General features: G+C 72.5%; 59 protein-coding genes and 1 pseudogene (1 of these 60 only partly in view). 52 read left to right on the top strand and 8 right to left on the bottom strand.

What is annotated here, in order from left to right; translation table 11 throughout:
* From rplP to glmM, 28 genes are all read left to right on the top strand, one after another.
* Positions 1–253: the 3' portion of a 50S ribosomal protein L16 gene (rplP, locus tag SM793_RS25615; protein WP_030055824.1), read on the top strand. It extends 167 nt beyond the left edge of the window; 253 of the gene's 420 nt are visible here — the last part of the coding sequence; the start codon falls outside the window, past its left edge; its stop codon occupies positions 251–253.
* Positions 253–477 (top strand): 50S ribosomal protein L29, encoded by a 225-nt coding sequence (rpmC, locus tag SM793_RS25610; protein WP_049649042.1) that lies wholly within the window; start codon positions 253–255, stop codon positions 475–477. Before rplP ends, rpmC begins: the two co-directional genes overlap by 1 nt.
* A complete protein-coding gene (rpsQ, locus tag SM793_RS25605; RefSeq protein ID WP_030055826.1) occupies positions 477–749 on the top strand; it encodes a 30S ribosomal protein S17 in 273 nt (90 codons plus the stop codon). The genes rpmC and rpsQ overlap by 1 nt, the downstream gene beginning before the upstream one ends.
* Before the next feature lie 102 nt (positions 750–851).
* Positions 852–1,223 (top strand): 50S ribosomal protein L14, encoded by a 372-nt coding sequence (rplN, locus tag SM793_RS25600; RefSeq protein ID WP_030393301.1) that lies wholly within the window; start codon positions 852–854, stop codon positions 1,221–1,223.
* 15 nt (positions 1,224–1,238) lie between these two features.
* On the top strand, positions 1,239–1,550 hold the full coding sequence (gene rplX / locus SM793_RS25595; protein WP_030055828.1) for a 50S ribosomal protein L24: 312 nt from the start codon (positions 1,239–1,241) through the stop codon (positions 1,548–1,550).
* Complete coding sequence (gene rplE, locus SM793_RS25590; RefSeq protein ID WP_030393302.1) at positions 1,550–2,119, top strand: 50S ribosomal protein L5; 570 nt, start codon at positions 1,550–1,552, stop codon at positions 2,117–2,119. Before rplX ends, rplE begins: the two co-directional genes overlap by 1 nt.
* Before the next feature lie 4 nt (positions 2,120–2,123).
* A complete protein-coding gene (locus SM793_RS25585; protein WP_030393303.1) occupies positions 2,124–2,309 on the top strand; it encodes a type Z 30S ribosomal protein S14 in 186 nt (61 codons plus the stop codon).
* Between the two features lie 286 nt (positions 2,310–2,595).
* The gene (rpsH, locus tag SM793_RS25580; RefSeq protein ID WP_320440635.1) at positions 2,596–3,003 is read left to right on the top strand and encodes a 30S ribosomal protein S8; all 408 of its coding nucleotides are present in this window, start codon (positions 2,596–2,598) and stop codon (positions 3,001–3,003) included.
* 22 nt (positions 3,004–3,025) lie between these two features.
* Positions 3,026–3,565, top strand: a complete 540-nt coding sequence (gene rplF / locus SM793_RS25575) for a 50S ribosomal protein L6 (protein WP_320440634.1) — start codon at positions 3,026–3,028, stop codon at positions 3,563–3,565.
* A gap of 3 nt (positions 3,566–3,568) precedes the next feature.
* Positions 3,569–3,952, top strand: a complete 384-nt coding sequence (gene rplR, locus SM793_RS25570; RefSeq protein ID WP_030393305.1) for a 50S ribosomal protein L18 — start codon at positions 3,569–3,571, stop codon at positions 3,950–3,952.
* 48 nt (positions 3,953–4,000) lie between these two features.
* On the top strand, positions 4,001–4,621 hold the full coding sequence (gene rpsE, locus SM793_RS25565) for a 30S ribosomal protein S5 (protein ID WP_030393306.1): 621 nt from the start codon (positions 4,001–4,003) through the stop codon (positions 4,619–4,621).
* Positions 4,621–4,803 (top strand): 50S ribosomal protein L30, encoded by a 183-nt coding sequence (gene rpmD / locus SM793_RS25560; RefSeq protein ID WP_030251557.1) that lies wholly within the window; start codon positions 4,621–4,623, stop codon positions 4,801–4,803. Before rpsE ends, rpmD begins: the two co-directional genes overlap by 1 nt.
* A 2-nt stretch (positions 4,804–4,805) precedes the next feature.
* Positions 4,806–5,258, top strand: a complete 453-nt coding sequence (gene rplO, locus SM793_RS25555) for a 50S ribosomal protein L15 (RefSeq protein WP_266269904.1) — start codon at positions 4,806–4,808, stop codon at positions 5,256–5,258.
* Between the two features lie 331 nt (positions 5,259–5,589).
* The gene (gene secY, locus SM793_RS25550) at positions 5,590–6,900 is read left to right on the top strand and encodes a preprotein translocase subunit SecY (RefSeq protein ID WP_320440633.1); all 1,311 of its coding nucleotides are present in this window, start codon (positions 5,590–5,592) and stop codon (positions 6,898–6,900) included.
* On the top strand, positions 6,900–7,553 hold the full coding sequence (locus SM793_RS25545; protein ID WP_320440632.1) for an adenylate kinase: 654 nt from the start codon (positions 6,900–6,902) through the stop codon (positions 7,551–7,553). The genes secY and SM793_RS25545 overlap by 1 nt, the downstream gene beginning before the upstream one ends.
* Positions 7,554–7,635: 82 nt before the next feature.
* On the top strand, positions 7,636–8,478 hold the full coding sequence (gene map / locus SM793_RS25540) for a type I methionyl aminopeptidase (protein ID WP_320440631.1): 843 nt from the start codon (positions 7,636–7,638) through the stop codon (positions 8,476–8,478).
* 133 nt (positions 8,479–8,611) lie between these two features.
* On the top strand, positions 8,612–9,055 hold the full coding sequence (mscL, locus tag SM793_RS25535) for a large conductance mechanosensitive channel protein MscL (RefSeq protein WP_320440630.1): 444 nt from the start codon (positions 8,612–8,614) through the stop codon (positions 9,053–9,055).
* Between the two features lie 173 nt (positions 9,056–9,228).
* A complete protein-coding gene (gene infA, locus SM793_RS25530; protein WP_014047798.1) occupies positions 9,229–9,450 on the top strand; it encodes a translation initiation factor IF-1 in 222 nt (73 codons plus the stop codon).
* Between the two features lie 34 nt (positions 9,451–9,484).
* Positions 9,485–9,598 (top strand): 50S ribosomal protein L36, encoded by a 114-nt coding sequence (gene rpmJ / locus SM793_RS25525; RefSeq protein WP_003956441.1) that lies wholly within the window; start codon positions 9,485–9,487, stop codon positions 9,596–9,598.
* 172 nt (positions 9,599–9,770) lie between these two features.
* Entirely contained in the window at positions 9,771–10,151 is a 381-nt protein-coding gene (rpsM, locus tag SM793_RS25520) for a 30S ribosomal protein S13 (protein WP_320440629.1), read from the top strand.
* 72 nt (positions 10,152–10,223) lie between these two features.
* Entirely contained in the window at positions 10,224–10,631 is a 408-nt protein-coding gene (gene rpsK / locus SM793_RS25515) for a 30S ribosomal protein S11 (protein WP_014136257.1), read from the top strand.
* Between the two features lie 133 nt (positions 10,632–10,764).
* Positions 10,765–11,787, top strand: coding sequence for a DNA-directed RNA polymerase subunit alpha (locus SM793_RS25510; RefSeq protein ID WP_030393313.1), 1,023 nt, complete (start codon positions 10,765–10,767; stop codon positions 11,785–11,787).
* Between the two features lie 127 nt (positions 11,788–11,914).
* Positions 11,915–12,394: a 50S ribosomal protein L17 gene (gene rplQ, locus SM793_RS25505; protein WP_266269899.1), complete on the top strand. Its 480-nt coding sequence runs from the start codon at positions 11,915–11,917 to the stop codon at positions 12,392–12,394.
* Between the two features lie 81 nt (positions 12,395–12,475).
* Complete coding sequence (gene truA, locus SM793_RS25500) at positions 12,476–13,405, top strand: tRNA pseudouridine(38-40) synthase TruA (protein WP_320440628.1); 930 nt, start codon at positions 12,476–12,478, stop codon at positions 13,403–13,405.
* Positions 13,406–13,446: 41 nt separating this feature from the next.
* On the top strand, positions 13,447–15,123 hold the full coding sequence (locus SM793_RS25495; protein ID WP_320440627.1) for an ABC-F family ATP-binding cassette domain-containing protein: 1,677 nt from the start codon (positions 13,447–13,449) through the stop codon (positions 15,121–15,123).
* A 240-nt stretch (positions 15,124–15,363) separates the two neighbouring features.
* A complete protein-coding gene (gene rplM / locus SM793_RS25490; RefSeq protein ID WP_030393317.1) occupies positions 15,364–15,807 on the top strand; it encodes a 50S ribosomal protein L13 in 444 nt (147 codons plus the stop codon).
* Between the two features lie 46 nt (positions 15,808–15,853).
* Positions 15,854–16,357 (top strand): 30S ribosomal protein S9, encoded by a 504-nt coding sequence (rpsI, locus tag SM793_RS25485; protein WP_093861727.1) that lies wholly within the window; start codon positions 15,854–15,856, stop codon positions 16,355–16,357.
* Between the two features lie 171 nt (positions 16,358–16,528).
* On the top strand, positions 16,529–17,893 hold the full coding sequence (gene glmM / locus SM793_RS25480) for a phosphoglucosamine mutase (RefSeq protein ID WP_320440626.1): 1,365 nt from the start codon (positions 16,529–16,531) through the stop codon (positions 17,891–17,893).
* 62 nt (positions 17,894–17,955) lie between these two features.
* Here glmM and coaA read toward each other — a convergent pair whose 3' ends face one another.
* Positions 17,956–18,951 (bottom strand): type I pantothenate kinase, encoded by a 996-nt coding sequence (coaA, locus tag SM793_RS25475; protein WP_320440625.1) that lies wholly within the window; start codon positions 18,949–18,951, stop codon positions 17,956–17,958.
* Between the two features lie 99 nt (positions 18,952–19,050).
* Here coaA and glmS point away from each other — a divergent pair, with 99 nt between their 5' ends.
* Positions 19,051–20,907 (top strand): glutamine--fructose-6-phosphate transaminase (isomerizing), encoded by a 1,857-nt coding sequence (glmS, locus tag SM793_RS25470; RefSeq protein ID WP_320440624.1) that lies wholly within the window; start codon positions 19,051–19,053, stop codon positions 20,905–20,907.
* Between the two features lie 42 nt (positions 20,908–20,949).
* Here glmS and SM793_RS25465 read toward each other — a convergent pair whose 3' ends face one another.
* Positions 20,950–21,507 (bottom strand): Uma2 family endonuclease, encoded by a 558-nt coding sequence (locus SM793_RS25465; RefSeq protein WP_320440623.1) that lies wholly within the window; start codon positions 21,505–21,507, stop codon positions 20,950–20,952.
* A gap of 177 nt (positions 21,508–21,684) precedes the next feature.
* Between SM793_RS25465 and SM793_RS25460 the strand changes: the two genes are divergently transcribed.
* From SM793_RS25460 to SM793_RS25440, 5 genes are all read left to right on the top strand, one after another.
* Positions 21,685–23,262: an NAD(P)H-hydrate epimerase gene (locus SM793_RS25460; RefSeq protein WP_320440622.1), complete on the top strand. Its 1,578-nt coding sequence runs from the start codon at positions 21,685–21,687 to the stop codon at positions 23,260–23,262.
* A gap of 143 nt (positions 23,263–23,405) precedes the next feature.
* A complete protein-coding gene (gene alr, locus SM793_RS25455; protein WP_320440643.1) occupies positions 23,406–24,578 on the top strand; it encodes an alanine racemase in 1,173 nt (390 codons plus the stop codon).
* Complete coding sequence (locus SM793_RS25450; protein WP_320440621.1) at positions 24,575–25,804, top strand: alpha/beta hydrolase; 1,230 nt, start codon at positions 24,575–24,577, stop codon at positions 25,802–25,804. The genes alr and SM793_RS25450 overlap by 4 nt, the downstream gene beginning before the upstream one ends.
* A 151-nt stretch (positions 25,805–25,955) precedes the next feature.
* Positions 25,956–26,453 (top strand): tRNA (adenosine(37)-N6)-threonylcarbamoyltransferase complex ATPase subunit type 1 TsaE, encoded by a 498-nt coding sequence (gene tsaE, locus SM793_RS25445; RefSeq protein WP_045937797.1) that lies wholly within the window; start codon positions 25,956–25,958, stop codon positions 26,451–26,453.
* Between the two features lie 163 nt (positions 26,454–26,616).
* On the top strand, positions 26,617–26,853 hold the full coding sequence (locus SM793_RS25440) for a hypothetical protein (RefSeq protein ID WP_320440620.1): 237 nt from the start codon (positions 26,617–26,619) through the stop codon (positions 26,851–26,853).
* Positions 26,854–26,869: 16 nt separating this feature from the next.
* Here SM793_RS25440 and SM793_RS25435 read toward each other — a convergent pair whose 3' ends face one another.
* Positions 26,870–27,487, bottom strand: a complete 618-nt coding sequence (locus SM793_RS25435; protein ID WP_320440642.1) for a hypothetical protein — start codon at positions 27,485–27,487, stop codon at positions 26,870–26,872.
* A 185-nt stretch (positions 27,488–27,672) separates the two neighbouring features.
* On the opposite strand from SM793_RS25435, the gene tsaB reads away from it, so the two are divergent.
* From tsaB to SM793_RS25415, 4 genes are all read left to right on the top strand, one after another.
* Positions 27,673–28,329 carry a tRNA (adenosine(37)-N6)-threonylcarbamoyltransferase complex dimerization subunit type 1 TsaB gene (tsaB, locus tag SM793_RS25430; protein ID WP_320440619.1) on the top strand — a complete coding sequence of 219 codons (657 nt, stop codon included), beginning with the start codon at positions 27,673–27,675 and terminating at the stop codon, positions 28,327–28,329.
* Positions 28,330–28,427: 98 nt separating this feature from the next.
* The gene (gene rimI, locus SM793_RS25425; RefSeq protein ID WP_320440641.1) at positions 28,428–28,997 is read left to right on the top strand and encodes a ribosomal protein S18-alanine N-acetyltransferase; all 570 of its coding nucleotides are present in this window, start codon (positions 28,428–28,430) and stop codon (positions 28,995–28,997) included.
* Entirely contained in the window at positions 28,990–30,081 is a 1,092-nt protein-coding gene (tsaD, locus tag SM793_RS25420; RefSeq protein WP_320440618.1) for a tRNA (adenosine(37)-N6)-threonylcarbamoyltransferase complex transferase subunit TsaD, read from the top strand. Before rimI ends, tsaD begins: the two co-directional genes overlap by 8 nt.
* An 11-nt stretch (positions 30,082–30,092) precedes the next feature.
* A complete protein-coding gene (locus SM793_RS25415; protein ID WP_320440617.1) occupies positions 30,093–30,359 on the top strand; it encodes a hypothetical protein in 267 nt (88 codons plus the stop codon).
* 56 nt (positions 30,360–30,415) lie between these two features.
* Here the strand turns inward: SM793_RS25415 and SM793_RS25410 are convergent, their stop codons facing one another.
* On the bottom strand, positions 30,416–30,838 hold the full coding sequence (locus tag SM793_RS25410) for a hypothetical protein (RefSeq protein ID WP_320440616.1): 423 nt from the start codon (positions 30,836–30,838) through the stop codon (positions 30,416–30,418).
* Here SM793_RS25410 and SM793_RS25405 point away from each other — a divergent pair.
* Positions 30,807–31,397 (top strand): polysaccharide deacetylase family protein, encoded by a 591-nt coding sequence (locus SM793_RS25405; RefSeq protein ID WP_320440615.1) that lies wholly within the window; start codon positions 30,807–30,809, stop codon positions 31,395–31,397. The genes SM793_RS25410 and SM793_RS25405 overlap by 32 nt on opposite strands.
* Here SM793_RS25405 and SM793_RS25400 read toward each other — a convergent pair.
* Positions 31,373–32,581: a THUMP-like domain-containing protein gene (locus SM793_RS25400; RefSeq protein ID WP_413816033.1), complete on the bottom strand. Its 1,209-nt coding sequence runs from the start codon at positions 32,579–32,581 to the stop codon at positions 31,373–31,375. The two genes, SM793_RS25405 and SM793_RS25400, sit on opposite strands and share 25 nt — an antisense overlap.
* 267 nt (positions 32,582–32,848) lie before the next feature.
* Between SM793_RS25400 and groES the strand changes: the two genes are divergently transcribed.
* From groES to SM793_RS25385, 3 genes are all read left to right on the top strand, one after another.
* The gene (groES, locus tag SM793_RS25395; RefSeq protein WP_014136232.1) at positions 32,849–33,154 is read left to right on the top strand and encodes a co-chaperone GroES; all 306 of its coding nucleotides are present in this window, start codon (positions 32,849–32,851) and stop codon (positions 33,152–33,154) included.
* A 113-nt stretch (positions 33,155–33,267) separates the two neighbouring features.
* A complete protein-coding gene (gene groL / locus SM793_RS25390; protein WP_320440613.1) occupies positions 33,268–34,896 on the top strand; it encodes a chaperonin GroEL in 1,629 nt (542 codons plus the stop codon).
* Between the two features lie 170 nt (positions 34,897–35,066).
* Positions 35,067–36,071 carry a LysR substrate-binding domain-containing protein gene (locus SM793_RS25385; RefSeq protein ID WP_320440612.1) on the top strand — a complete coding sequence of 335 codons (1,005 nt, stop codon included), beginning with the start codon at positions 35,067–35,069 and terminating at the stop codon, positions 36,069–36,071.
* A gap of 203 nt (positions 36,072–36,274) precedes the next feature.
* Here the strand turns inward: SM793_RS25385 and SM793_RS25380 are convergent, their stop codons facing one another.
* Positions 36,275–36,601 (bottom strand): WhiB family transcriptional regulator, encoded by a 327-nt coding sequence (locus SM793_RS25380; RefSeq protein WP_320440611.1) that lies wholly within the window; start codon positions 36,599–36,601, stop codon positions 36,275–36,277.
* A gap of 571 nt (positions 36,602–37,172) precedes the next feature.
* On the opposite strand from SM793_RS25380, the gene SM793_RS25375 reads away from it, so the two are divergent.
* The 4 genes from SM793_RS25375 (at position 37,173) to SM793_RS25360 (ending at position 42,023) form a co-directional block, all read left to right on the top strand.
* Complete coding sequence (locus SM793_RS25375; RefSeq protein ID WP_014136228.1) at positions 37,173–37,784, top strand: response regulator transcription factor; 612 nt, start codon at positions 37,173–37,175, stop codon at positions 37,782–37,784.
* 317 nt (positions 37,785–38,101) lie between these two features.
* A complete protein-coding gene (gene shbA, locus SM793_RS25370; RefSeq protein ID WP_320440610.1) occupies positions 38,102–38,770 on the top strand; it encodes an RNA polymerase sigma factor ShbA in 669 nt (222 codons plus the stop codon).
* Positions 38,771–39,195: 425 nt separating this feature from the next.
* Positions 39,196–40,713 (top strand): IMP dehydrogenase, encoded by a 1,518-nt coding sequence (gene guaB / locus SM793_RS25365; protein ID WP_320440609.1) that lies wholly within the window; start codon positions 39,196–39,198, stop codon positions 40,711–40,713.
* 182 nt (positions 40,714–40,895) lie between these two features.
* Positions 40,896–42,023 (top strand): GuaB3 family IMP dehydrogenase-related protein, encoded by a 1,128-nt coding sequence (locus SM793_RS25360; RefSeq protein WP_320440608.1) that lies wholly within the window; start codon positions 40,896–40,898, stop codon positions 42,021–42,023.
* Positions 42,024–42,098: 75 nt separating this feature from the next.
* Here SM793_RS25360 and SM793_RS25355 read toward each other — a convergent pair whose 3' ends face one another.
* The gene (locus SM793_RS25355; protein ID WP_320440607.1) at positions 42,099–42,716 is read right to left on the bottom strand and encodes a hypothetical protein; all 618 of its coding nucleotides are present in this window, start codon (positions 42,714–42,716) and stop codon (positions 42,099–42,101) included.
* 254 nt (positions 42,717–42,970) lie between these two features.
* On the opposite strand from SM793_RS25355, the gene SM793_RS25350 reads away from it, so the two are divergent.
* Positions 42,971–44,905 (top strand): serine/threonine-protein kinase, encoded by a 1,935-nt coding sequence (locus SM793_RS25350; protein ID WP_320440606.1) that lies wholly within the window; start codon positions 42,971–42,973, stop codon positions 44,903–44,905.
* 233 nt (positions 44,906–45,138) lie between these two features.
* Here the strand turns inward: SM793_RS25350 and SM793_RS25345 are convergent, their stop codons facing one another.
* Positions 45,139–45,684 (bottom strand): SHOCT domain-containing protein, encoded by a 546-nt coding sequence (locus tag SM793_RS25345; protein WP_320440605.1) that lies wholly within the window; start codon positions 45,682–45,684, stop codon positions 45,139–45,141.
* A gap of 79 nt (positions 45,685–45,763) precedes the next feature.
* Between SM793_RS25345 and SM793_RS25340 the strand changes: the two genes are divergently transcribed.
* From SM793_RS25340 to SM793_RS25320, 5 genes and pseudogenes are all read left to right on the top strand, one after another.
* Positions 45,764–46,906: a hypothetical protein gene (locus SM793_RS25340; RefSeq protein WP_320440604.1), complete on the top strand. Its 1,143-nt coding sequence runs from the start codon at positions 45,764–45,766 to the stop codon at positions 46,904–46,906.
* Between the two features lie 172 nt (positions 46,907–47,078).
* Positions 47,079–48,917 (top strand): serine/threonine-protein kinase, encoded by a 1,839-nt coding sequence (locus tag SM793_RS25335; protein WP_320440603.1) that lies wholly within the window; start codon positions 47,079–47,081, stop codon positions 48,915–48,917.
* A 91-nt stretch (positions 48,918–49,008) separates the two neighbouring features.
* Positions 49,009–50,652: a succinic semialdehyde dehydrogenase gene (locus SM793_RS25330; protein ID WP_320440602.1), complete on the top strand. Its 1,644-nt coding sequence runs from the start codon at positions 49,009–49,011 to the stop codon at positions 50,650–50,652.
* A gap of 56 nt (positions 50,653–50,708) precedes the next feature.
* Complete coding sequence (locus SM793_RS25325) at positions 50,709–52,499, top strand: GMC family oxidoreductase (RefSeq protein WP_320440601.1); 1,791 nt, start codon at positions 50,709–50,711, stop codon at positions 52,497–52,499.
* A gap of 407 nt (positions 52,500–52,906) precedes the next feature.
* Positions 52,907–54,381 (top strand): annotated as a pseudogene (locus tag SM793_RS25320) (hypothetical protein); the annotation flags it as partial.

Here is a 54,381-nt window from a genome sequence, read left to right as displayed (position 1 = left end):
TCACATCAAGCGTGGCGGCAAGGTCTGGATCAACATCTACCCGGACCGTCCGCTCACCAAGAAGCCGGCCGAGACCCGCATGGGTTCCGGTAAGGGTTCGCCCGAGTGGTGGATCGCGAACGTGCACCCGGGTCGGGTCATGTTCGAGCTGTCGTACCCCAACGAGAAGGTGGCTCGTGAGGCGCTGACCCGCGCAGCTCACAAGCTCCCGATGAAGTGCCGGATCATCCGGCGCGAGGCAGGTGAGAGCTGATGTCGGCCGGCACCAAGGCTGCTGACCTCCGCGAGCTGGACAACGAGGGTCTCGTTGCCAAGCTCCGTGAGGCCAAGGAGGAGCTGTTCAACCTCCGCTTCCAGGCGGCGACCGGGCAGCTCGACAACCACGGACGGCTCAAGCTCGTCCGTAAGGACATCGCGCGGATCTACACCCTGATGCGCGAGCGCGAGCTGGGCATCGAGACGGTGGAGAGCGCCTGATGACTGAGAACACCAACGAGACGCGCGGTTTCCGCAAGACCCGTGAGGGTCTCGTCGTCAGCGACAAGATGGACAAGACCGTCGTCGTCGCCGTCGAGGACCGCGTCAAGCACGCTCTGTACGGCAAGGTCATCCGCCGTACGAACAAGCTGAAGGCGCACGACGAGGCGAACGCCTGCGGCATCGGCGACCGGGTCCTCCTCGCGGAGACCCGCCCGCTGTCCGCGACGAAGCGCTGGCGCGTCGTCGAGATCCTCGAGAAGGCCAAGTAACGAAGTTGATGCGGTACGGCCGTATGTGCACCGGGTCCCTCGCGGGCGCCGGTGTGAGCAGCGGCCGGCCCGTCAGCTCTCGTTGACGATCAGGAGAAAGCTGTGATCCAGCAGGAGTCGCGACTGCGAGTCGCCGACAACACGGGCGCGAAGGAAATCCTTTGCATCCGCGTTCTCGGTGGTTCCGGTCGCCGCTACGCCGGTATCGGGGACGTCATCGTCGCGACCGTCAAGGACGCGATCCCCGGCGGTTCGGTCAAGAAGGGTGACGTCGTCAAGTGCGTCGTCGTCCGCACCGTGAAGTCGCGCCGTCGTCCCGACGGTTCGTACATCCGGTTCGACGAGAACGCCGCTGTCGTCCTCAAGAACACCGATGGCGACCCCCGCGGTACCCGCATCTTCGGCCCGGTGGGCCGCGAGCTGCGTGACAAGAAGTTCATGAAGATCATCTCGCTTGCGCCGGAGGTGCTCTAACTCATGGCGAACAGCATGAAGATCAAGAAGGGTGACCTGGTTCAGGTCATCACCGGCAAGGACCGCGGCAAGCAGGGCAAGGTCATCCAGGCCATGCCCGCCGAGAACAAGGTTCTGGTCGAGGGTGTCAACCGGGTCAAGAAGCACACCAAGCCGGGCCCGGGCACTCAGGGTGGCATCGTCACCGTCGAGGCCCCGGTGCACGTCTCCAACGTCCAGCTGGTCGTGGAGAAGGACGGCAAGAAGGTCGTCACCCGCGTTGGCTACCGCTTCGATGACGAGGGCAACAAGATCCGCGTTGCCAAGCGAACCGGTGAGGACATCTGATGTCTGAGACGACTGTTGAGAAGGTGACCCCCCGTCTCAAGGAGCGTTACAACTCCGAGATCAAGGGTCAGCTGCAGGAGCAGTTCTCGTACGAGAACGTCATGCTGACGCCCGGCCTGGTCAAGGTCGTCGTCAACATGGGTGTCGGCGAGGCCGCTCGTGACAGCAAGCTGATCGAGGGCGCGATCCGCGACCTCACCGCGATCACCGGCCAGAAGCCGGCTGTGACCAAGGCTCGCAAGTCCATCGCGCAGTTCAAGCTGCGTGAGGGCCAGCCGATCGGCACCCACGTCACCCTCCGTGGTGACCGCATGTGGGAGTTCCTGGACCGTCTGGTTTCGCTGGCGCTGCCGCGAATCCGCGACTTCCGGGGTCTCTCTCCGAAGCAGTTCGACGGCCGTGGAAACTACACGTTCGGTCTGACCGAGCAGGTTATGTTCCACGAGATCGACCAGGACAAGGTCGACCGTCAGCGCGGTATGGACATCACCGTCGTGACCACCGCTCAGACCGACGACGAGGGCCGGGCGCTCCTGCGTGCTCTGGGCTTCCCGTTCAAGGAGGCGTGAGCCAATGGCGAAGAAGTCCCTCATCGCAAAGGCCGAGCGGAAGCCGAAGTTCGGCGTCCGGGCCTACACCCGGTGCCAGCGCTGCGGCCGTCCGCACTCGGTGTACCGCAAGTTCGGCCTCTGCCGTGTCTGCCTCCGTGAGATGGCGCACCGCGGCGAGCTGCCGGGCGTGACCAAGAGCTCCTGGTAGTCCTCCCCCAAGAGGGCAGCCAGGTGCCCTAGGCACCAAGCGAAGCAGAGGTGCCCGATCCCACACCGGTCCGTTTTGGGCCTGCCGTACGGATTCCCGTAAGGTAGTGGGGTCGGGCCCCCTGCCACGGCTTCCCCATGGATGTCCGTGGCCCTCTTGCGAGAGGGCTCGCACCCAGTCTTACGACGTCGCAGGTCCCCTGCGCTTGTGCCCCTGACGAACTCGGAAGAGTCCGGCAGGGGGACCTGGCGCGGAGAAACCGCGGCGAGAGAGGCCTGAGGCCATCATGACCATGACCGACCCCATCGCAGACATGCTCACGCGTCTGCGTAACGCGAACTCGGCGTACCACGACTCCGTGGCGATGCCGGCCAGCAAGATCAAGGCGCACGTCGCCGAGATCCTGCAGCAGGAGGGGTACATCTCCTCCTACAAGGTTGAGGAGCCCATTGAGGGCGAGGTCGGCAAGAAGCTGACCATCGAGCTCAAGTTCGGCCCCAACCGTGAGCGCTCCATTGCCGGCATCAAGCGCATCAGCAAGCCGGGTCTGCGCGTTTACGCAAAGTCCACCAACCTGCCGAAGGTTCTCGGCGGCCTGGGCGTGGCGATCATCTCCACGTCCTCCGGCCTCCTGACCGACAAGCAGGCCGCCAAGAAGGGCGTAGGCGGAGAAGTTCTCGCCTACGTCTGGTAATTCGGGAAACGGAGGTACAGCAATGTCGCGCATTGGACGGCTGCCCATCCAGGTCCCCGCTGGCGTGGACGTCACCATCGAGGGCCAGACGGTCTCGGTGAAGGGTCCGAAGGGCTCCCTCACCCACGTCGTCGCCGCGCCGATCGAGATCGGCAAGGGCGAGGACGGCATTCTGGCTGTCACCCGCCCCAACGACGAGCGTCAGTCGAAGGCCCTGCACGGCCTGACCCGCACGCTGGTGGCGAACATGATCACCGGTGTGACCGCGGGCTACCGCAAGTCGCTGGAGATCAGCGGTGTCGGCTACCGAGTTCTGGCGAAGGGCTCCAACATGGAGTTCCAGCTGGGCTACAGCCACCCGATCCTCGTCGAGGCCCCCGAGGGCATCTCCTTCGTCGTCGAGTCGGCCACCAAGTTCCACGTGGACGGCATCGACAAGCAGAAGGTCGGCGAAGTCGCCGCGAAGATCCGCAAGCTGCGCAAGCCCGACCCGTACAAGGCCAAGGGCGTCAAGTACGCGGGCGAGGTTATCCGCCGCAAGGTCGGAAAGAGTGGTAAGTAAGCGATGAGTGTCTCTGTCAAGATCGGCAAGGGCAACGCCTACAAGAGCGCCGCTCGCAAGCGCCGCGCGATCCGGGTTCGCAAGCGTGTCGTCGGCAACGAGGTGCGTCCGCGCCTCGTCGTGACGCGCTCGAACCGTCACATGGTCGCCCAGGTCATCGACGACGCCAAGGGCCACACCCTGGCGTCGGCGTCCACCCTCGACGTGTCCATCAAGGGCGCCGAGGGCGACAAGACCGAGCTGGCCAAGAAGGTCGGAAGCCTGGTCGCCGAGCGCGCCAAGGCTGCCGGCATCGAGTCGGTCGTCTTCGACCGCGCGGGCAACCGGTACGCCGGCCGCATCGCCGCCCTGGCGGACGCGGCCCGCGAGGCCGGGCTCGACTTCTAAGCCGCTCGTCGACTCTGTCGGCGGACGTAATCGAGAGAGGTAATTCCAATGGCTGGACCCCAGCGCCGCGGTAGCGGCGCCGGCGGCGGCACCGGTGGCGAGCGGCGCGACCGTAAGCGTGACGACCGGGGCAATGCCCCCGCCGTCGAGAAGACCGCTTACGTCGAGCGCGTCGTCGCGATCAACCGTGTCGCCAAGGTTGTCAAGGGTGGTCGTCGTTTCTCCTTCACCGCGCTGGTCGTGGTGGGCGATGGCGATGGCACCGTGGGTGTCGGTTACGGGAAGGCGAAGGAGGTTCCGGCCGCCATCGCCAAGGGTGTTGAGGAGGCCAAGAAGAACTTCTTCAAGGTCCCCCGTATCCAGGGCACCATCCCCCACCCGATCCAGGGTGAGAAGGCCGCCGGCGTTGTGCTCCTGAAGCCCGCCGCCCCCGGTACCGGTGTTATCGCCGGTGGTCCGGTGCGCGCCGTCCTGGAGTGCGCCGGCATCCACGACATCCTGTCGAAGTCGCTCGGCTCGGACAACGCGATCAACATCGTGCACGCCACCGTGGCCGCTCTGAAGGGCCTCGTGCGCCCCGAGGAGATCGCGGCCCGTCGTGGTCTGCCGCTGGAGGACGTGGCCCCCGCCGCTCTGCTGCGGGCGCGTGCTGCTGGGGTGAGCGCCTGATGGCTCGCCTCAAGATCACGCAGACCAAGTCGTACATCGGCAGCAAGCAGAATCACCGTGACACCCTGCGTTCGCTCGGTCTGAAGCGCATGCACGACGTCGTGGTGAAGGAGGACCGTCCCGAGATCCGCGGGATGGCCCAGACCGTTCGTCACCTCGTGACGGTTGAGGAGGTGGACTGATCATGGGCGAGAACCCGATCAAGATCCACAACCTGCGTCCCGCCCCGGGTGCCAAGACCGACAAGATCCGCGTGGGTCGTGGCGAGGCGTCCAAGGGTAAGACCGCTGGTCGTGGTACCAAGGGCACCAAGGCCCGCTACCAGGTTCCGCAGCGCTTCGAGGGTGGCCAGATGCCCCTCCACATGCGCCTGCCGAAGCTGAAGGGCTTCAAGAACCCGTTCAAGATCACGTTCCAGGTCGTCAACCTCGACAAGCTGGCCGAGCTCTACCCGCAGGGTGGCGCGGTCACGGTCGAGGACCTGGTCGCCAAGGGCGCGGTTCGCAAGAACTCCCTCGTCAAGGTGCTCGGCACCGGCGAGATCTCGGTTGCCCTGCAGGTGACGGTCGACGCCGTCTCCGGCACCGCCACCGAGAAGATCGTCGCCGCCGGCGGCACCGTCACCGAGCTCGTCTGAGCCCGCTGACTTCGTGAGCCCCGCGTCTCCCGTTCCGGGAGGCGCGGGGCTCACGCCTTTTCCGGACTTTCCCCCGCCCCGGCGCGCTCCGGATCGCGGTGAACGGGCTCTCGTTCTTTTGTGTGGCAAACCCGGGCATCCCGTACCCCATGAGTGGGGGAGAGGGCGTACGCGCTTCTTTCGAGTGGCCGCGCACTGTTAGAGTCCGTGGAGTTCCCTTGTAGGCTGCGCGCAGGCTCGCCTGTGCCGTCTGTACGGGGCCCGAACCGCAAACTCCCCATTCCAGGACCGACCCTCCCGCCGACGACGTGCGGGAGGCGCAGGAGGCACCGTGCTCAGTGCGTTCGCGCGGGCGTTCCAGACGCCCGACCTGCGCAAGAAGCTGCTGTTCACGCTGGGCATCATGGTGCTGTTCCGGCTGGGCTCGCACGTTCCCGTACCCGGGGTCGACTTCGAGGCGGTTCACGCCTGCATCAAGGAGACCAAGAACAACGGGCTCTTCGGCCTGGTGAACCTGTTCTCCGGTGGCGCTCTGCTCCAGTTGACGATCTTCGCCCTCGGCATCATGCCGTACATCACGGCGAGCATCATCCTCCAGCTCCTCACGGTCGTGATCCCACGACTCGAGGCGCTGAAGAAGGAGGGGCAGGCCGGTCAGGCGAAGATCACCCAGTACACCCGCTATCTGACCATCGCGCTGGCGGTTCTCCAGGGCACCGGAATCGTGGCGACCGCGTCCAGCGGCGCCCTCTTCTCCGGATGCGTCTACGCCAACCAGATCGTCCCGGACACCGGGGTGTTCCGGATCGCCGTGATGGTCCTGACCATGACCGCCGGCACCACGGTGATCATGTGGCTCGGTGAGCTCATCACCGACCGGGGTATCGGCAACGGCATGTCGCTGCTGATCTTCACCTCGATCGCCGCGCAGTTCCCCACCTCGATGTGGGCGATCAAGCAGTCCGGCACCATCGGCGGCGGCTGGGTCGAGTTCCTCTCGGTCATCGCGATCGGCGTCATCGTTGTGATGCTCGTCATCTTCGTCGAGCAGGCCCAGCGCCGGATCCCGGTCCAGTACGCGAAGCGGATGATCGGCCGTCGGGCCTTCGGCGGGACATCGACGTACATCCCGCTCAAGGTGAACCAGGCCGGTGTCATCCCGGTCATCTTCGCCTCGTCGCTGCTGTACATCCCCGCCCTGGTGGTCCAGCTGACCAGCAGTCAGTCGAGCTGGGCGGTCTGGGTCACCAAGCACTTCGTCCGCGGTGACCACCCGGTCTACATGGCCACGTACTTCCTGCTGATCGTCTTCTTCGCCTTCTTCTACGTCGCGATCTCCTTCAACCCCGAAGAAGTTGCCGACAACATGAAGAAGTATGGTGGGTTCATCCCGGGCATCCGGGCCGGCCGCCCGACGGCCGAGTACCTGAACTACGTGCTCACCCGCATCACGTGGCCGGGTTCGCTCTACCTGGGCCTGATCGCGTTGATCCCGATGATCGCCCTGGTCGCCTTCGGACAGCAGACCAACTTCCCGTTCGGCGGCACCAGCGTGCTCATCGTCGTCGGCGTCGGACTCGAAACTGTTAAGCAGATCGAGAGCCAGCTCCAGCAGCGCAATTACGAAGGGTTCCTCCGCTGATGCGTATCGTCCTCGTCGGACCCCCCGGGGCCGGGAAGGGTACTCAGGCGCACCTCCTCGCCAAGACCCTGTCCATTCCCCACATCTCGACCGGCGACCTGTTCCGCGCCAACATCGGCCAGGGCACCCCGCTGGGTGTCGAGGCCAAGAGCTACATGGACGCGGGCCGCCTGGTGCCCGACGAGGTCACCATCGGGATGGCCAAGGACCGCATGCTCCAGGAGGACGCCGCCAACGGCTTCCTGCTGGACGGTTTCCCGCGCAACCTGGGCCAGGCGAAGGCGCTGGACGAGTTCCTCGCCGAGCAGGGCATCGCGCTGGACGGCGTGCTGGACCTGGAGGTCCCCGAGGACGAGGTCGTCCGCCGTATCGCCGGCCGCCGGCTGTGCCGCAACGACGGCGGCCACGTGTTCCACGCGGTCTACAACCCGCCGACGACCGAGGGCGTCTGCGACGAGTGCGGCGGCGAGCTGTACCAGCGCTCGGACGACACCGAGGAAGCGGTGCGGACCCGGCTGGAGGTCTACCACACGGAGACCGAGCCGATCATCGACTACTACCGCCAGCAGGGTCTGATCGCCACGATCCCCGCGCTCGGCAAGGTGGACGAGGTCACCGCGCGCGCGATCGAGGCGCTGAAGCAGGACAGCTGAGTTTTCAGCGACGCCGTACGGTGGAACGAGTGCACGGCCGCCGGCAAGGACCGCGCGGGAACCCAAGGAAGGCGTTGACCAGATGGTGGAGATCAAGACCTCCGAGCAGATCGCGAAGATGCGAGCGGCCGGACTGGTCGTCGCCGAGGCGCTCAAGGCGTGCCGCGAGGCGGTGGTCCCGGGAATCACCACCCAGGAGCTCAACGACATCGCGGACAAGGTCATCACCGGCCACGGTGCGACCTCGAACTTCCGGGCGGACCACGGCGGTCTGTGGTTCCCGGGCGTCATCTGCGCCTCGGTGAACAACGAGGTCGTACACGGCATCCCCGGCGAGCGGGTGCTCCAGGAGGGCGACCTCATCTCGATCGACTGCGGCGCGATCCTGGACGGCTGGCACGGCGACGCGGCGATCTCGGTCGCGGTCGGCGAGGTGAGCCCCGAGGTGGAGATGCTGAGCCGGGTCACCGAGGGTTCGATGTGGGCGGGCATCGCCCAGATGCGCAAGGGCAACCGCCTGGTCGACGTCTCCAAGGCGATCGAGGGCTTCATCCGCCGCCAGCCGCTGCCGCCCAAGGGCAAGTGGGGCATCACCGAGGGCTACGGCGGCCACGGCATCGGCACCGCGATGCACATGGAGCCGCACGTGCTGAACTACGTCGAGCGCGGCCGGGGCAAGGGGATGAAGCTGGTCCCCGGCACCGTGCTGGCGATCGAGCCGATGGTCTCGCTGGGTACCCCGCACACCTCGGTGCTGGAGGACGACTGGACCGTGGTCACCAACGACGGCACCTGGGCCTCGCACTGGGAGCACTCGGTGGCGGTCACCGAGGAGGGCCCGCTGGTGCTCACCGCCTTCGACGGCGGCAGGGAGATGCTGGCCAGGCTGGGTGTCACGGCCGCGCCGGACCCGCTCGGCCGGTAGTCCGCAGCCGGCCGACGGCCGGCCCGGAGAAGGAGCGGAGCCCTGGAGGTTTGGACCTCCAGGGCTTTTGTCCTATTTTTATGCGCTGGCAGTGGCAGTGGCAGTAGCAGTGGCTTCGAGCGAGGAGAGTGCAGTGTTCAAGGGATTCCGCGACTTCATGATGCGCGGCAACGTCGTCGACATGGCGGTCGGTGTGGTCATCGGTGCCGCGTTCACCGGGGTGGTGACCGGCTTCGTGTCCGCCTTCCTCACCCCGCTGGTGGGCGTGGGAGTCGGTGCCGCCGGCGACTTCGGCCTGTACAAGGCCACCATCGCCGGGGTGACCTTCCCGTACGGGCAGTTCCTCAACGTGCTGATCGCGTTCTTCATGACCGCCGCGGTGCTCTACTTCTGCGTGGTCCTGCCGGTGACCAAGGCGACCGCCCGGTACCTGCCGAAGAAGCCGAAGACCCCGAAGCGTCCGTGCCCGGAGTGCCTGACCGAGATCCCCGAGGCCGCCCGCCGCTGCTCCGCCTGCACCGCCCACGTCGAGCCGCTGGTCGTCGCGGTCGTTCCGGCCGCCAAGACCGGCCGCTGACCGGGGGACCCCCGTTTTGGTGCATCCCTCGTGCTGGCGTAGGATGGACCGTCGGCTCACTCGTAGCGTGCTCCAGCACGCCCTCTTCCCCCTCGTTGGGGTCGGGGTGGACCCAGGTTCGCACGAGCGTGCCGCATACGGTAGCCGGTCCCGGAAGGTGGATCTCGCAGTTCATGGCTAAGAAGCAAGGCGCCATTGAGATCGAGGGCACCGTGATCGAGTCTCTTCCGAACGCGATGTTCAGGGTCGAGCTGCAGAACGGTCACAAGGTCCTCGCGCACATCAGTGGCAAGATGCGCATGCACTACATCCGCATCCTGCCGGACGACCGGGTCGTGGTGGAGCTCAGCCCCTACGACCTGACGCGTGGCCGGATCGTCTACCGCTACAAGTAAGCAACGTCAGATCTAGACCCGGAGAACCTGAACCATGAAGGTCAAGCCGAGCGTCAAGAAGATCTGCGACAAGTGCAAGGTGATCCGCCGTCACGGCCGGGTCATGGTGATCTGCGACAACCTGCGCCACAAGCAGCGCCAGGGCTGATCTCTTTCCAGCATTTCTCGTAGTACTTCGCGCGACGCGAAAAACGTCATAAGCGGGCCATCCGATCCGTCCCAGACGGACTGCCGCCCCCGGTCAGAGGCCGGGGCTCCCTCACCGTGAGGTGTCGGAGTAGATGGCTCGCCAGACCTCTGAAAAAACACAGGAGCCTTGAATGGCACGCCTCGCCGGCGTTGATCTCCCCCGTGAGAAGCGGATCGAGATCGCCCTTACGTACGTGTACGGCATCGGCCGTACCCGCGCCCAGCAGACCCTCGCCGAGACCGGTGTCAACCCCGATGTCCGCGTTCGCGACATCGCCGAGGACGACCTGGTGAAGCTGGGCCAGTACATCGACGCCAACTTCACGGTCGAGGGTGACCTCCGCCGCGAGGTGGCCGCCGACATCCGCCGCAAGGTCGAGATCGGCTGCTACGAGGGCCTGCGTCACCGCCGCGGCCTGCCGGTCCGCGGTCAGCGCACCCACACCAACGCGCGTACCCGCAAGGGCCCGCGTCGCGCGATCGCCGGTAAGAAGAAGCCGGGCAAGAAGTAGTCCGTCCCGTAACCGGACATCCCTCCGGCCCGCGGGTCAGCGGACCGACCACCTCAGTAGGAGAACAGACTTATGCCCCCCAAGGGTCGTCAGGCTGCCGGCGCGAAGAAGATCCGCCGCAAGGAAAAGAAGAACGTCGCTCACGGCCACGCGCACATCAAGAGCACGTTCAACAACACCATCGTTTCGATCACCGACCCCTCGGGCAACGTGATCTCCTGGGCCTCCGCCGGCCACGTCGGCTTCAAGGGCTCGCGCAAGTCCACCCCGTTCGCCGCGCAGATGGCCGCCGAGGCCGCTGCCCGTCGCGCGCAGGAGCACGGCATGCGCAAGGTTGACGTCTTCGTGAAGGGTCCGGGCTCCGGCCGCGAGACCGCGATCCGTTCGCTCCAGGCCACCGGCCTGGAGGTCGGCTCGATCCAGGATGTCACCCCCACCCCGCACAACGGCTGCCGTCCGCCGAAGCGCCGCCGCGTCTGACGCGGGGGCCCTTCCGGGCTCGCAGTACCCGCTTTAAACCTCGTACGGGGTCCCGTTTCGGACGGGACCCCGTACGCTGGTTCTGTTCGGCATCAAATAGTGGGTGCCGAAGATCTATGGAGGATCTGACACCATGCTGATCGCTCAGCGCCCCTCGCTGACCGAAGAGGTCGTCGACGAGTTCCGCTCGCGGTTCGTGATCGAGCCGCTCGAGCCGGGCTTCGGCTACACCCTCGGCAACTCCCTGCGCCGCACGCTCCTCTCCTCGATCCCGGGTGCCGCTGTCACCAGCATCCGCGTCGACGGTGTCCTGCACGAGTTCACCACCGTGCCGGGCGTCAAGGAGGACGTCACCGACCTCATCCTCAACATCAAGCAGCTGGTCGTCTCCTCGGAGCACGACGAGCCGGTCGTGATGTACCTGCGCAAGCAGGGCCCGGGTGTCGTCACCGCCGCCGACATCGCCCCGCCGGCCGGTGTCGAGGTGCACAACCCCGAGCTGATCCTCGCCACCCTGAACGGCAAGGGCAAGCTGGAGATGGAGCTGACCGTCGAGCGCGGTCGCGGCTACGTCTCCGCCGTCCAGAACAAGGCCTCCGGCCAGGAGATCGGCCGCATCCCGGTCGACTCGATCTACAGCCCCGTGCTGAAGGTCACCTACAAGGTCGAGGCGACCCGTGTCGAGCAGCGGACCGACTTCGACAAGCTGATCGTCGACGTCGAGACCAAGCCCGCCATGCGTCCGCGCGACGCCATGGCCTCGGCCGGCAAGACCCTGGTGGAGCTGTTCGGCCTCGCCCGCGAGCTGAACATCGACGCCGAGGGCATCGACATGGGCCCGTCCCCGACGGACGCCGCCCTGGCCGCCGACCTGGCGCTGCCGATCGAGGAGCTGGAGCTCACGGTCCGCTCCTACAACTGCCTCAAGCGCGAGGGCATCCACACCGTGGGTGAGCTCGTCGCCCGCTCCGAGGCCGACCTGCTCGACATCCGCAACTTCGGTGCGAAGTCGATCGACGAGGTCAAGGCGAAGCTGGCCGGCATGGGCCTGGCCCTCAAGGACAGCCCGCCCGGGTTCGACCCGACCGCCGCCGCCGACGCCTTCGGCGCCGACGACCTGGACGACGCGGGTTACGCGGAGACCGAGCAGTACTGAGAGACTTGACCGCGGGGGCGGTTCCCCGGAACCGCCCCCGTCGTCGTGAAAGTCGTGCGGGCACAGTGTCCGCACGCCCGCTGCGGTACCTGGTACGGCCGCAGTCGGAGATTCGAGGAGTAATTCCATGCCGCGTCCCACCAAGGGTGCCCGCCTCGGCGGCGGCCCGCACCACGAGCCGCTGCTGCTCGCCGGTCTGTGCCGTGAGCTGTTCCAGTACGGCCGCATCACCACGACCGAGGCCAAGGCCCGTCGGATGCGCCCGCTGGCGGAGAAGCTGATCACCAAGGCGAAGAAGGGCGACATCCACAACCGTCGCCTGGTGCGCAAGACCATCACCGACATCTCGGTGCTGCACACCCTCTTCACCGAGATCGCGCCGCGCTACGAGAACCGCCCGGGTGGCTACACCCGTATCACCAAGATCGGTCCCCGTCGTGGCGACAACGCCCCGATGGCCGTGATCGAGCTGGTCGAGTCGCTGACCGTCGCGCAGAACGCCGTCGGCGAGGCCGAGGCCGCCACCAAGCGCGCCGTCAAGGAGGCCGACGAGGCCAAGGTCGAGGCCCCCAAGGCCGACGAGGCCGAGGCTGCCGAGCAGGCCTGACACCACCAGGTGTGTTGCGGGCCCGCTTCCCCATCCGTGGGGGAGCGGGCCCGTTCCTCTTTGTCCAGGGAGTGGAGAGCAGTGGTCAACGATTGCGCCGAGCGGCCGCCGGTGAAGGACGGCCCGGCCGACGGGTACGTCCGGGTCCGGCTGGACCTCGCCTACCACGGCGCCGAGTTCTCCGGCTGGGCCCGGCAGAAGGGCGGCCGGCGGACGGTCCAGGAGGAGATCGAGACCGCGCTGCAGATCGTCACCCGCAGCCAGGAGCTCCACCCGCTCACCGTGGCCGGGCGCACCGACGCCGGTGTGCACGCCCGGGGCCAGGTCGCCCACGTCGACCTGCCGGCCGAGCTGTGGGAGGCGCACCGGGAGAAGCTGATGCGCCGGCTGGCCGGCCGGCTGCCCGGTGACGTCCGGATCTACCGGGTGGCAGAGGCCCCGGCCGGGTTCGACGCCCGCTTCTCGGCGATCTGGCGCCGCTACGCCTACCGGGTCGCCGACCATCCCGGCGGGGTCGACCCGCTGCTGCGCGGCCATGTGCTCTGGCACGACCGGCCGCTCGACCTGGACCGGATGAACGCCGCCGCCCGGTTGCTGCTCGGCGAGCACGACTTCGCGGCGTACTGCAAGAAGCGCGAGGGCGCGACCACCATCCGCACCCTGCTGGAGCTGCGCTGGGACCGGGTCCCGGTGGACGGCTACGCGTCCCAGGAGGGCTCGCTCGCGGTCGCCACCGTGCGGGCCGACGCCTTCTGCCACAACATGGTGCGCGCCCTGGTCGGCGCGATGCTGCTGGTCGGCGACGGCCACCGGCCGGTGGAGTTCCCCGGCGAGGTGCTGGCCGGCGGGGTGCGCAACTCCGCCGTCAACGTGATCCGGCCGTACGGACTGACCCTGGAGGAGGTCGGCTATCCGGCCGACGACCTGCTCGCCGAGCGCAACCGCGCCGCCCGCCGGATGCGCACCCTCCCCGGCGCCCCCACCGCCCCGTCAGGCCCCGGGCCGCTCTAATCCATTTGGGTCCGGGGCGACGGCTTGGGACAATCTCCCCCATGGGACACGTCGAGATTTCGCACCTGGAGTACTACCTGCCGGACGGGCGGGTGCTGTTCGACGACGCGTCCTTCCGGGTGGGGGAGGGGGCGGCCGTCGCGCTGGTCGGCGCGAACGGCGCGGGCAAGACCACGCTGCTGCGCATGATCGCGGGCGACCTCCAGCCGCACGGCGGCTCGGTGACGATCAGCGGCGGGCTCGGCGTGATGCGCCAGTTCGTCGGCACCACCGGCCGCGAGGAGCAGAAGAAGGCCGGTGACGAGGAGGAGGGCCCGGGCGCGCTGCCCGCCGACGCCTCGGTCCGCGACCTGCTGGTCTCCGTCGCCCCCACGCGGATCGCCAAGGCCGCCCGCGCGGTCGACGCCGCCGAGCTGGCGATGATCGCCCAGGACGACGAGAAGACGCAGATGGCCTACGCCCAGGCGCTCTCCGACTGGGCCGACGTCGGCGGCTACGACTACGAGACCGACTGGGACGTCTGCACCATGGCGGCCCTCGGGATGCCCTTCGACAAGGCCCAGTGGCGCGGTCTGAACACGCTCTCCGGCGGTGAGCAGAAGCGGCTCGTCCTGGAGGCGCTGCTGCGCGGCCCCGAGGAGGTCCTGCTGCTCGACGAGCCGGACAACTACCTGGACGTGCCGGGCAAGCGCTGGCTGGAGGAGGCCATCAGGGCCACCCCGAAGACCGTGCTGTTCATCTCCCACGACCGCGAGCTGCTGTCCCGCACCGCCGAGAAGATCATCAGCGTCGAGTCCGGCGCGGCCGGCTCCAGCGTCTGGGTGCACGGCGGCGGGTTCGACTCCTTCCACGAGGCCCGCAAGGCCCGCTTCGAGCGCTTCGAGGAGCTGCGTCGCCGCTGGGACGAGGAGCACGCCAAGCTCAAGCGGCTCGTCGTCAACCTGCGCCAGGCCGCCTCGATCAGCCACGACATGGCCTCCCGCTACGCGGCCGCGCAGACCAGGCTCAAGAAGTTCGAGGACGCCGGCCCGCCCGAGGCCCCGCCGCGCGAGCAGAGCATCACCATGCGGCTCAAGGGCGGGCGCACCGGGGTGCGCGCCTTCACCATGGAGCAGCTGGAGCTCACCGGCCTGATGAAGCCCTTCGACCTGGAGGTCTTCTACGGCGAGCGGGTCGGGGTGCTGGGGTCCAACGGCTCCGGCAAGTCGCACTTCCTGCGGCTGCTGGCGGGCGACGGCACGGTGGCCCACACCGGGTCCTGGAAGCTCGGCGCCCGGGTGGTGCCCGGCCACTTCCGGCAGACCCACGCGCACCCCGAGCTGCTCGGTCGCACCGTCCGCTCGATCGTCGAGGAGGAGCACGCGCTCGGCCGCGGCGCCGCGATGGGCGTGCTGCGCCGGTACGAGCTGGACCGGCAGGAGGAGCAGAAGTTCGAGTCGCTCTCCGGCGGGCAGCAGGCCCGGCTGATGATCCTCAAGCTGGAGCTGTCCGGCGTCACCGCGCTGCTGCTCGACGAGCCGACGGACAACCTGGACCTGGAGAGCGCCGAGGCGCTGCAGGCCGGGCTGGAGGCCTTCGACGGCACTGTGTTGTGTGTCACCCACGACCGGTGGTTCGCCCGGACCTTCGACCGTTTCCTGGTCTTCGGCGCCGACGGCCGGGTCTACGAGTCCCCGGAGCCGGTCTGGGACGTCGGCCGGGTCGAGCGGGACCGCTGATCAGAGGCCCGGGAGACGGTTCCGGCGGGGAGGGTTTTGACCGTCCCCGTTCGGCCCGGTAGCCTGGGCGCTTGATGTGCGTATTGGCTCGCTCTATCTCACGTGAGAGGTCGGTACGCCGGAGACACCAGGTCGACGACCAGCGGCTCCCCCTTGAATTGCGTCCAAGGCGGCCAGGCTGATCCCTCCTCCGGGTACTCCTGTCAGGACTCACTCACTGAAAAGCGAAGGCATACGACCGTGCGTACGTACAGCCCCAAGCCCGGCGACGTCCAGCGTCAGTGGCACGTCATCGACGCGACCGACGTCGTGCTCGGCCGTCTGGCCTCCCAGGCCGCCAACCTCCTCCGGGGTAAGCACAAGGCGATCTACGCGCCGCACGTTGACACTGGTGACTTCGTCATCATCATCAACGCCGACAAGGTGCACCTGTCGGGCAACAAGAAGACCCAGAAGCTGGCTTACCGCCACAGCGGCTTCCCGGGCGGCCTCCGCTCGGTCCGCTACGACGACCTCCTGGCGAACAACCCGGAGAAGGCCGTCGAGAAGGCCATCAAGGGCATGATCCCCAAGAACACCCTGGGCCGCCAGATGCTGTCCAAGCTGAAGGTCTACTCGGGCGACCAGCACCCGCACGCTGCCCAGCAGCCGGTGCCGTTCGAGATCACCCAGGTCGCGCAGTAACTCCGGCCACCAAGCCCCCCAACACTGAAAAGAGCTGAGGAACACCGTGGCCGAGACCACTGAAACCCTTGAGGTCGAGTTCGACGAGACTGTCGTCGAAGGCGAGTACACCTCCGAGGAGAACTACACCTCCGAGTCCCTGGCCGGCCGCTTCGGCGAGGCCGTCCCCGGCGCCGGCCTCGGCCGTCGCAAGGAGGCGATCGCCCGCGTGCGCATCGTCCCGGGCACCGGGCAGTGGAAGATCAACGGTCGCACCCTGGAGAACTACTTCCCCAACAAGGTGCACCAGCAGACCGTGAACGAGCCCTTCAAGCTCCTCGAGCTTGACGGCCGTTACGACGTTGTCGCCCGCATCTCCGGCGGCGGCGTCTCCGGTCAGGCCTACGCGCTGCGCCTCGGTGTCGCCCGTGCCCTGAACGAGGCCGACGTGGACAACAACCGCGCCGCCCTCAAGAAGGCCGGCTTCCTGATGCGTGACGCCCGCGCCGTCGAGCGCAAGAAGGCCGGTCTCAAGAAGGCCCGCAAGGCGCCGCAGTACAGCAAGCGCTAATTGCGCCCCCGGGGGTGCGTACCGCCCTGGTGGTGCACGCCCCCGGATGCGCTCCATACGCCCCGGAGTACCCCGTGTACTCCGGGGCGTCGTGTTCCCCGGCCATTGTGCGGAGACCGGGGATTCGATCGGATTCACTGCAAGGCATTGCGGCGATGTGAGGACGGGACAATGGGACGACTCTTCGGTACGGACGGTGTGCGCGGCGTGGCCAACCAGGGGCTGACGGCGGAGCTGGCGCTCGGCCTGTCGGTCGCGGCGGCGCACGTGCTCGGCGAGGCGGGGGCCTTCGACGGCCACCGGCCGGTCGCGGTCGTCGGCCGTGACCCGCGCGCCTCGGGCGAGTTCCTGGAGGCCGCGGTCATCGCGGGTCTGGCGAGCGCCGGCGTCGACGTACTGCGGGTCGGAGTGCTCCCCACCCCGGCGGTGGCCTACCTCACCGGCGCGCTCGGCGCCGACTTCGGCGTGATGCTGTCCGCCAGCCACAACGCCATGCCGGACAACGGCATCAAGTTCCTCGCCCGCGGCGGCCACAAGCTGGACGACCGCATCGAGGACGCCATCGAGGCCCACTTCCACAAGCACGCGGCGGGCGGCGAGGAGTGGAACCGTCCGACCGGCGCTGCCGTCGGCCGGGTCCGCGAGTACACCGAGGGCTTCGACAAGTACGTCGCCCACCTCATCGGCGTGCTGCCCAACCGCCTGGACGGCATCAGGGTCGTCATCGACGGCGCGCACGGCGCGGCCGCGTACGTCGCCCCCGAGGCCTTCGCCCGGGCCGGCGCCGAGGTCGTGCACACCCTGGGCGCCGAGCCCACCGGCCTCAACATCAACGACGGTGTCGGCTCCACCCACCTGGACCGGCTGCGCGCCGTGATGCGCGAGCACTCGGCGGACCTCGGGATCGCCCTGGACGGCGACGCCGACCGCTGCCTGGCCGCCGACGCGGCCGGCGACGAGGTCGACGGTGACCAGATCATCGCGATCCTGGCCGTCGCGATGAAGGAGGCCGGCACGCTGCGCGGCAACACCGCGGTCGCCACCGTGATGTCCAACCTGGGCTTCAAGCTGGCGATGGAGCGCGAGGGCATCGACCTGGTCGAGACCTCGGTCGGCGACCGGTACGTGCTGGAGGCGATGAAGGAGCACGGCTTCGCGCTGGGCGGCGAGCAGTCCGGCCACGTCATCCTGCTGGACCACGCGACCACCGGCGACGGGACCCTGACCGGCCTGATGCTCGGCGCCCGACTGGCCGCCACCAAGCAGCCGCTGGCGGACCTGGCGGCCGTGATGACCCGCCTGCCGCAGGTGCTGATCAACGTCAAGGGCGTCGACAAGAGCCGGGTCGGGACCAGCGAGGAGCTGGCCGCCGCGGTGGCCGCGGCCGAGGCCGAGCTGGGCGCCACCGGCCGGGTGCTGCTGCGCCCGTCGGGCACCGAGCCGCTCGTCCGGGTGATGGTCGAGGCCGCCGACGAGGCGCAGGCGCGGTCCGTCGCCGAGACGCTCGCCGAGGCGGTGCGCGGCTCGCTGGGCTGACGGCCCCGGAACGCCGGAGGCCCCGGCCGCGATCCTCCGCGGCCGGGGCCTTCGGCGTTCCCTCAGAGCTTGCGCAGCAGCGCCCGGCGGACCTTGTGGTCCGAGCCCTTCTGCAGGACCAGGGTGGCCCGGCCGCGGGTGGGCCGCACGTTCTCCAGCAGGTTCGGACGGTTGATGGTGCGCCAGACCTGGCGGCCGTACTCCATCGCCTCCTCCTCCGGCACCTCGGTGAAGCGGCGGAAGTAGGAGCTCGGGTCCTGGAAGGCGGTCTGCCGCAGCTTGCGGAACCGGTCCAGGTACCAGCTCTCGATGTCGTCGGTGCGGGCGTCGACGTAGATGGAGAAGTCGAAGTAGTCGGCCACCGCGAGCCGGGTGCGGCCGTCGCTGCCGGGCAGGGCCGGCTGGAGCACGTTCAGGCCCTCGACGATGAGGATGTCCGGACGCTCCACGGTGAGCCGCTGGTCCGGCACGATGTCGTACACGAGGTGCGAGTAGACCGGGGCGGTGACCCGCTCCTTGCCGGCCTTCACATCCGCGACGAAGCGCGTCAGCGCCCGGCGGTCGTACGACTCCGGGAAGCCCTTGCGGGCCATCAGGCCGCGCCGGCGCAGCTCGGCGTTGGGCAGCAGGAAGCCGTCGGTGGTGACCAGCTCGACCCGGGGGTGCTCCGGCCAACGGGCCAGCAACGCCTGGAGCAGTCGGGCGGTGGTGGACTTGCCGACCGCGACCGAGCCGGCCACGCCGATGATGAACGGGGTGCGGGTGCGCTCGGTGTCCGGGGTGTCCAGGAAGGTGCCCAGCGCGCCGCGCAGGTCGTGCGTGGCGTGGATGTAGAGGTTCAGCAGCCGGGACAGCGGCAGATAGACGTCCCGGACCTCGTCGAGGTCCAGCGCGGTGCCGAGACCGCGCAGCCGTTCCACCTCCTCCGCGGTCAGTGGCAGCGGCGTACGCTCGCGCAGCGCGCTCCACTCGGCCCGGCTGAGGTCCACGTAGGGCGACGGCGAGGGGCCGGGCGTGGTGTCGCCCCGCGTACAGAGTTCGGTCAGCACATGCTCCATTGTGGGCCGTAGCGCCGTTCGCGGCGGCTGTGGTGTCGGTCACGGCCTGTGGCGGGACCTTGCGAATGGGGCGTCCGGAGCGCCCTTATGCTGGCACGCATGTGCGGAATTGTTGGATACGTGGGCTCCCAGCCCGCCCTTGACGTTGTAATCGCAGGCCTGCAGCGACTCGAGTACCGGGGTTACGACTCCGCCGGTGTCGCGGTGCAGGTGCAGGGCTCCGACGGGCAGTGGAGCCTCACCACCGACAAGCGGGCCGGCAAGCTCGCGAACCTGGAGAAGTCGCTCGCCGAGACCCCTCTTCCCGGCGGCACCACCGGCATCGGCCACACCCGTTGGGCCACCCACGGCGGCCCGACGGACGCCAACGCCCACCCCCACCTGGACGACGCGGCCAAGGTCGCCGTGGTCCACAACGGCATCATCGAGAACTTCGCCCAGCTCCGGGCCGAGCTGGCCGAGCGCGGCCACACGCTGCGCTCGGAGACGGACACCGAGGTCGTCGCGCACCTGCTCGGCGAGCTGTACGAGGGCGACCTCGCGGAGGCCATGCGCGCCGCCTGCCGCCGGCTGGAGGGCGCCTTCACCCTCGTCGCCGTGCACGCCGACGCCCCCGACGTGGTGGTCGGCGCCCGTCGCAACTCGCCGCTGGTGGTCGGGCGCGGCGAGGGCGAGAACTTCCTCGCCTCCGACGTGTCCGCGTTCATCGCGCACACCCGCGAGGCGATCGAGCTGGGCCAGGACCAGGTCGTCGAGCTGCGCCGCGAGGGCGTCACGGTGACCAACTTCGACGGCACCCCGGCCGACGTGCGCGAGTACCACGTCGACTGGGACGCCTCGGCCGCCGAGAAGGGCGGCTACGACTACTTCATGCTCAAGGAGATCGCCGAGCAGCCGAAGGCCGTCGCCGACACCCTCCTCGGCCGGATCGGCACCGACGGCCGGCTCACCCTCGACGAGCTGCGGATGTCGGACGCCGACCTGCGCGCGGTCGACAAGGTCGTCATCGTCGCCTGCGGCACCGCCTTCCACGCGGGCATGATCGCCAAGTACGCGATCGAGCACTGGACCCGGATCCCGTGCGAGGTCGAGGTCGCCTCCGAGTTCCGCTACCGCGACCCGATCATGGGCCCGGGCACGCTGGTCATCGCCATCTCGCAGTCCGGCGAGACGATGGACACCCTGATGGCGCTGCGCCACGCGCGCGAGCAGGGCGCCAAGGTGCTGGCGATCTGCAACACCAACGGCTCGACCATCCCGCGCGAGTCGGACGCGGTGCTGTACACCCACGCCGGCCCCGAGGTGGCGGTCGCCTCGACCAAGGCGTTCCTGACCCAGCTGGTCGCCTGCTACCTGGTCGCGCTGTACCTGGGCCAGGTGCGCGGCACCAAGTGGGGCGACGAGATCCTCGCCGTCATCAAGGAGCTCGGCGACGCGCCGAAGCAGGTCGAGCAGGTCCTGGAGACCATGGAGCCGGTGCGCGAGCTGGCCCGCTCCCTCGCCGACGCCAAGTCGGTGCTGTTCCTCGGCCGGCACGTGGGCTTCCCGGTGGCCCTGGAGGGCGCGCTCAAGCTCAAGGAGCTGGCGTACATGCACGCCGAGGGCTTCGCCGCCGGCGAGCTGAAGCACGGCCCGATCGCGCTGATCGAGGAGGGTCTGCCGGTGGTGGTCGTCGTGCCGTCGCCGCGCGGCCGGTCGATCCTGCACGACAAGATCGTCTCCAACATCCAGGAGATCCGGGCCCGCGGTGCGCGGACCATCGTGATCGCGGAGGAGGGCGACGAGGCGGTCGTCCCGTACGCGGACCACCTGATCCGCATCCCGGTCACGCCGGTGCTGCTCCAGCCGCTGGTCGCCACCGTGCCGCTGCAGGTCTTCGCCTGCGAGCTGGCCACGGCCAAGGGCCACGAGGTCGACCAGCCGCGCAACCTGGCGAAGTCGGTCACCGTCGAGTAGTCCGACCCCGCTCCGTCCCGGGGCCCCTGCGGTGGCTGCGTCCTACCGCAGGGGCCCTGTGTCGAGCGTGAACGAGAACGGGGCGGGCAGCTTGATCCGGCGGCCGAAGTCGGTTTCGTGGAGGCTGGTGTAGTCGCCGTCCTTGGGGTCCGTGAACAGCGTCACCTTCCCTTCCCCACGGTCGATGAGGAGATAGCACGGCACGCCTGCGGCGGCATAGCCCAGGCGCTTGGACTCCCGGTCCTTCACGGGATTGGTCGAGGTGACTTCGAGGACCAACTCCACCCCCACGGCGGACGACCACGACTCCTGGGCCCGGAAGTGGCCGACGGGAGCAACCGTGGCATCGGGGATGAACCGGCCCTTCGGTGTGATCAGCCCCTTGCCGCCGCTGACATAGAGCTCCTCGGCCGCCTCCCGCGCGACGGCCCGCGCGAACCGCGCGATCGCATCCTCGTGGTCACCGTCCGGCGGTGGCGTCACAGTGATCTCCCCTTCGATGAGCTCGGCCTTGAAGCCGGGCGGAGTGTCCAGCTCCAGGAATGCCCGGAGGATGTCGTCCTCGCCCAGCGGGTGCTCGACTGCCGGCATGGCGACCATGGCCCTTCTCCCTCCTGCTGGTCCGTACCGAGCGACACGCTAGGGACACGGACCGGGGCCGGTGGGGAATCGAAGTTGGTGTCACTCGAAAGTGTGCCGCACGGCCGGGGGCGCCGTCGGGAACTCCTTCGCGTAGCGTCGGCGGGAGTTGCCGCCGAGTCCGGGGGAGAGCCCGCCATGCGTTGTGCCCACCGCGTCGACCAGGTCCGCGCCGCCGAGGCGGAGCTGATGGCCCGGCTCCCGGAGGGCACGCTGATGCGGCGGGCCGCCACCGGGCTCGCCGTGACCTGCGCCCGGCTGCTGACCCGCCGGCGCGGCCGGGTCTACGGCAGCCGGGTGGTGGTGCTGGCCGGCAGCGGCGACAACGGGGGTGACGCCCTGTACGCCGGTGCGGAGCTGGCCGGGCGCGGGGCACGGGTGACGGCGGTGCTGCTCGCCCCCGGGCGGGCGCACGGCGGCGGGCTGGCGGCGCTGCGGGCGGCGCACGGGCGGGTGGTGGTGGAGCAGGAGGCCGGTCTGGCCGACTTCTCGAGTGCGGACCTGGTGCTGGACGGCATCGTCGGCATCGGCGGCCGGGGCGGACTGCGGCCGGAGGCCGAGCCGTACGCGCGGGCCGAGCGGACCGGCCTGGTGGTCGCCGTCGACGTGCCCAGCGGGGTGGACGCCGACAGCGGCGAGGTCGCGGGGGCGGCGCTGCGGGCGGACGTCACGGTCTGCTTCGGCACCTACAAGCCCGGGCTGCTGATCGACCCGGGCGCCTCGTACGCCGGAGCGGTGCAACTGGTGGGGATCGGACTCGAGCTGCCGCCGGCCGGGGTGACGGCGCTCCAGCACGCCGACGTGGCCGCCCTGCTGCCGGTGCCGGGCGCGGAGAGCGACAAGTACCGGCGCGGCGTGGTCGGGGTCGCCGCCGGTTCGGCGCGGTACCCGGGGGCGGCGCTGCTCGCGGTCGCCGGCGCGCTGCACGGCGGCGCGGGCGCGGTCCGGTACGCGGGGACGGCGGCCGAGGAGGTGGTGCGGCGCTTCCCGGAGACGCTGGTCACCGAGGGCGGTCCGGCCGGGGCCGGCCGGGTGCAGGCCTGGGTGGTCGGACCGGGCGGCGGCGAGGGCGCCGGACGGGCGCTCGCCGAGGCGCTGGCGGCCGACGTCCCGGTGCTGGTCGACGCGGACGGGCTGACCGAGCTGGCCCGGCTCGGCCCCGGCGCGCTCGCCGGGCGGACGGCGCCGACGCTGCTCACCCCGCACACGGGGGAGGCGGCCCGGCTGCTCGCCGGGGCCGGGGCCGGGGGCGACGGCGGCACCCGTTCGGAGCAGGCCCGCCCGCCCGCCGCCGAGGAGCTGGCGGCCGCCCGGCTGGCCACCGCGCGCCGGCTCGCCGCGGTGTACCGGGCGACGGTGCTGCTGAAGGGCTCGACCACCGTGGTCGCCGATTCTCCCCCGGCCTCCGGCCGGGGGTACCCCCATGGCGCCGTGCGGGTGAACCCGACCGGGACCGCGTGGCTGGCCACGGCCGGCAGCGGGGACGTGCTGGCCGGGCTCGCCGGCTCACTGCTCGCCGCCGGCCTGTCCGCGCCGGACGCCGCCGCGGTGGCGGCCTACCTGCACGGACTCGCCGCCCGGCGCACCGCCGCCGTCCCCGGCGCCCCCGTCACCGCGTCGGAGGTGGCGGCGGCGCTCCCGGCGGTCTGGAACGACGTCCGCGCCGGGGCGGCCCCGGCACCGCGTCCCCGGACGCCGGGTGGAACCGGCGCCTGATTCGTGGGCGTCCGGAAGGGGGTGGCGGGCCGCGGGGGGTCCTGGGCGCGGGCGGCCCGGGGCGGCGAGCCGAAGGGCCGTTCGGCGAGGACCTCGGGACGTCTGGGAGACTGACCCTGATGACAACTGCGAAGACGACCGTGATGGCCGGCCTCACCGAAGGCGTACGGGCCGAGGCGGCCATCGATCTCGCCGCCCTGCGCGGCAACCTCGACGCACTGCGTGAGCGCGTCGGCGGGGCCATGGTGATGGCCGCGGTCAAGGCGGACGCCTACGGCCACGGCGCGCTGCGCTGTGCCCGGGAGGCGGTCGCCGCGGGAGTCGGCTGGCTGGGCACCGCGACGCCGGAGGAGGCGCTCGCCCTGCGCGCCGGCGGCGTGGGCCCCGAGCAGGCGCGGATCCTCTGCTGGCTGTGGACCCCCGGCGGCCCCTGGCGGGAGGCGCTCTTCGCGGACCTCGACATCTCGATCAGCGGCGAGTGGGCGCTCACCGAGCTGCTCGCCGCCGTCCGCGCCACCGGCATCCCGGCCCGGGTCCACCTCAAGGCCGACACCGGCCTCGGCCGCAACGGCTGCCAGCCGCACGACTGGCCCGAGCTGGTCGCCGCCGCCCGCCGCGCCGAGCTGGACGGCCTGCTGACCGTGGTCGGGGTCTGGTCGCACTTCGCCGCCGCCGACGAGCCCGGCCATCCCTCGATCCAGGCGCAGCTGGACGCCTTCCGGCTGGCCCTGGCCTCCGCCGAGGCGGCCGGGCTGCGCCCCGAGGTGCGCCACCTGGCCAACTCGCCGGCCGCCCTGCTGCTGCCGCAGTCGCACTTCGACATGGTCCGTACCGGCCTCGCCATGTACGGGCTGTCGCCGGTCCCCGAGGTGGGCTCGCCGTCCGACTTCGGCCTGCGCCCGGTGATGTCGCTGACCGCCCGGCTGGCCCTGGTCAAGCACGTGCCCGGCGGCCACGGGGTCAGCTACGGCCACCACTACACCACCCCGGGTCCGACCACGCTGGGCCTGGTCCCGGTCGGCTACGGCGACGGCATCCCGCGGCATGCCAGCGGCATCGGCCCGGTGCAGGTCGACGGCAAGTGGCGCACGGTGGCGGGCCGGGTGGCGATGGACCAGTTCGTGGTGGACCTCGGCGGCGACACCCCGCCGATCGGCGACGAGGTGCTGGTCTTCGGCAGCGGGGACCGGGGCGAGCCGACCGCCGAGGACTGGGGCCGCGCCTGCGGCACCATCTCCTACGAGATCGTGACCCGGATCGGCTCCCGGGTGCCGCGCCGCTACGTCGGCGGCCTGGACGAGGGCCTGCTCGGATGAGCGGGCCGAGCGACACCGATCCGGTCGCGACGGTGGGCCGGGCGGCCCGGGCCGTCAAGGCGGCCGAGGCGGCCACCGGGGTGAGCCGGGCCGGTCTGATCGGCATCTCGGTCGGCGTGCTCGCGGCCGGCGCCGCCGCCGGGGTGGCGATCGACCGGCTGACGGTCGGCCGGAGCACGCGCCGCCGGGCCCGCGCCGAGCTGGACGCCAACGCCCCGTACGGCTCGCTGCGCGGCCGCCCCCGCACGGTGGCCGCCGCCGACGGCACCGAGCTGTACGTCGAGCTGGACGGCCTCGGCACCCCGGAGGGTCCCGACCGCCCGGAGGGGGAGCGGGACGGCGCCGCCGAGCCGCTGACCGTGGTCTTCTGCCACGGCTACTGCCTCAACCAGGACAGCTGGCACTTCCAGCGCGCCGCCTTCCGGTCCGGCGTCCGGCTGGTGCTGTGGGACCAGCGCAGCCACGGCCGCTCCGAGCGCTCCCGCTCCTTCCTGGCCGGCGAACCCGCCGGAATCGACCAGCTGGGCGGCGACCTCAAGGCCGTGATCGACGCCGTCGCGCCGACCGGCCCGCTGGTCCTGGTCGGCCACTCGATGGGCGGCATGACGATGATGGCGCTGGCCGACCAGCACCCCGAGCTGTTCCGGGAGCGGGTCGCCGGGGTCGCGCTGATCGGCACCCTGGCGGGGAACTGGGACGCCGTCACCTTCGGGCTGCCCGTCGCCGGGGCCAAGCTGTTCCGCAGGGTCGCGCCGGGCATGATGAAGCTGCTCGGACGCCAGGTGGACCTGGTGGAGGCGACCCGCCGGCTCGGCGCGGACGTCAGCGCCGTCTTCTACCGGCGGTACTCCTTCGGGGCGAAGGACGTCGACCCGGGCGTGGTCCGGTTCGCCGAGCAGATGCTGGACGCCACCCCGATCGACGTGGTGGCCGAGTTCTACCCGGTGTTCTCGGCGCACGAGAAGACCGAGGCACTGGCCGCGCTGCGCGGCATCCCCACCCTCGTGCTGACCGGCACCAAGGACCTCCTCACCCCGCCCGGCCACGGCGAGGCGATGGCCGAGCTGCTGCCGGGGGCCCAGCTGGTCCTGGTCCCGGATGCCGGGCACCTGGTGATGCTGGAGCGTCCCGACGTGGTCGACCACCACCTGGCCGAGCTGTTCGACCGGGCCGCCCGCTTCCGCGGCGCGGCCCCGCTGCCGCCCCAGGTCGGCGAACCGGCGTAAAGCGGCCTGGACCGGCCTGGACCGGCGCAAGGCGGTGCGGACCGGCGGACCGGTGCGGGCCCGGCGCGGGCGGTGCCGGGGATGTGGCACGGTAGCGGGGGCGCCCGAGGACCGGTGCGCCGCCGTACGGACCGAAGGGCTTGATTCGCGCATGGGCTCCCACGCCTCTCTCACCGTCGCCACCCCCGACCGGATGGGCCGGCTCGGCCGGGAGCTGGCCGCGCTCCTGCGGCCGGGGGACCTCGTGCTGCTCTCCGGTGAGCTGGGTGCGGGCAAGACCACGCTGACCCGGGGCCTCGGCGAGGGGCTCCAGGTGCGCGGGGCGGTGACCTCCCCGACCTTCGTGATCGCCCGGGTGCACCCCTCGCTGGTGGGCGGCCCGGCGCTGGTGCACGTCGACGCGTACCGGCTGGGCGGTGACCTCGACGAGATGGAGGACCTCGACCTCGATGTCTCGCTGCCCGAGTCGGTGGTGGTGGTCGAGTGGGGCGAGGGCAAGGTCGAACGGCTCTCGGAGAACCGTCTGGAGGTCCGGATCGGACGCGCGATCGGCGCCGAGGCGGCCGGGGACGACCTGGACCCGCGCCGGGTGGAGCTGACCGGCATCGGCACCCGCTGGGACGGCACGGACCTGACCGCGCTGGCCTGACCGCTCCGGCCTGACCGCTCCGGCCTGAGTGCCCCGGACGGGGTTGCCGGGGCGCTTCCGCAGCGTCACGTTTACCGACAGGGTGTCGGGAAGATGTTGCGATCGAGGTCCCGGGCGTGGTGGGATGGTCGTTGAGGTTAGGTCTGCCTAACTAGGAGGCGCCATGCCGAGCACCACGCCCGCCCCGGAGCGCGCACCGCGCGGGACCGGGGCCGAGGAGCCCGCCCGCCGTGCTGCGGGGGAGCCCATGCGGGCCCTGCTGGCCGCCTGTGCGGCGGCCGAGGCGGTCTCCACCCCGCCCGAACGGCGCCCGGCCGCCCCCGCGCGGGCCGAGGCCCCCGGGACGCCCGGACCGTCGCCGTCGAGCGGCGGCGCGCACGAGACCCGCCGCGCCGCCTGACACCTGTCGTCCCCGGTCAGGGGATCACGACGACCTTGGTGTCCTTGGGCGCGAAGTCCCAGAGCAGCTGGCCGTCCGCGCGGCTGCTGCGGATGCCGCCGGTCTTGGCCGCCGAGGCGGCCGGGGAGGACGCCGCCGCGGTGGGCGCCGGGGAGGCGGGCGGAGCGCCGGTGGCGCCGTCGACGGCTGCGCCGAAGCCGAACACCACGCCGTTCTGCTGCGCGAAGCGCACCACGTGCTCGATCTGCTTGCCGTCGGTGCCGGTCCCGGAAGGCGTCCGGCTGTAGACGGGGTAGCTGCCGGGGGCCGGCTCGACGGTGCCCGGGGTCACCGGGAAGGTGGCCACCACCTGCGGGGTCTTCTTCGGGTCGATCAGCCAGACGTAGTGGGTGCTGACCGAGTAGACGACCCGCAGCCCGGTGCCGGTGCCCGCGGTGGGCAGGGTCGGGGCGGTCGGCGTCGGCGTGGCGGTCGGGGGGGCCGAGGAGGCCGGTCCGCCGGAGGTGGGGGCCGTGCTCGTGGCCGGGTTCGCGGCGACCGCGCGGTCCTGCGCGCCGTTGGCCTGGAAGGCCAGCAGGCTCACCACCGCCAGGGCCCCCAGGGTCAGCCCGGTGACCACCACTCCAGGACCCATCTTCGCCACGTGCCGCTCCCACCGCCGTCCCAAAACCGTCGGCCCCATCGTGCCAGGTTCGCCCGTCCGGTCCGCATCGTGTCGGACGTGTGTTCCGGGTCCGGTCCGGTTTTCGATCGGGCGGAGCACGCGCGGACCGGGGCCGGCCCGGACCGGGCACCGGTCGACCGGTCTAACCTTGACCCGTGCTGCTGCTCGCGTTCGACACCGCTACCCCTGCCGTCACCGCCGCCGTCCACGACGGCACGGCCGTCCTCGCCGAGACCGACCAGGTCGACGCCAGGCGCCACGGCGAACTCCTGATCCCCGCGATCGACCGGGTGCTCCGGGAGGCCGGTGTCGACCGGCACCGGCTGACCGACATCGCGGTGGGTGTGGGCCCCGGCCCGTACACCGGCCTGCGGGTCGGCCTGGTGACCGCCGCCGCCCTGGGCCACGCGCTCGGCCTGCCGGTGCACGGCGTCTGCACGCTGGACGCGATCGCCCACGCGGCCCGCGCCGGGGGCCTCGCCGGCGAGGCGTTCACGGTGGCCACCGACGCCCGCCGCAAGGAGGTCTACTGGGCCGCGTACGACGCCGGGGGCCGGCGGACCGAGGGGCCGTCGGTGGACCGTCCGGGCGAGCTGACCAGCCCGGAGCGGTCGGTCGGCGCCGGTGCGCTGCTCTACCCGGACGCCTTCCCGGGCGCGCGGGGCCCCGAGCACGTCTCGGCCGGCGCGCTCGCCGCGTTCGCCGTCGCCGAGCTGGCCGCCGGCCGGGCCCTGCTGCCCAACGCCCCGCTCTACCTGCGCCGCCCGGACGCCCAGGTGCCGGCCGGCTACAAGGCGGTGCTCCCGGCGTGACCGGCCCGAGTACCACCGGCACCGGCACCGGTACCGGCACCACCGGCACCGGCACCACCGGTCCGGCCGGCCGGACCCCCGCCGCCCGTCTGCGCCCGATGCGCTGGTGGCACATCGCCCCGGTGCTGGCGCTGGAGCTGGAGCTGTTCCCGGAGGACGCCTGGTCCGCCGGCATGTTCTGGTCCGAGCTGGCCGAGGCCCACCCCGGCGGCACCCGGCACTACACCGTCGCCGTCACCCCGGACGGCGCGGTCGTCGGCTACGCCGGACTGATGGCGGTGGGCGGCGACGGCGATGTGCAGACCATCGCGGTCCACGGGCGCCACCAGGGCACCGGGCTGGGCGCGGCGCTGCTCACCGACCTGGTCCGGGAGGCCGCCCGGCGCGGCTGCGCGGACCTGCTGCTGGAGGTGCGGGTGGACAACACCCGCGCGCAGCGGCTCTACGAGCGCTTCGGTTTCGAGCCGGTCGGCATCCGGCGCGGCTACTACCAGCCGGCCGGCATCGACGCGCTGGTGATGCGGCTCGACCTCGCGGCCGCCCCCGCGGACACCGCCGTCCCCGCCGACACCGCCGACCACCACGCCGCCGCCGCGGCCCCCGAAGACCTCGACGAACCCGCGGACCACCCGCGACCGGATGTGAAGAAGGACACCCACCATGGCTGACGAACCGCTCGTCCTCGGCATCGAGACCTCCTGCGACGAGACCGGCGTCGGCATCGTGCGCGGCACCACCCTGCTGGCCGACGCGGTGGCCTCCAGCGTCAACGACCACGCCCGCTTCGGCGGGGTCGTCCCCGAGATCGCCAGCCGCGCGCACCTGGAGGCGATGGTCCCGACCATCCAGCGCGCCCTCGACACCGCGGGCGTCAAGGCGAGCGACCTGGACGGCATCGCGGTCACCGCCGGGCCCGGGCTGGCCGGCGCGCTGCTGGTCGGCGTGAGCGCCGCCAAGGCCTACGCCTGGGCCCTCGACAAGCCGCTGTACGGGGTCAACCACCTCGCCTCGCACATCTGCGTGGACCAGCTGGAGCACGGCCGCCTGCCCTCTCCGACGATGGCCCTGCTGGTCTCCGGCGGGCACTCCTCGCTGCTGCTCAGCGAGGACATCACCACCGACGTCCGCCCGCTCGGCGCGACCATCGACGACGCGGCCGGCGAGGCCTTCGACAAGGTGGCCCGGGTGCTCGGGCTGGGCTTCCCAGGCGGCCCGGTGGTGGACCGCACCGCCCGCGAGGGCGACCCGAAGGCGATCGCCTTCCCGCGCGGGCTCACCGGCCCCAAGGACCCGGAGTACGACTTCTCCTTCTCCGGCCTGAAGACCGCCGTCGCCCGCTGGGTGGAGGCGAAGCGCCGGGCCGGCGAGGAGGTGCCGATCGCGGACGTCGCGGCGTCCTTCCAGGAGGCGGTCACCGATGTGCTCACCCGCAAGGCCGTCAAGGCCTGCAAGGACAACGGAGTCGACCACCTGATGATCGGCGGCGGTGTCGCGGCCAACTCCCGGCTCCGCGAGATGGCCCAGCAGCGCTGCGACCGCGCCGGCATCCGGCTGCGGGTGCCGCGTCCGGGCCTGTGCACCGACAACGGCGCGATGGTCGCCGCGCTCGGCAGCGAGATGGTCTGGCGGGACCGCGCGCCGTCCTCGCTCGACCTGTCGGCGGACTCCTCGCTGCCGGTCACCGAGGTCCATGTGCCGCACACCGACTTCCACGGGCAGGCATACCAGGCCCTGACCGGGCAGCAGCGGTGAGCGCCACCGCCGTGAGTGCCACCACCGCGGCGATGTGGGAGGCCAGGGCGGCCGACGGCCGGGGCGCCGAGCTCTCCGGCTGGGTCCGGGAGACGGCGCTGCCCGTGCTGCGGGGCTCGGCCGGGCTGCTCAGGACGGAGCTGCTCGCCGCCCCCGGGGACCGGGTGCTGCTGATCACCTGGTGGTCCGGCGAGCCGGTCCCGGTGCCGGAGCCGCCCGCCGCCCTGCTGGGCCGTCCGGTGCACCGCTGGTCCTTCACCAGCGAGCATGTGGAGTAGTCCGCGGTAGCCGTTCGCACGCCCGATCGGGAACCGAACGTCTGGCCGTTACCGTGCTAGCGATCGAGGTCGCTGAACGGGAGCGGGGAGCACGGCGCGGTGAACAGGCAGGTACGGAGCAGGAGGACGGCGTACGCGGCGGGGGCGCTGGCCCTGCTGGCCGCCGCGACCGGGTGCGCGAGCGGCGGCGGCAGCGCCGCGGCCTCGGCCGCGCTGGTCCCGGCGAGCGGATCCCCGGCGAGCGGATCCCCGGCGACGGCCGCCCCGTCGCCGCCGGTGTCCGCGGCCCCGTCGCCGACCGCGTCCCCGACCGGGGGCGGCCCGGCCGCCGGTGACGCGGCCGCCTGGGCGAAGTGGCACCTCACGCCGCTGCCGCCGGCGCCGCCCGCACCCGCCGACAAGCCGGTGAAGCTCGCGCGGACCGGGCCCGTACCGGTGTTCAGCGAGGTGAAGACGTCCGACAAGGTCGTCTTCGTCACCATCGACGACGGTGCCGAGAAGGACCCGAAGTTCGTCGAGATGCTGACCGACCTCAAGGTGCCGGTGTCGATGTTCCTGACCCGCGACATCGTCAAGGACGACTACGGCTACTTCAAGCGCCTCCAGGCGCTCGGCAACCACGTCCACAACCACACCGTGGACCACGCCCAGCTGAGCAAGGTGCCGCCGGAGAAGCAGAAGTCCGAGATCTGCGACGCCCAGGCCGCGCTCACCCAGCAGTACGGCACCCCGCCGCTGCTGTTCCGCCCGCCGTACGGGGACGGTGCCAACACGCCGGCGCTCAACACCTCGGTGCAGCAGTGCGGGCCGCGGGCGGTCGTGCTGTGGCGCGAGTCGATGCAGATCCACGACATGCAGTACCAGGCCGCGGACAAGAAGCTGCGGCCCGGCGACATCGTGCTCGCCCACTTCCGGGGCCCGAAGGACCTCAAGGGCGAGACGATGACGCAGATGTTCGGCGAGCTGCTGGCCCGGATCCAGGAGCAGGGCTTCGCGGTGGCCCGGCTGGAGGACTACATCGGGGCGCCGGCCGCCTGAACGGCCGCGGCCGGCCCCGTGACGGGGTGGCCGAGCATCATCAGCGGGCCGTTGTCGGTGCGGCTGAGGACCACCGTGACGGCGTTCGGACCGGTGGGCCGCAGCTGCCGGCGCAGCTCCTCCGGGGTGATCGCCATCCCGCGCTTCTTGATCACCACGGTGCCGACCTTCCGCTCGCGCAGCAGCGCCTTGAGCTTCTTGATGTGGAACGGCAGCACGTCGGTCAGCTCGAAGGCGTGCGCGTACGGGGTGTCGACCAGTTCGTCGGAGGTCAGGTAGGCGATCTTCGGATCGATCAGCCGCCCGTTCACCAGCCCGGCCACCTCGGCGACCAGATGGGCGCGGATCACGGCGCCGTCCGGCTCGTACAGGTAGCGGCCGACCGGTCCGGCCGGGGGGTCGGGCAGGTCGCCGCCGGTGAGGCCGGCCCGCTGCGGCAGCAGGGTGGCGCGGTGCGGGTGCCCGGCCCGGGTCCCGAACCAGAGCACCGCCTCCTTGACGTCGCCGTGGTCCGAGACCCACTCGGCCTCGGCGTCGGCCGGCACGGCCTCGTGCGGGATGCCGGGCGCCACCTTGAGCGCGCCGACGGGGGCCCGCCGGCCGGCCTCGATCGCCCAGGACAGCGGTGGGGCGTACGCCTCGGGGTCGAAGACCCGGCCGCGCGCGGTGCGCCGGGCGGGGTCGGTGAAGACCGCGTCGTAGCCGGCGACGTCGACCTCGGCGACGTCCGCGCAGCGCACCTCGACCAGGTCGGCGAGGCCCAGGGCGGCCGCGTTGGCGGCGAGGGCGGCACAGGCCGCCGGGTCCCGGTCGACGGCGAGCACCTCGATCCCGGCCCGGGCCAGCGCCAGCACGTCGCCGCCGATGCCGCAGCAGAGGTCGGCCAGCCGCTTCACCCCGAGTCCGGCGAACCGTTCGGCGCGCCACTCGGCGACCTCGCGCCGGGTGGACTGCTCGACGCCGTTGGGCGTGAAGTACATGAGGTCGGCGTCGGCGCCGAACTTGGCCCGGGCCCGCTGCCGCAGCCGGGCCTGCCCGAAGGCGGCCGACACCAGCTCGGCGGGATGCTCCTTGCGCAGCCGGGTGGCCAGTGCCAGCTCCTCCTCGGGCGCGAACTCGCGCAGTTCCGCGAGCAGGGCCTGGCCCCGCTCGGTCAGCAGGGCCCGCAGGTCGTCGTTCTCCACCCGCTCATTCTCCCCGGTCACGGCGGGCCGGGAGCGCCGGCCCCGGGGGCGGCGGCACGCGGTCGCGGGTGCCGTCCGGCAGGACCGGCCCGCGTGGCGTTGGCACTCTGGTTGACTGAGTGCTAACGGCCGCCTATGGTCATCACTAGCACTCACCACCGGGGGAGTGCTAACGCGAAAACGCGTGTCTGACCCCCGCGACGGCAGATCCGCGAGTTCGCCCCTACCCGTTAGAAAACCCCGTAATCTCCGAAGGGGAGCTCGGACGTGACCACCAGCAGCAAGGTTGCCATCAAGCCGCTCGAGGACCGCATTGTGGTCCAGCCGCTCGACGCCGAGACCACCACGGCCTCCGGCCTGGTTATCCCGGACACCGCCAAGGAGAAGCCCCAGGAGGGCGTCGTCCTGGCTGTCGGCCCGGGCCGCTTCGAGGACGGCCAGCGTCTGCCGCTCGACGTCGCCGTGGGTGACATCGTCCTGTACTCGAAGTACGGCGGCACCGAGGTGAAGTACCAGGGCGAGGAGTACCTGGTGCTCTCCGCGCGCGACGTTCTCGCCATCATCGAGAAGTAAAAGCGTTCAGCCACGCCCCGGATCCGTGTCCCTAGTGACAGGGGCCGGGGCGTGGCTGTTGGTCCACGTAGTCGAGCGGCCGGCGACGGCCGCACCCCGAAGGAATAGGGAACATGCCGAAGATCCTGCAGTTCGACGAGGACGCCCGCCGCTCGCTCGAGCGCGGTGTCAACAAGCTGGCCGACACCGTCAAGGTGACCATCGGCCCCAAGGGCCGCAACGTCGTCATCGACAAGAAGTTCGGCGCCCCGACCATCACCAACGACGGTGTCACCATCGCCCGTGAGGTCGAGCTCGACGACCCGTACGAGAACCTTGGCGCGCAGCTCGTCAAGGAGGTCGCCACCAAGACCAACGACGTCGCGGGCGACGGCACCACCACCGCCACCGTGCTGGCCCAGGCCCTGGTCAACGAGGGTCTGCGCAACGTCGCCGCGGGCGCCGGTCCGGCCGCCCTGAAGAAGGGCATCGACAAGGCCGTCGCCGCCGTCTCCGAGCACCTGCTGTCGATCGCCCGTGAGGTCGAGGGCAAGGACGACATCGCCGCCGTCGCGAGCCTCTCCGCCCAGGACACCCAGGTCGGCGAGCTGATCGCCGAGGCGATCGACAAGGTCGGCAAGGACGGTGTCATCACCGTCGAGGAGTCGAACACCTTCGGCGTGGAGCTGGACTTCACCGAGGGCATGCAGTTCGACAAGGGCTACCTGTCGCCGTACTTCGTCACCGACGCGGAGCGGCAGGAGGCGGTCCTCGAGGACCCGTACATCCTGATCAACCAGGGCAAGATCTCCTCCATCCAGGAGCTGCTCCCGCTGCTGGAGAAGATCCTGCAGGGCGGCACCTCCCGCCCGCTGCTGATCATCGCCGAGGACGTCGACGGCGAGGCGCTGTCCACCCTCGTGGTGAACAAGATCCGCGGCACCTTCAACGCGGTGGCCGTCAAGGCCCCGGGCTTCGGCGACCGCCGCAAGGCGATCCTCGGCGACCTGGCCGTCCTCACCGGCGGCACCGTGATCTCCGAGGAGGTCGGCCTCAAGCTCGACCAGGCCGGTCTGGACGTGCTGGGCTCGGCCCGCCGCGTGACCGTCACCAAGGACGAGACGATCGTCGTCGACGGTGGCGGCGACTCCGAGGCCGTGACCGGCCGCGTCGCCCAGATCAAGGGCGAGATCGCCAACACCGACTCGGACTGGGACCGCGAGAAGCTGCAGGAGCGCCTGGCCAAGCTGGCCGGCGGCGTCTGTGTCATCCGCGTCGGTGCCGCCACCGAGGTGGAGCTCAAGGAGCGCAAGCACCGCCTCGAGGACGCCATCTCGGCGACCCGTGCCGCGGTCGAGGAGGGCATCGTCGCCGGTGGTGGCGCCTCCCTGGTCCACGCCGCGAAGGTGCTGGACGGCGGCCTGGGCCTGTCCGGCGACGAGGCCACCGGTGTCGCGGTCGTCCGCAAGGCGCTGCACGAGCCGCTGCGCTGGATCGCCCAGAACGCCGGCCTGGAGGGCTACGTCATCACCTCCAAGGTCGCCGAGCTGGAGGCGGGCCAGGGCTTCAACGCCGCCACCGGCGAGTACGGCGACCTGGTGAAGGCCGGCGTCATCGACCCGGTCAAGGTCACCCGCTCCGCCCTGGAGAACGCCGCCTCGATCGCCTCCCTGCTTCTCACCACCGAGACCCTCGTGGTGGAGAAGAAGGAGGAGGAGGCCGACAGCGGTCACGGCCACGGCGGCCACGGCCACTCGCACTGAGGCCCGAAGCACTGACCGGAGGCCCGGTCCGCGCCCCGCTGGGGGTGGCGGGCCGGGCCTCCGGCGTTGTGGCGCGGACCGGGCCCGGGCCCGGCCGCGCCGGTGTGTTCCATCCTTCAACTATCAGTTGAATTTTGCTTGTTGCAAAGAATGTCTTATATCTTGGGGGCATGATCGAGGCCCGCCATCTGCGCGTCCTGCGTGCCGTCGCCCGCACCGGCTCCTTCTCCGCCGCCGCTCGTGAGCTGGGTTGCACCCAGCCCGCGATCAGCCAGCAGATGAAGGCCCTGGAGAAGTCCGTGGACACCCCGCTGGTGGTCCGTTCGGGCCGCGGGATGCAGCTCAGCGAGGCCGGCCGGGTGCTGCTCAAGCATGCCACCGGAATCCTCGCCGGACTCTCCGCCGCCGAGGAGGAGGTCGCCGCGATCGCCGGGCTGCGGGCCGGCCGGGTCCGGCTGGTGTCCTTCCCGACCGCGAGTTCGACCCTGGTGCCGTCGGCCGTCGCCCGGCTGCGGGGCACCCATCCGGGGGTCCGCGTGTCGCTGGTGGAGGCGGAGCCGCCGGAGTCGCTGGCGATGCTGCGCGGCGGCGAGTGCGAGGTCGCGCTCGCCTTCCGCTACCCGCAGGCCCCCGGTGCCGCGGCCGGGCCGGCGCCCGCGCCCGCCCACGGCACCCCGCGGGAGGCGCGGGCCGAGGCCAATCTGGAGGCCCAGCAGCTGAGCGCCGGCGCCGACTGGTCCGACCTGGTCGCCACCCCGCTGCTGGACGACCCGCTGGTCGGCCTGCTGCCCGCCGGGCACCGGCTGGCCGGGCGCGGCGGCCCGGTGCAGCTGGCCGAACTGGCGGAGGAGCAGTGGATCGCCGGCTGCCCGCAGTGCCGGGGCCACCTGGTGGAGCTGTGCGCGGGGGCCGGCTTCGAGCCGCGGATCGACTTCGCCACCGACGACTACCCGGCGGTGGTCGGGCTGGTGGCGGCCGGGCTGGGGGTGGCGGTGCTGCCCGGTCTGGCGCTGGAGACGGTGCGCCCGGACGGGGTGGCGACGGTGGCGGTGCACGCCGCTTCGGGGGCGTCGGCGGTACGGCAGGTGGTCGCGCTGACCCTGCCGGACCTCGCCGGGGTGCCGGCGGTGGCGCTGATGCTGGAGCGGCTGTCCGGGGCGGCCGCCGGCCGCTGACGCCGCCGCCCCGCCCGCCCGGCCGCCGGAGGAGCGGGCCGCCGGGCGGGACCCGGCCGGCGGGGCCGGGCTCCGGACGGGGGCACCCGGAGGGGGTCGGAGGGGTCGCGGGTCGCAGGGTCGCAGGGATCGCGGTGGGGGCGCGGAAGGCCGGCGCGGACCGCTGGAGAAACGTTTCTCCACGCCGGCGCGGAACCGGCCGCCTACTGCTGGGACACGCCCGGAGCGACCAGCGGCACCTCCACGAGACGGTGGCGCGAGCGGCCCATCAGCTCCTCGCGTTCGTCCTCGGTGAGACCTCCCCACACGCCGTACGGCTCGCGGACCGCCAGCGCGTGCGCGGCGCACTGGGTGCGGACCGGGCAGCGCGTGCAGACCTCCTTGGCGCTGGCTTCGCGTGAACTGCGGGCGGCGCCGCGCTCTCCCTCGGGGTGGAAGAAGAGGGAGCTGTCCACGCCGCGGCAGGCTGCGGAGAGCTGCCAGTCCCAGAGATCCGCGTTGGGGCCGGGGAGGCGGGAGAAATCTGCCATGGCTCATTCCCTTCAGAGGTCGTCGACCGCGGGCCGGTCACCAGCGGGGTCGCGCTGGAGTCGGCTCGGCGGGGCGTCCGGCGCGGTGTGGACACCTGGAAATATGACTTACGGCAACTACATGGACAAGTCACCCACAGAGTGGCACAACAGTCAATGACCATACAAAAGCTCTAAAAGCGGGCAAAGTGGGCATGACTGTCGGGCCGACAGTCGCCCGGCGCAAGCGTGGCAATCGGGTGGCCGACCGGCGCGCGGAGCGCCGCGCGGGTGTGCGGGTGGTACGCCGACCGCGCGCGAGCTGCGGAAAAGTGCGGCGTGTGCACCGCGATGCGGCTGATCGGTAACGGGTTGGCCACGTACAGTGGTGGAGATGGCCCTTAAGGCCGTAACTCATTCGAGTGACGGTCGTTGGAAGTGCGGAGGCGGTTAGCGGACGCCGGACGTCGGGAACGATCGCGGGGAACCTGGGCGATCAGCACGGAGTCCGACGCCGGCGGGCCGTGTCGGAGAGGTTCGTACCAGCCAGGAGGCTCAACGTGACGCGGATCAGCTGCGGAGGACGACAGTCATGACTTCCGTTCTCGTTTGCGACGATTCCCCGCTCGCCCGCGAGGCGCTTCGCCGCGCGGTCGCGACCGTACCCGGTGTCGATCGGGTCACCACCGCGACGAACGGGGAGGAGGTCCTCCGCCGCTGGGTGGCCGACCGCTCCGATCTCGTCCTGATGGACGTCCGGATGCCCGGCCTCGGCGGGGTGGAGACGGTCCGGCGGCTGCTGTCCGCCGACCCCGGTGCCCGGATCATCATGCTCACCGTCGCCGAGGACCTCGACGGGGTCGCCCTCGCGGTCGCCGCGGGCGCCCGCGGCTACCTGCACAAGGACGCCTCGCGCGCCGAACTGCGGGCCACCGTGACCCAGGCCCTCGCCGACCCGACCTGGCGGCTCGCCCCCCGCCGGCTGCGCAGCCCCGACATGGGGGCCGCACCGACCCTGACGGCGCGTGAGATCCAGGTGCTGGAGGGCATGAGCCACGGCCGCAGCAACGCCGAGATCGGCCGCGAGCTGTTCCTTTCCGAGGACACCGTCAAGACCCATGCGCGGCGGCTGTTCAAGAAGCTCGGCGCCTCGGACCGCGCGCACGCGGTGGCCCTGGGCTTCCGGTGGGGCCTGGTCCGCTGACCGCCGGCGCCGCCGCCGGTTCCGGCCCGCTGCTCGCGATTGTCCGTGCGGAGGCGTGTGACGTTACGGCCCCGAGGTTGCACCATGGAGGAGTGGAGCACCTCGGGGACCAGCGGACAGGGACTGCGGCGAACCACGCGGCCGCAGGAGGCTCGGCGGACGGCGCCGCGGACGGTACCGTCCGCGCCGGTGGGGCGGGAGGCGGTGCGGTGCAGGAGGGGCCGGTGGTGCGTACCGGAGCGGCACCGCATAACGTTCCGGTGCACAACTCCGGACGCGGTGCCGCGTTTTCCCGCGCGACCAGGCACCATGGACCGATGCGTGACGACGTGACCGGGTCTCCCGGTGAGGCGGACCCGGTGGAGGCCGAGCCCTCCGCGCCCGGGCCCGGCCCGGCGTACGCGGATCCGGCCGACGGGCCGGGCGCGCTCGCCGCGCTGGTCGCGGCCGCCGTCCGCGGCGAGGGCCCGGCGATCGACGCCCTGCTCGCCCACGTCCACCCGCTGGCGCTGCGCTACTGCCGCGGCCGGCTGGTCCGGCTGCCCGGCGGTGCCCGGCACCACGTCGACGACATCGCCCAGGAGGTCTGCGTCGCGGTGCTCTGCGCACTGCCCCGCTACCGGGACCTGGGCCGCCCGTTCGAGGCCTTCGTCTACGGGATCGCCGCGCACAAGATCGCCGACCTGCAGCGGGCCGCGATGCGCGGGCCCGGATCGGCCGTGATCCCGCAGGACGACCTGCCGGAGGTGCCGGACGACGCGCTCGGCCCGGAGGAGCGGGCGCTGCTCAGCAGCGACGCCGCGTGGGCCAAGGAACTGCTCTCCAACCTGCCGGCCCGGCAGCGCGAGCTGGTGCTGCTGCGGGTGGCCGCCGGACTCTCGGCGGAGGAGACCGGCGAGGTGCTCGGCATGTCGCCGGGGGCCGTCCGGGTCGCCCAGCACCGCGCCCTGAGCCGCCTCCGCGCCCTGGCGGAGGAATCCTCCTAGCGGCGCCGTCGGCACTTCCCGCCCGAGCCGAAGGGGCGCCCCGAGCCCGGCGCTTCCCGCCCCGAGCCGAAGGGGCGCGCCGGTGCCGAAAGGGAGAGCGTGAGGAGGCCCCTGAGGAACGAAGGGGCATCGGAGCGCCGACCGTCGGCACCGGGCAGAAGCGCCCCGGAGGCGAGCGGGCGACAAACGGAATGGCCCATGGTGGGCGGGTGTTGTCAAGGGCAGCACGAGCACCCATTCGCGGTGCCAGTACCATGGGGTATCGGCGTCTGGGCGGGTCGCCAAAGTTCCGACGGTGCGCGTGGAGTTCCCCTGGAGGATCCTCCAATGGACACCGGACTTTCGGCGGTCCGAGTGAGCTGATGACTGCGCCCCCACCCTCAGGGCGCGAGCGGATTAGGCCGGCCACGGAAGGTACCCCCGAAATGCCAATCAACGACGGCGTCAACGCCGCAGGCGTACCCGAGAAGTTCGCGATGCTCGGGCTCACGTACGACGACGTCCTGCTGCTGCCGGGGGCGTCCGAGGTGCTGCCGAACCAGGTCGACACCTCCTCGCGGGTCTCCCGCAACGTGCGGGTGAACATCCCGCTGCTCTCGGCCGCGATGGACAAGGTCACCGAGTCGCGGATGGCGATCGCGATGGCCCGTCAGGGCGGCGTCGGCGTCCTGCACCGCAACCTGTCGGTCGAGGACCAGGCCAACCAGGTCGACCTGGTGAAGCGCTCCGAGTCCGGCATGGTCACCGACCCGATCACGGTCGGCCCGGACACCACGCTGGCCGAGGCCGACGCGCTGTGCGCGAAGTTCCGCATCTCCGGCGTGCCGATCGCCGACGAGGGCGGCAAGCTGCTCGGCATCGTCACCAACCGCGACATGGCCTTCGAGTCGGACCGCAGCCGCCGGGTCCGCGAGATCATGACCCCGATGCCGCTGATCACCGGCAAGGTCGGGATCTCCGGCGTCGACGCGATCGCGCTGCTCCGCCGGCACAAGATCGAGAAGCTGCCGCTGGTCGACGACGAGGGCCGGATCAAGGGCCTCATCACCGTCAAGGACTTCGTCAAGGCCGAGCAGTACCCGAACGCCGCCAAGGACGCCGAGGGCCGGCTGCTGGTCGGCGCCGCCGTCGGCGCCAGCGCCGAAGCCTTCGACCGGGCCCAGGCCCTGGTCCAGGCGGGCGTGGACTTCCTGGTCGTGGACACCTCGCACGGCCACAGCCACAACGCGCTGTCCTGGATCGCCAAGATCAAGTCGTCCGTCGGGGTCGACGTGGTCGGCGGCAACGTCGCCACCCGTGACGGCGCCCAGGCGCTGATCGACGCCGGTGTGGACGGTGTCAAGGTCGGGGTCGGCCCGGGCTCCATCTGCACCACCCGCGTGGTCGCCGGCATCGGCGTCCCGCAGGTCACCGCGATCTACGAGGCGGCCCTCGCCTGCCAGGCGGCCGGCGTGCCGGTCATCGGCGACGGCGGCCTGCAGTACTCCGGCGACATCGGCAAGGCGCTCGCCGCCGGTGCCGACACCGTGATGCTCGGCTCGCTGCTGGCCGGCTGCGAGGAGTCCCCGGGCGAGCTGCTGTTCATCAACGGCAAGCAGTTCAAGTCCTACCGCGGCATGGGCTCGCTGGGCGCCATGCAGACCCGCGGCCAGGCGCGGTCCTTCTCCAAGGACCGCTACTTCCAGGGCGAGGTCACCTCCGACGAGAAGCTGATCGCCGAGGGCATCGAGGGCCAGGTCCCCTACCGCGGCCCGCTGTCCGCCGTGCTGTACCAGCTGATCGGCGGCCTGCGCCAGACCATGGGCTACGTGGGTGCCGCCACCGTCGCCGAGATGGAGAGCAAGGGCCGGTTCGTCCGGATCACCTCGGCGGGTCTCAAGGAGAGCCACCCGCACGACATCCAGATGACCGTCGAGGCGCCGAACTACACCAGCCGCGGCTGATCACACCCTGGTCCGGAGGGCCCGTCACCGACCGGTGGCGGGCCCTCCGGCCTGTCCGGGCGCCGGTCCGAGGCCGGTCCGGGCAGCGGGGCGGCGCCGTGCGGCCGTCGGGGGGTACGGGATACTGGGGGGCGGCCGGGGTGACCCGGCCGGCATGAGCAATACCAGCAGAAGGGCTCGAAGTGACTGAGATCGAGATCGGGCGTGGCAAGCGCGGCCGCCGGGCGTACGCCTTCGACGACATCGCCGTCGTCCCCAGTCGCCGTACGCGCGACCCGAAGGAGGTCTCGATCGCGTGGCAGATCGACGCCTACCGTTTCGAGCTGCCGCTCCTGGCCGCGCCCATGGACAGCGTGGTCTCCCCGCGGCAGGCCATCGAGATCGGCCGGCTCGGCGGCCTGGGCGTGCTGAACCTCGAGGGCCTGTGGACCCGCTACGAGGACCCGCAGCCGCTGCTCGACGAGATCGCCGCGATCACCGACGAGGCCGCCGCCACCCGCCGTCTGCAGGAGATCTACTCGGAGCCGATCAAGGCCGAGCTGATCAAGCACCGGATCCAGGAGGTCCGCGACTCGGGTGTGGTCACCGCCGCCGCGCTCTCGCCGCAGCGCACCGCCGAGTTCTCCAAGGCCGTCGTGGACGCCGGGGTCGACGTCTTCGTCATCCGCGGCACCACCGTCTCGGCCGAGCACGTCTCCGGTGCCGCCGAGCCGCTCAACCTGAAGCAGTTCATCTACGAGCTGGACGTCCCGGTCATCGTCGGCGGCTGCGCCACCTACACCGCCGCGCTGCACCTGATGCGCACCGGCGCGGCCGGCGTGCTGGTGGGCTTCGGCGGCGGCGCCGCGCACACCACCCGCAACGTGCTGGGCATCCAGGTGCCGATGGCCACCGCCGTCGCCGACGTGGCCGCCGCCCGCCGCGACTACATGGACGAGTCCGGCGGCCGCTACGTGCACGTCATCGCGGACGGCGGCGTCGGCTACAGCGGCGACATCCCGAAGGCGGTCGCCTGCGGCGCCGACGCGGTGATGATCGGTGCCGCGCTGGCCCGGGCCAGCGACGCGCCCGGCAAGGGCTACCACTGGGGCATGGAGGCCGTGCACGAGGAGCTGCCGCGCGGCAAGCGGGTCGACCTCGGCACCGTCGGCACCACCGAGGAGATCCTCACCGGTCCGTCGCACACCCCGGACGGCACCATGAACCTGTTCGGCGCCCTGCGCCGGGCGATGGCGACCACCGGGTACACCGAGCTCAAGGAGTTCCAGCGGGTCGAGGTGACCGTCAACCCGGCGCTCCACCACCGCTGAGCCGACCGCTCCCGCCCGAGGCCCCGTCGCACCGCGACCGGGGCCTCGCGCCGTTCCGGGCCGGGCGGGCCCCCACTACTGGCGGGTGGCGGCCCGGCGGGTCAGCAGGAAGCCGCCGATCACGGCGATGCCGTAGAAGACCAGGTCCAGCGTGCGGCGGTCGGTGCGCCAGAGCGGGAGGGCGTCGCGGAGCAGCTCGCCGTACCCGGTGCCGGCCAGGTGGTGCAGCCGCCGGGCCTGCCCGAGCAGCTGGCCGAGGAACAGCGCGCCGGACGCCAGCACGGCGCCCAGCGGCGGCAGCAGCCGGCCGGGTCCGCCGAGCCGGCCGAGCGGCCAGGCCACCGCGGCCGCGGGAGCGATGGCCAGCCAGCCGACGGTGGCCTCCGCGCGGATCGGCGCGCAGCCGAGGGCCGCCGCGCCGGCCAGCATCGCGAGGACGGCGATCGCCACCGCCGGGCCGGTCCGCCCGCGCTCGCGCCGGCGACGGCGTCCGGGGGCGTTCGGCTCGGGTGCCGCGGCGGCCTCGGGGGCGGGGTCGGCCGGGTCGGCGGGGCGGTAACCGGCCACCGGGGCACCGGGCATACCGGGGGCCACGTACCCCTCCGGGGTCTCCGGCTCGGGTGCGACCGAGAAATGCCGGGCGGTGGGCGGCCGGTTCGACTGGCCGTCAGCGCCCGGTGCGGATGCGGTCATGGACGTCCTTTTCCCCCCGGAAAGACGGTGAGCTGCCGAACGGTAGCAGTGGCCGGAGCCGGCCGGACAGAGTTTTCGATCACAGGTCGGGCACGGAGCGCCGCCCCCGTCCGGGGTGCGGACCAGGGTGGCCGGGGGCCGGGTGGCCGGGGGCGCGCGGGACAGGGGATGATGGAGGCTTGGGCGTTCGGGCCCGACGCCGGTCCGACGTGCCGTCATCACGACCGCCAGCAGCACATGGGGGAACGTTCCGAATGACCCAGGCGCAGGGTTCCACCGGCCGCCTCCTGGCCGGACGCTACCGGCTGGACGCGGTGCTCGGTCGTGGTGGCATGGGCACAGTGTGGCGCGCCGAGGACGAAATGCTGGGCCGGACGGTCGCGGTCAAGGAACTGCGGATGAACGCCAGCGTGGACGAGGACGAGAAGCACCGGCTGATCGTCCGGACCCTGCGCGAGGCCAAGGCGACGGCGCGGATCCGGCACTCCTCGGCGGTCACCGTCTTCGACGTGGTCGAGGAGGACGACCGGCCGTGGATCGTCATGGAGCTGGTCGAGTCCCGCTCGCTCGCGGACGTCATCCGGGAGGACGGCCCGCTGGCGCCGGCCCGGGCGGCGGAGATCGCGCTGGACGTGCTCGGCGTGCTGAGCGCCGCGCACGCGCACGGCATCCTGCACCGGGACGTCAAGCCGTCCAATGTGCTGATCGGTGAGGACGGCCGGGTCGTGCTCACGGACTTCGGCATCGCCAGCGTGGAGGGCGACTCCTCGGTGACGTCGACCGGGATGCTGGTCGGCGCGCCCTCGTACATCTCCCCGGAGCGGGCCCAGGGGCAGAAGCCCGGACCGCCGGCCGACCTGTGGTCGCTGGGCGGCACGCTGTACGCGATGGTCGAGGGCCGGCCGCCGTACGACCGGGGTTCGGCGCTGGCCACGCTGACGGCGGTGATGACGGAGGAACTCACCGCGCCGGTGAACGCCGGGCCGCTGCTGCCGGTGGTCGAGGGGCTGCTGGCCAAGGACCCGGCGCAGCGGCTGACCGCCCCGCAGACCCGGTCGATGCTCAAGCGGGTGGTCGCGGAGGCGACCGCGCGGGCCGAGTCGACCACCGAGCACGCGGTGCCGGTGGCGGGCGCGGGCGGCGGCACGGGCGATGCCACCGGCAAGGGCGCCGGTTCGGGCAAGGGCGGCGGCAAGGGCGGGAAGCCGTCGGTCGGCGGACTGCTCGGGACGGTCCGGGTCGGCAGCCGGGCCGGGGACGCCGGGAGCGGGGAGACGCCGGTGGCACCGGCCACCCCGGAGGCGGCGGAGGACGGGCCGGTACCGGCGGGGGCCGCGGAGACCTCGGCCGAGGCGGCCAGGCCGGTCACCAGCGAGTGGACGCTGGGCGCGACCCAGGCCGCCGGGGCCGACCCGCGCACCGGCCGGCGGCGGCTGGCCGTCGCGACGGCGGTGGTGGTGCTGCTGCTGATCGCGGGCCTGATCGTGCTGCTGCAGGCGTTCGGCGGCTCCGAGGACGGCTCGGCCGAGGGCGCGCGTGGCACCGCGCCGGTGGCGGCGGCCACGGACGGCGCCACGGCCGGCAGCACGGACGGCGCCGCGCCGGTGACGGGCCCGGAGAGCACCGGCCCGGGGGAGGCCGCGGCGCCCGCGCCGACCGCCGCCCCGGCCGCCACGCCGGCTCCCACGCCGACGCCCAGTGCCGCGCCGACTCCCAGCGCCGCGCCGACGCCGACCGGGGCCGTCGTGCCGGCCGGGTACCACGAGTACAAGGACCCGTCCGGCTTCTCGATCGTGCTGCCCGACTGGCTGCAGCCGACCGGCTCCGACGCGAACCGCCGCACCTTCAAGGGCAACGGCAGCACCCTGCGGGTCGAGTGGACGACCACGCCGGGGGCGAGCGCGCTCGCCGACTGGCAGGCCTCCGAGCCCGGGCTGCGCGGGCAGGTGAGCAACTACCAGCGGGTGCAGCTGCAGTCCGTCGCCTACCGGGAGTGGACCAACGCGGCCGACTGGGAGTGGACCAACGGCACCCCCAGGACGCACTCGCTGAACCGGGGCTTCGTCACCGGCTCCCCGGCCAAGTACGGCTACGCGATCTACTGGACCACGCCGGACGCGGACTGGTCGGCGGCGCCGAACGCGCAGGCGCGGCAGACCGCGTTCGACACCTTCCAGCCCGCGCTGTAACTCGCCCGCTCGCCTCCGGGGCGCTCTGCTCCGGTGCCGACGGTCGGCGCTCCGATGCCCCTTCGTTCCTCAGGGGCCTCCTCGCGCTCTCCCTTTCGGCGCCGGCGCGCCCCTTCGGCTCGGGGCGGGGTCGCCCGCTCAGGTGTGAGGGTCTCGGGGTGGGGGTCGCCCGCTCGGGTGTGAGGGCCTCGGGTGGGGGCACCCGCTCAGCCCTTCGGCGGGTGCCCGTTCGGTCAGCCGATGAGGCGCTGTTTGGCGCGGCTGAACTCCTCGGCGGTGAGGGCGCCGGCGGTGTGCAGGGCGGCCAGCCGCTCCAACTGGTCGAGCAGCTCGACGCCGGTGGCGGCTGGGGCGGGGGCGGCGGGGACGGCGGCGACCGACTCCTTCCGGGTGGCCTCGCGGGCCAGCCGGGCGGTGGCCCGGAGCTGCTCGGCGAACACCTCGGCCTTCACCACGTCCTCGAAGCGGTGCGAGCCGGTCAGCGCGACCACGAGCAGCACCTCGCCGTTGATCCGGGTCCTGGTGACGGTCGCGTCGGTCACCGACGCGAGCGGAACCGGGACCGGGGGCTTGCCGTCCTTGAGGAAGAGCAGCCGATGGGTGGTCAGAACGAGGACACCCTTACGGAAGTGGTCGGGGTGGCGTCCCGCTGTGGAGGCGATCGGCTTCTCGTCGGGGGCGACGTTCGCCTCTACCGTGCGCAGGGCCGCGGCCCGGTGGTCAGTGCTGCTGTTGCCGGCCACGTCGAAGGCCGTGTCGATGAGATCGCTCCAGTCCATGGACCGAGGGTAATCCGGGGGACCCGGGCGGTGCCCTCCGCGGGCAACTAGGCTTGGCGGTGAGCGGAGAGGAACACGCATGCGAGCGGGCCCGGGTCAGGTGCTGGCGGGGCGTTATCGGCTGACGGACCACCTGGAGGCGCTGGGCGCGTTCGCCGCGGACGAGCGGACCGGTGACGTCGTGCGGCTGCGCGCGCTGGAGCTGCCCGCCGTGCTGATCGGGGATCAGGAGTCGGAGGTGCCCGGCACGGAGCCGGGGGAGCGGCTGGTGCGGCGGGTGGCGGAGGTCGGCGCCTCGGCGCCCCGGCACGCCCGACTGCTGCAGGGCGCGGGGGCGTTCGTCGAGGGCGACCTGCTGTGGACGGTCGAGGAACGGCCCGCCGGACAGCCGCTGGACGCGCTGCTCGGGGCCGGCCCGCTGCCGCCGTACCGGGCGGCGGAGGTGGCGGCGGACGTCGCCGGGGCGCTGCGGGCGCTGCACGGGGCGGGCCTGGCGCACGGGAACGTGACGGCCGCCTCGGTGCTGGTGGGCGAGGACGGCGCGGCCCTGCTGGGCGGGCTGCTCCCCGGGGTGGCCGAGGAGGCGCTGGCCGAGGAGCTGGGCGGTCCGGGCGGCCGGCGGCGGTACGAGGTGCGGGCCGCGCTGGTCGGGCCGGTGGCCGAGCGGTGGCCGCTGGACGGCGGCCCGGCCGGCGACTGCTGGGCGCTCGGGGTGCTGCTGCACCGGATGGCGACCGGGCGGGCGCCGTACCCGGAGAGCGGGGTGCCGGAGTTGGTGACGGCGGTGCGGGAGGGTCGGCGGGTACCGGCCGGGGCGTGCGGGCCGCTGGGGCCGCTGGTGGAGCGGCTGGTGCAGTCCGATCCGGCGCTGCGGCCGGCGGCGGCGGAGGTCGTGCTGGAGCTGGCGGAGCTGCTGGCGCGAGCGCCGGAGCCGGTGGACGGGCCGGTGGCGGCCGGTGCGCCGGGACTTCCGGGGCCCCGGGCGGCGCGAGCGGCCGGGCGGCGCCGGGCGAAGCGCGTGGACGCGGCGGGCCGGTCGTGGAACGGCCGGGAGCGGGACGGGCGCGGGGGGACGGCGGAGGCGGGGACGGCGCGGGCGGAGGCGTCCGGGGCGGCCCGGCCACCGAGGATCCCGCCGGCGCTGTTGGGGCCGCTCCTGGTCGGCGGAGTGTTCCTGCTGCTGGTCCTCGGCGTGGCGGCCGTGGTGCTGTTCGCAGGCTGACGGGGCCGGTGGGAACATGGTCGCCGGAACGGCGGGCGGGGGAGATTCCCCGGGGGCACCGGGGACGCCTAGGGTGTCCGTGGGATCTGTTCGATTCAGTGGTCTGCACCGAGTGGTCTGCACCGGGCCCTCCGTCGCGTGACGGTAGGTGAATGAGGGGGAGCGGTCGCGGATGGGCGTGCAGGACCGGCCGGGGTCGGCCGAGGGGGAGCGGCTGCTGGTCGGTCGCTACGAGCTGGGCGAGCGGCTCGGCCGCGGCGGCATGGGCACGGTCTGGCGGGCCCGGGACCGGATGCTGGACCGCGAGGTCGCGGTCAAGGAGCTGACCGTCAGCCACCTCCCCGAGGAGGAGGTGGAGATCCTGCACGCCCGGATGAAGCGGGAGGCCGCCGCGGCCGCCCGGATCAAGCACCCCGGCGTGATCACCGTGCACGACGTGCTGGAGCAGGACGGCCGGCCGTGGATCGTCATGGAGCTGGTCGACGGCCGTTCGCTGGCCGATGTGATCAGCCAGGACGGCACCCTGCCGCCCCGGGCCGCCGCCGAGGTGGGCGGCCAGGTGCTGGCCGCGCTGCACCGGGGTCACCAGCTGGGGGTGCTGCACCGGGACGTGAAGCCGGCCAATGTGCTGCTGGAGCACGGGACGGGGCGGGCGGTGCTGCTCGACTTCGGCATCGCGACGTACGAGGGCTCGGCCGAGCTGACCCGGCCGGGCGACCTGGTCGGTTCGCCGGACTACCTGGCGCCGGAGCGGGCCCAGGGCGAGCGGCCGGGCCCGGCCTCCGACCTGTGGGGGCTGGGGGCGACGCTGTACGCGGCGGTGGAGGGCGACTCGCCGTTCCGCCGCACCTCGCCGCTGACCACGCTGGCCGCGGTGGTCGGCGACCCCCTGCCGGAGCCGCGCCGGGCCGGGCCGCTGGGGCCGGTCCTGGCCGCGTTGATGGCGAAGGACCCGGAGGAGCGGCCGAGCGCGGACGAGGCGGCCCGGATGCTGGCCGAGGTGCGGGACGGGCACACCGTCGGGCTCAAGCCGGTCGCGCCGGTGCGGATGCCGACCCAGTCGGTGCCGGTGGTGGACCGGGCGGGCCAGCCGGAGGAGTCGTCGGAGGAGCGGTCGGAGAACGGGGACGAGGCCGGAGCCGGGGCGTCGGTGTCGGCGGAGGGCGCTGAGGCCGTCACGGTGCCGCAGGCCCAGGCGGCGTCGGACCGGGCCGCACCGGACGGGACGGCGCCGGGCGGGACGGCGTCGGACCGGGCGGAGCAGCCCTCGGCGGAGCCTTCCCCCGGGACCGGCCCGGCGCGGGAGAGCGACGAGGGGGCGCCCACCGGGCCGGTCACGCCGGTGCCGTACACCGATGCGCCCGCGCGCGGGCCGGCCAGGCGCCGGACGGTGCTTCGGGTGCTCGCGCTCGTGGTGGGTCTGGCGGTGCTGGCCGCCGGGGCGCTGTACCTGGTCCAGCGCCAGCGCACGCAGGACCCCGGCCGGTCCGTCCCGACCCTGGCCCCGGGCCCGGTCGGGCCGCCGTCGACCGCCCCGGTCGACGGCACCCCCGCGCCCAGCGGCTACCAGTGGGTGGACGACCCGGCGGGCTTCCGCTTCCCGCTGCCGGTGACCGTCCCGGCCTGGCAGCGCTCCAGCACGCCGGACAACCAGATCTACTACAGCCCCGACAACAAGGGGCACTACCTGCAGTTCGCCGTCACCGTGGGCCAGTCGGTCCGGCCGCTGGAGCACATGCGGCAGATGGAGGGCACCGTCTCCAAGTCGTTGAAGGAGTACAAGCAGCACCGGCTCACCGGCGTCGCCGTGAACGGCCACGAGGCCGCGGTCTGGGAGTTCAGCTACCTGGCCAAGGAGGGCGGCCGCCGCCGGGCGATCGAGGCCGAGTTCATCGACGAGGACGGCACCAGCTACGCGATCTACTCCTCCAGCTTCGACCGGGGCAGCGAGTGGAACGAGGCCGAGCAGCGGTTCAACGCGGTGCTCCACTACTTCACCCCGACCCGCTGACCGCCGCTGATCCGTAGCGGGCCCGCCCGCGCCGGCGTTTCTTGTTACCGACGGGTACCGCACCGGCCGTCGAGCGCCTAGGCTGCGCCCTATGTCGGACCTCACAGCAGCTGCCACGGCCACCGATCCCGCCGGCCCCGGCGCGCCGGGCCGCAACCCCGCCGCCCCGGGCGGTGGGCGTACCGTCGCCTCGGCCGTGCCCTCGTCCCTGGTCGACCGCCTCGCCGCCGGGGTCACCGCCACCGGCGAGCCCAGCGTGGTGGAGACCGTCGCCCCGCTGACCGGCGAGCGGCTGGCCGGCCTGCCGCGGTCCACCCCGGCGGACGTCGAGGTCGCCTTCGAGCTCGCCCGCCGCGCCCAGCCGTCCTGGGCCGCGCTGCCGGTCCGCCGGCGCGCCGCCGTCCTGCTGCGCTTCCACGACCTGCTGGTCAAGCGGCAGGACGAGGTGCTCGACCTCATCCAGGCGGAGACCGGCAAGGCCCGGCTGCACGCCTTCGAGGAGGTGCTCGCGGTCGCGATCGCGGCCCGCCACTACGGCCGGGCCGCGCACGGCTACCTGCGCGACAAGCGGCACCTCGGCGCGGTGCCGCTGTTCACCCAGGCGGTCGAGGCCCGCCGGCCCAAGGGCGTGGTCGGCCACATCTCGCCGTGGAACTATCCGCTCGAGCTGTCGGTCGGCGACGCGCTGCCGGCCTTCGTCGCGGGCAACGCGGTGGTCAACAAGCCGGACACCCAGACCGCGCTGACCGCGCTCTGGGCCCGCGAGCTGCTGATCGAGGCCGGACTGCCGGCCGACCTGTGGCAGATCGTGATCGGCGACGGCCCGGTGATCGGCCCGGCCGTGGTCGAGCACGCCGACTACGTCTCGTTCACCGGCTCCACCCGTACCGGCCGCGAGGTCGCCCGGCGGGCCGCCGAGCGGCTGGTCGGCGCCTCGCTCGAACTCGGCGGCAAGAACGCCCTGCTGGTGCTGGCCGACGCGGACCTCGACAAGGCGGCCGAGGGCGCCGTCCGGGCCTGCTTCTCCTCGGCCGGCCAGCTGTGCATCTCGATCGAGCGGCTGCTGGTCCACCGCGCGGTGGCCGACGAGTTCCTCGCGAAGTTCGCCGCCCGCACCCGCGCGCTGCGGCTCGGCGGCGGCCTCGCCTACGGGGCGGACATGGGCTCGCTGGTCTCGGGACGCCAGCTGGAGGCCACCACCCGGCACGTCGAGGAGGCGGTCAAGGCCGGCGCCACGGTGCTGGCCGGCGGGAAGGCCCGGCCGGACCTCGGCCCGTTCTTCCACGAGCCGACCATCCTGGAGGGCGTCACCCCGGACATGGCGGTCTGTGGCGAGGAGACCTTCGGCCCGGTGGTGTCCGTCTACCGCTTCGACACCGAGGAGGAGGCGGTGGCCGCCGCCAACTCCACCCCGTACGGCCTCAATTCCAGCGTCTGGACCACGGACGTGCGGCGCGGGCGGGCGATCGGCGCCCGGCTGCGCACCGGCACCGTGAACGTCAACGAGGCGTACGGCGCGGCCTACGGCTCGGCCGCCTCGCCGATGGGCGGCATGGGCGACTCCGGGCTCGGCCGGCGGCACGGCGCCGAGGGCATCCTGCGGTTCACCGAGGCGCAGACGATCGCGAGCCAGCGGCTGCTGCCGCTCGCGCCGGCGTTCGGCCAGGACGACAGGCAGTACGCGGCGATGATGACCGCCGGGCTGCGGATCCTGAAGGCGCTGCGCGTCAAGTAGCCGGGCCCGCGGGCCGGCCCCCGTTTCGTGAACGACTTCCGAAGGAGCAGAGGCAGATGGTGGGTTCGGCTGACGGCCGGGAGTTCGACTACGACGTGGTCGTGGTCGGCTCCGGCTTCGGCGGTTCGGTCTCGGCACTGCGGCTGACCGAGAAGGGGTACCGGGTCGCCGTCCTGGAGGCCGGGCGCCGCTTCGACCGCGACGAACTGCCCAGGAACTCCTGGGACGTCGCCAACTACCTGTGGGCGCCGAAGCTCGGCCTGTACGGCATCCAGCGCATCCACCTGCTGGCCAATGTGCTGATCCTGGCCGGCGCCGGGGTCGGCGGCGGCTCGCTGAACTACGCCAACACCCTGTACGTGCCGCCGAAGGCGTTCTTCGAGGACCGCCAGTGGCAGCACATCACGGACTGGCAGGAGGAACTGGCGCCGTTCTACGACCAGGCGCGGCGGATGCTCGGGGTGCGGCTCAACCCGACCGTCACCCCCTCGGACGTCCACCTCCGGGCGGCGGCCGAGCGGATGGGCGTCGGCGACACCTTCCACATGGCGCCGGTCGGGGTGTTCTTCGGCGACGGCAAGGACGCCGACGGCACGGCGAAGGCGGCGCCCGGCGAGGAGGTGCCGGACCCGTACTTCGGCGGTGCCGGCCCAGCCAGGCGGTCCTGCGTCGAGTGCGGCGAGTGCATGACCGGCTGCCGCCACGGCGCCAAGAACATGCTTACCGAGAACTACCTGCACCTGGCCGAGCGGGGCGGCGCCGAGATCCACCCGCTCACCACGGTGGCCCGGATCCGGGAGTGGGGCGAGGGCTTCGCGGTGGACGTCCGGCGCACCGACGCCCGGTCCACCACCGACCGGGCCAAGGCCGGAGCGCGGACCGTCACGGCCGCCCGGGTGGTGGTCGCGGCCGGCACCTACGGCACCCAGAGCCTGCTGCACCGGATGCGGGCGGGCGGCCACCTGCCCCGGATCTCCGCCCGGCTCGGCGAGCTGACCCGGACCAACTCCGAGGCCCTGGTGGGCGCGCAGACCACCGACCGGCGGTACGGCGCCCGCGCGGACTTCACCAAGGGCGTGGCGATCACCTCCTCGATCCACCCCGACGGGAACACCCACATCGAGCCGGTCCGCTACGGCAAGGGCTCCAACGCGATGGGCGCGCTCTCGATCGCCCAGGTGCGGGGCGGCGGGCGGCTCCCGCGCTGGCTGCGCTACCTCGGCAACTCGGTCAAGCACCCGGTGACCTTCGGCCGCTCGATGAACCAGCACCGGTGGTCGGAGAAGACGATCATCGGCCTGGTGATGCAGTCCCTGGACAACTCGATCACCGTCTCGCTGAAGGAGAAGGGCCTCGGCAAGGGCACGCTGACCTCCCGCCAGGGCCACGGCGCTCCCAACCCCACCTGGATCCCGGCCGCCGAGCAGGGCGCGCGGGCGCTCGCCGAGGAGATCAACGGCTTCGCCGGCAGCAGCGTCGGCGAGATCTTCGACATCCCGCTGACCGCCCACTTCCTCGGCGGCTGCGCGATCGGCGACTCCCCGGAGACCGGCGTGGTCGACCCGTACCACCGGCTCTACGGCTACCCCGGGATCAGTGTGGTGGACGGTGCGGCGGTCTCCGCCAACCTCGGCGTCAACCCCTCGCTGACGATCACGGCGCAGGCCGAGCGGGCGATGTCGATGTGGCCCAACAAGGGCGAGGAGGACACCCGGCCGGCCGCCGGCGAGGCCTACCGCCGGGTCGCCGCGGTCGCGCCCGTCGCACCGGCGGTCCCCGGGGACGCGTTCGGTGCCCTGCGGCTGCCGCTGCTGGCGGTGCCCGAGGTGCCGAAGAAGCGGGACTGAGCACGGCCGGGGGGCCGCGCCGCCGGAGCGCGGGGCGGCCTCCCGGCGTCTCCCGGTCCGGTCCGTGGACCGTGACCGGTTGACAGCCGTCCGTGCCCGATGAAAGAAAAGGGGCGCCCTGGGGGGACCAGGCGATCGTTCGTTCGGACGGGGGGACGCGGCCCATGGCCATCTGCGCATCCTGCGGCGCGGCTTCGACGGAAGGGGCGCCGGTCTGCGCGTCCTGCGGGCGGCCGGCGGTGCCGCCCCCGCTGCTACCGCCCTCTCCTCTGCCGCCGCCGCTCCTGCCGCCCACGGTTCCGCCGCCCCCGGCGCCTGTCGCGCCGCCTGTCGCGCCGCCCGCGGTGCCGTCTGCCGCGCCGCCCGCCGTGTCGCCCGCCGCGTCGTCGGCTCCGACGACGCCGGGGGTGCCCCCGCCGGACCTGCCGCCGGTGCTGCCCCCGCCGCCGCCGGAGCCGCCGCCCGCCGCGGGGAGCTGGGGTGCCGGGCGGCCGTACGACCCGGCCGGTTCCCGGCCCGCGGCCCTCGCGTGGCTCACCGGCGCCGACTGGCGCCCGGCCCTGCGGGCGGTCGTCGCGCCGACCGCCGTCCTGCTGCTGGCCGCGCTGATCGTCGCCGCCGTCCCGGAGAGCGCCTACTACTCGGCCTCCCCCGACGCGCCGTCCTTCGGCAAGCGCCTCGGCAGCTCGCTGGCCATGGCGCTGTGCGCGCTCGGCGCGCCGTACCGGCTGGGCTTCGAAACCACCGGGGGCGGCAGCTCCTCGGTGTTCCGTGCCCTGCCGATGACCGTCACCGTGCTCTGGCTGTCGGCGCTCTGGCTCGGCCTGCGGGTCGGCGCGCGCCGCCGGCAGCAGCGCACCGGCGAGCAGCAGACCCGCCGGCAGGCGGCCGGCGAGGCTGTGCGCACCGCGGTGGCCGCCGCCGCCGTGATCCTGCTGATCGGCCTGGTCGGGGGTGCGGACTGGCACCCCGGCGGCGCCCGCTTCGGCCTGGACTCCGCGGCCTCGGCCCGGTTCCTCGGCCGGACCACCTACAGCGCCTCGGCCGGCTGGTGGGAGGCGGTCGGGTGGACGGCCCTGCTCGCCGGGCTGCTCGCCTTCGCCGTGCACGGGACGGACGCGCTGCGCTGGGCGGCCTGGCGCAACCGGGCGGTGCGCGGCTGGGCGGTCGCGGGCCTGGCGGCCGGGCGGGCGCTGGCGGTCTCGGTGGCGCTGGCGGCGGCGGCCGGCTTCGTCGTGGTCGCCGTCCGGGTCGACGGCGACCTGACCGGCGCCGCAGTGGCCTTCCTGCCCAACCTCGGTCTGCTGCTGCTCGGGGTGGGCTCCGGGGCGACCTTCCGGGTCGGCAGCTCCACCGCGCCCGGTGAGGCACCGGAGTGGCAGCCGGACTCGCGCGACGTGCACGAGTACTCCTTCTTCGACCCGCACGCCGCGGGGACCGACTGGCGCTGGTCCGCCCTGCTCGCGCTGGTCTCCGCCGCGGTGCTGGGCTGGACGGCGTACCGGCGGCGGCTGGACCCGGCGGACCGGCTCCGGCTGGCGGCCGTGTACGCGGTCGGCCTCAGTCTGCTGATGCTGGTCGCGGGGGCGCTGGTGTCCACCGAGTCCGTGCTCGGCCCGCTCGGCCGGTCCCGGGAGTCCGGCCTCGAGAACTCGCTGGCCCTGGCGCCGTGGACGGTGCTGGCGGCCAACGCGGTCTGGGCGGCCGTCGGCGCGCTGGCGGTGCCTCCGCTGCTGGCGGCCCGCGACCGGCGGCCGGCGCCGCCGGCGGACCGGGGCCCGGGGGAGCCCGGGGCGGAGTCCGCCGGGGGTCGGCCGACGGTGCTGGAGGTGGTCGGCCCGGAGGACGGGCGGCACCCGGCCGGGTCGGAGCCGGAGGACTA

Source organism: Kitasatospora purpeofusca (assembly GCF_034043715.1).
Classification (GTDB): domain Bacteria; phylum Actinomycetota; class Actinomycetes; order Streptomycetales; family Streptomycetaceae; genus Kitasatospora; species Kitasatospora purpeofusca_A.
Note: the sequence above shows the minus strand (reverse complement) of the source record. Positions and strands in the feature narration are given on the sequence as shown.

What these genes read in the sequence shown, in the direction of transcription:
- rpmC (WP_049649042.1), top strand. Translation starts at nt 253, where the DNA reads ATGTCGGCCGGCACCAAGGCTGCTGACCTCCGCGAGCTGGACAACGAG.
- rpsQ (WP_030055826.1), top strand. Translation starts at nt 477, where the DNA reads ATGACTGAGAACACCAACGAGACGCGCGGTTTCCGCAAGACCCGTGAG.
- rplX (WP_030055828.1), top strand. Translation starts at nt 1,239, where the DNA reads ATGAAGATCAAGAAGGGTGACCTGGTTCAGGTCATCACCGGCAAGGAC.
- rplE (WP_030393302.1), top strand. Translation starts at nt 1,550, where the DNA reads ATGTCTGAGACGACTGTTGAGAAGGTGACCCCCCGTCTCAAGGAGCGT.
- SM793_RS25585 (WP_030393303.1), top strand. Translation starts at nt 2,124, where the DNA reads ATGGCGAAGAAGTCCCTCATCGCAAAGGCCGAGCGGAAGCCGAAGTTC.
- rpsH (WP_320440635.1), top strand. Translation starts at nt 2,596, where the DNA reads ATGACCATGACCGACCCCATCGCAGACATGCTCACGCGTCTGCGTAAC.
- rplF (WP_320440634.1), top strand. Translation starts at nt 3,026, where the DNA reads ATGTCGCGCATTGGACGGCTGCCCATCCAGGTCCCCGCTGGCGTGGAC.
- rplR (WP_030393305.1), top strand. Translation starts at nt 3,569, where the DNA reads ATGAGTGTCTCTGTCAAGATCGGCAAGGGCAACGCCTACAAGAGCGCC.
- rpsE (WP_030393306.1), top strand. Translation starts at nt 4,001, where the DNA reads ATGGCTGGACCCCAGCGCCGCGGTAGCGGCGCCGGCGGCGGCACCGGT.
- rpmD (WP_030251557.1), top strand. Translation starts at nt 4,621, where the DNA reads ATGGCTCGCCTCAAGATCACGCAGACCAAGTCGTACATCGGCAGCAAG.
- rplO (WP_266269904.1), top strand. Translation starts at nt 4,806, where the DNA reads ATGGGCGAGAACCCGATCAAGATCCACAACCTGCGTCCCGCCCCGGGT.
- SM793_RS25545 (WP_320440632.1), top strand. Translation starts at nt 6,900, where the DNA reads ATGCGTATCGTCCTCGTCGGACCCCCCGGGGCCGGGAAGGGTACTCAG.
- map (WP_320440631.1), top strand. Translation starts at nt 7,636, where the DNA reads ATGGTGGAGATCAAGACCTCCGAGCAGATCGCGAAGATGCGAGCGGCC.
- infA (WP_014047798.1), top strand. Translation starts at nt 9,229, where the DNA reads ATGGCTAAGAAGCAAGGCGCCATTGAGATCGAGGGCACCGTGATCGAG.
- rpmJ (WP_003956441.1), top strand. Translation starts at nt 9,485, where the DNA reads ATGAAGGTCAAGCCGAGCGTCAAGAAGATCTGCGACAAGTGCAAGGTG.
- rpsM (WP_320440629.1), top strand. Translation starts at nt 9,771, where the DNA reads ATGGCACGCCTCGCCGGCGTTGATCTCCCCCGTGAGAAGCGGATCGAG.
- rpsK (WP_014136257.1), top strand. Translation starts at nt 10,224, where the DNA reads ATGCCCCCCAAGGGTCGTCAGGCTGCCGGCGCGAAGAAGATCCGCCGC.
- SM793_RS25510 (WP_030393313.1), top strand. Translation starts at nt 10,765, where the DNA reads ATGCTGATCGCTCAGCGCCCCTCGCTGACCGAAGAGGTCGTCGACGAG.
- rplQ (WP_266269899.1), top strand. Translation starts at nt 11,915, where the DNA reads ATGCCGCGTCCCACCAAGGGTGCCCGCCTCGGCGGCGGCCCGCACCAC.
- SM793_RS25495 (WP_320440627.1), top strand. Translation starts at nt 13,447, where the DNA reads ATGGGACACGTCGAGATTTCGCACCTGGAGTACTACCTGCCGGACGGG.
- glmM (WP_320440626.1), top strand. Translation starts at nt 16,529, where the DNA reads ATGGGACGACTCTTCGGTACGGACGGTGTGCGCGGCGTGGCCAACCAG.
- coaA (WP_320440625.1), bottom strand. Translation starts at nt 18,951, where the DNA reads ATGGAGCATGTGCTGACCGAACTCTGTACGCGGGGCGACACCACGCCC.
- glmS (WP_320440624.1), top strand. Translation starts at nt 19,051, where the DNA reads ATGTGCGGAATTGTTGGATACGTGGGCTCCCAGCCCGCCCTTGACGTT.
- SM793_RS25465 (WP_320440623.1), bottom strand. Translation starts at nt 21,507, where the DNA reads ATGGTCGCCATGCCGGCAGTCGAGCACCCGCTGGGCGAGGACGACATC.
- SM793_RS25460 (WP_320440622.1), top strand. Translation starts at nt 21,685, where the DNA reads ATGCGTTGTGCCCACCGCGTCGACCAGGTCCGCGCCGCCGAGGCGGAG.
- alr (WP_320440643.1), top strand. Translation starts at nt 23,406, where the DNA reads ATGGCCGGCCTCACCGAAGGCGTACGGGCCGAGGCGGCCATCGATCTC.
- SM793_RS25450 (WP_320440621.1), top strand. Translation starts at nt 24,575, where the DNA reads ATGAGCGGGCCGAGCGACACCGATCCGGTCGCGACGGTGGGCCGGGCG.
- tsaE (WP_045937797.1), top strand. Translation starts at nt 25,956, where the DNA reads ATGGGCTCCCACGCCTCTCTCACCGTCGCCACCCCCGACCGGATGGGC.
- SM793_RS25440 (WP_320440620.1), top strand. Translation starts at nt 26,617, where the DNA reads ATGCCGAGCACCACGCCCGCCCCGGAGCGCGCACCGCGCGGGACCGGG.
- SM793_RS25435 (WP_320440642.1), bottom strand. Translation starts at nt 27,487, where the DNA reads ATGGGTCCTGGAGTGGTGGTCACCGGGCTGACCCTGGGGGCCCTGGCG.
- rimI (WP_320440641.1), top strand. Translation starts at nt 28,428, where the DNA reads ATGCGCTGGTGGCACATCGCCCCGGTGCTGGCGCTGGAGCTGGAGCTG.
- tsaD (WP_320440618.1), top strand. Translation starts at nt 28,990, where the DNA reads ATGGCTGACGAACCGCTCGTCCTCGGCATCGAGACCTCCTGCGACGAG.
- groL (WP_320440613.1), top strand. Translation starts at nt 33,268, where the DNA reads ATGCCGAAGATCCTGCAGTTCGACGAGGACGCCCGCCGCTCGCTCGAG.
- SM793_RS25385 (WP_320440612.1), top strand. Translation starts at nt 35,067, where the DNA reads ATGATCGAGGCCCGCCATCTGCGCGTCCTGCGTGCCGTCGCCCGCACC.
- SM793_RS25380 (WP_320440611.1), bottom strand. Translation starts at nt 36,601, where the DNA reads ATGGCAGATTTCTCCCGCCTCCCCGGCCCCAACGCGGATCTCTGGGAC.
- SM793_RS25375 (WP_014136228.1), top strand. Translation starts at nt 37,173, where the DNA reads ATGACTTCCGTTCTCGTTTGCGACGATTCCCCGCTCGCCCGCGAGGCG.
- shbA (WP_320440610.1), top strand. Translation starts at nt 38,102, where the DNA reads ATGCGTGACGACGTGACCGGGTCTCCCGGTGAGGCGGACCCGGTGGAG.
- guaB (WP_320440609.1), top strand. Translation starts at nt 39,196, where the DNA reads ATGCCAATCAACGACGGCGTCAACGCCGCAGGCGTACCCGAGAAGTTC.
- SM793_RS25355 (WP_320440607.1), bottom strand. Translation starts at nt 42,716, where the DNA reads ATGACCGCATCCGCACCGGGCGCTGACGGCCAGTCGAACCGGCCGCCC.
- SM793_RS25350 (WP_320440606.1), top strand. Translation starts at nt 42,971, where the DNA reads ATGACCCAGGCGCAGGGTTCCACCGGCCGCCTCCTGGCCGGACGCTAC.
- SM793_RS25345 (WP_320440605.1), bottom strand. Translation starts at nt 45,684, where the DNA reads ATGGACTGGAGCGATCTCATCGACACGGCCTTCGACGTGGCCGGCAAC.
- SM793_RS25340 (WP_320440604.1), top strand. Translation starts at nt 45,764, where the DNA reads ATGCGAGCGGGCCCGGGTCAGGTGCTGGCGGGGCGTTATCGGCTGACG.
- SM793_RS25335 (WP_320440603.1), top strand. Translation starts at nt 47,079, where the DNA reads ATGGGCGTGCAGGACCGGCCGGGGTCGGCCGAGGGGGAGCGGCTGCTG.
- SM793_RS25330 (WP_320440602.1), top strand. Translation starts at nt 49,009, where the DNA reads ATGTCGGACCTCACAGCAGCTGCCACGGCCACCGATCCCGCCGGCCCC.
- SM793_RS25325 (WP_320440601.1), top strand. Translation starts at nt 50,709, where the DNA reads ATGGTGGGTTCGGCTGACGGCCGGGAGTTCGACTACGACGTGGTCGTG.